The following is a 57671-nucleotide window of genomic DNA, read 5'->3' as shown; positions in this document are numbered from 1 at the left end:
TACTGTAATTCTTTTTGTTGGTTGCAAAAATGCTTCAAAAGATAACGGAAAAATTAAGGTCGTTACTACAACGACCATGATCACAGATTTAGTTTCAGAAATTGGTGGAGAGCACATTTCATTACAAGGATTGATGGGAGCCGGAGTAGATCCACACCTTTATAAGGCAAGTGAAGGCGATGTAACAAAACTCTATGAAGCAGATATTATTTTCTACGGAGGGCTTCATTTAGAAGGAAAATTGGTAGATATTTTTGAAAAAATGGAAGGTTCAAAGCAAACCGTTTCATTAGGCGATAGGCTTCCTAAAAACGAGCTAATTCCTTCAGAATATTTTGCTTCTAATTACGACCCGCACGTATGGTTCAACATTCAATTCTTTAAACAGTTTGGGCAGATAGTTACAGATGAACTTTCAAAAGCCGATGCTAAAAATGCTCAAAGCTATTTAGAGAATAATAAAATATATCAAGCAAAACTCGATTCACTTGAGAGTGAAGTAAAAGCAATTATAGCGACTTTGCCCGAAGAAAAACGTATTTTAGTTACCGCTCACGATGCTTTTAATTACTTCGGAAAGGCTTATGGATTTAATGTGGTTGGTTTGCAGGGAATTTCCACTGCAACTGAAGCTGGTGTAAAAGACGTTCAAAATCTTTCGGAATTTATAATTCAAAATAACATAAAAGCCATCTTTGTTGAGAGCTCCGTACCAAGACGAACCATTGAAGCACTGCGAGAATCTGTGCTATCAAAAAATCATATTGTTGAAATCGGCGGTACTCTTTATAGCGATGCATTAGGAAATTTGGGAACCGAAGAAGGCACATACATTGGAATGTTTAAATACAACGTGAACACTATTGTAAATGCACTTAAATAAGGTTTAAACAATAAAACATGGACAATCAAAAACTGGCAGTACAAGTAGACGATCTTACCGTAGCCTATAACTACAAACCCGTGTTATGGGATATTGACTTGTCAGTTCCCGAAGGAGTTTTAATGGCGATTGTTGGCCCGAATGGTGCAGGAAAATCTACTCTGATAAAAACAATTTTGGGCATCATAAAACCTATTGCCGGCAGTGTTTCTATTTACGGAAAACCTTATGAGAAGCAGCGAAAATTAGTAGCCTATGTACCCCAAAAAGGAAGTGTAGATTGGGACTTTCCCACAACAGCTTTGGATGTAGTTATGATGGGCACTTACGGTAGTTTGGGATGGATAAAACGTCCTGGCCAAAAGGAGAAAAAAATTGCTTTAGAGTCTATGGAAAAAGTGGGAATGCTCTCCTATAAAAACAGACAAATAAGTCAATTGAGCGGCGGCCAACAGCAACGTGTTTTTTTGGCGAGAGCTTTGGCACAGGATGCTTCCATTTATTTTATGGATGAACCTTTTCAAGGCGTTGATGCCACTACCGAGATTGCTATTATTAATATTTTAAAAGAATTGCGAAAAGCAGGCAAAACGGTCGTAGTTGTTCATCACGATTTGCAAACTGTACCAGAATATTTTGATTGGGTAACATTTTTAAACGTGAAGAAAATAGCAACCGGCCCAGTGAAAGATATTTTTAATGATGACAATTTAACCAAGACCTATGGTATTAATTATAAGGTTGCAGTGAATAAATAGTGGTGAGAGTTGAGAGGTGAGTAAATGAGTTGTAACTATAAATTAAATGAATACTATTTAATAAACACTACCGTCTACATTCTATCGACTAATAACTAAAAAAATGTCAATAACCGAATATTTCAACTTACTCTGGACAGACTATACGCTGCGTACCATTACTTTGGGCACGGCGGTATTGGGTGCAATTTGCGGTATGTTGGGTAGTTTTGCAGTGCTTCGGAAAGAAAGTTTATTGGGCGATGCTATTTCGCACGCTGCCCTTCCCGGAATTGCGCTGGCATTTCTAATTACCGGTGCTAAGGATTCTGGAGTGCTACTATTAGGAGCTTTGGTAAGCGGATTGGTGGGTACGTTTTGGATAAGAGGAATTACCTCAAAAACGCATCTTAAAAGTGATACGGCACTGGGGTTAATACTCTCTGTATTCTTCGGTTTTGGAATGTTGTTGCTAACATATATTCAAAAACTGCCGAATGCAAACCAAGCTGGATTAGACAAATATCTTTTTGGTCAAGCGGCAACCCTTGTAGAAAGCGATGTACAATTAATGATTATTGTTACAGGAATTTCACTTGTTGTAATGCTACTTTTTTGGAAGGAATTTAAAATACTTCTCTTTGATGCCGATTACACGAAAACCCTAGGTTTCAACACTAAATTTATAGATGTATTAGTAACCTTTTTAATAGTGTTGGCTATAGTTTTAGGTCTACAAACCGTGGGTGTTGTACTTATGAGTGCTATTTTATTGGCTCCCGCTGCCGCAGCCAGACAGTGGACAAACAACCTAGGAAAAATGGTTATATTGGCAGCTTTCTTTGGTGCCTTTTCGGGAGTATTTGGCACAGCCATTAGCGCGAGCCAAAAAAATCTATCTACTGGACCTGTAATTGTATTAGTGGCTGGTGTCTTTGTATTATTCTCTTTTATATTTTCTCCCAAGAGAGGACTTTTATTTCGAGAAATTAGGTTTCGAAAAAACCGCACCGACTTAAAACTGATGAAAACACTTCAGTTTATGTATGGCGTTGTGCAGGATCACGAAAATATTTCGCATCCGCACGCCATTCGTATCCTGAATAATTTTCAAGGATATACAAGAGGTTCACTAAAAAAATTAGAAGATGAAGGCTGGATAGCAATCCATGGACAGCAATGGGCAATGACCCCGAAAGGTTATAAACAAGCACAAGAAATGTATAATCAACAAATAGGCAATGAGTAATCCGCAACTGGAAATTCAAATTATTGCAGCCGTCGTGGCAGTGGCATGCGCCATTCCTGGGGTGTTTTTGGTGCTTCGGAAAATGGCTCTAATTAGCGATGCGATAAGCCACTCGATTTTACCGGGCATTGTTATCGGCTTTTTTGTAACGCAAGATTTAAATTCACCACTTCTTATTCTTTTGGCGGCTCTTTTCGGTGTTATCACGGTCGTCTTGGTAGAATTCATCCAAAAAACTGGACTGGTTAAAGAAGACACCGCCATAGGTCTGGTTTTTCCCGTGTTATTCAGTATTGGAGTTATACTTATTTCAAAAAACGCAAATGATGTACATTTAGACGTTGATGCCGTTTTGTTAGGAGAACTTGCCTTTTCTCCATTTAATCGCTTAATGATTTCTGGTGCAGATTGGGGACCAAAATCATTGTGGGTAATGGGAAGCATTTTACTAATCACTTTGAGTTTATTAGTGTTGTTTTTTAAAGAATTAAAAGTAAGCACTTTTGACGCCGGGCTTTCTTCGGCATTAGGTATTTCACCAGTAATTATGCATTACGGACTTATGTCTGTTTCGTCTATTACCGTTGTTGGCGCATTCGATGCCGTTGGCGCCATATTGGTTGTTGCTTTAATGATTGCGCCCGCCGCGACAGCCTATTTGCTTACCGAAGATCTGAAAAAAATGATTGGGCTTTCTATATTATTCGGGGTGTTTTCGGCTATTTCGGGATATTGGGTAGCCCATTTTCTCGATGCTTCCATCTCTGGCTCCATCGCCACAACCTTGGGAGTTATATTTTTAATGGTTTATTTATTCGCTCCAAAAAAGGGACTCATATCTGTGCTGTATCGTCAAAAACAACAGCGTATTGAAGTATCGCTTATTACTTTTCTTTTACACTTAAACCGCCATGAGGAAGAAAGCGAACGACATATAAATCACTTACAGGAACATATTAATTGGCGAGCGGTACGAGCCAGAACGGTATTGGATTTGGCCGAAAGAAACAACCTCGTTGAAATAAAAAACGATGTGGTATTTCTCACTAAAAAGGGATTGACATTCACCGAAAAATCATTGGAATACATTATCAACAATAGAGATGAAAAAATCGAACCGATGAAAGAAGATTTTTTCCTTTTTAGGGGCTAGCATCTTTTCCGTTTTTCACTTCCCCTGTTTTCTGGCACTGTTTTTTATACTATCTTTAAAATTGAAAAAACACAAAACAATGAAAAATTCACTTTTAGCAGTCATCATTCTTTTTTCATCCTTTGCTTTTGGGCAAAACGATTCAGCCGAAACCCCTAAAATTGTAGTTAAAGTGCCAAAAGGCGAAACTATAGTTATGAAGGGTGTTTCTATAAATTTTATGGAAGTTGTAGAAGATTCTCGCTGCCCTACAGGAGTAGATTGTATCTGGGCTGGACGCGCGAAAGTGAAGGTATCGGTAACTTCAAACGGAAAAACTGAAGAAAAAATCTTGATTTTTGGAGCAACTAGAGCGGGCGAAGATGCTAACACCAATCTTTACAGTTCTGAAAAATTTGCAATTAATGGCTTAAAATTAACGCCATATCCTACCTCCGAAGATAACGGAAGAAATAAAAGCTACGTGTTGTTAATTTGTGAAGAGAAGAATAAATAGAATAAATAGATTAGTGGCAACCACAGTCTTTCTTCCCACATTTGGTATTCCCGCCATCTAGCGTGCCAGTTGAGCTTTGACGCGCTTCAAAAATAGGATTCCACACAAACTTTTTAAGCAAAAAGCCTGCGGCAATAGAAAAGGTTACTAAAACTAATATTGTTTGCATACGGCAAAGATACTCAATAGCCAGCTATTTCCCAAAGGAGAATTACTTCGCAAAGGAATCTGCAATTTAATGCAAACTACAGCTCCCGCAATCTGAATGGTCGCCAGGTTTCCCCGATGAACTTTTGCTAGTTTTAAATGGATTCCAAACAAATTTTGTAATCATAAAAAATACGGCGAATGCGAAGGTTATTAATACTAATACTGTTTGCATAACTAAAAATATTTTTATTCTACTTCAAAAATTGATAAGCAGCTAAAGCCACAACGTAAGCAATACCGCTCATCACAAATAATTGCCACATAGGCCATTTCCAACTGTTTGTTTCGCGTTTTACAATGGCGAGGGTACTCATACATTGCATAGCAAAAGCGTAAAACAATAACAGTGAAACCCCACTGGCAAAATTAAACAGTGGCCCTCCCAGAACTGGGTTAACCTCCGCCGCCATTCTATTCTTGATGGTTTGTTCGTCGTCGCTACCAACGCTATAAATGGTGGCTAAGGTGCCTACAAATACTTCGCGCGCGGCAAAAGAACTTACTAGCGCAATCCCTATTTTCCAGTCGTAACCCAAAGGACGCACCGCTGGTTCAATAGCGTGACCAATATGACCAATGTATGAGTTTTCCAGTTTGTAGGAATCTACGTGCATCTCAAATTCTTCTTCTGAAAGATTTTGCGAAGCGTATTTCGCTTGTATAACTTCTTCGGCGTTATTGAAATCTCCAGGACCATAAGATGCCAGCACCCACAAAATGACTGAAATGGCGAGTATTATTTTTCCCGCTCCAAAAACAAATGCTTTGGTTTTTTCAATTACGGTAATAATTACGTTCTTAGGTAGCGGAAGTTTATAATTGGGCATTTCTACCACAAAGAAACTTTTGGAACGGATTTTTAAAATCTTATCGAGCAAGTATGCCGAAAAAATAGCAGCTCCAAAGCCCAGAATGTACATAAACATTAGGGTTAGTCCCTGCAAGCTGAAGATTCCCAAAACGCGGGTGTCGGGAATTACTAAAGCAATAATTATTAAATAAACTGGCAAACGCGCAGAACAAGTAGTAAAAGGTGTAACTAAAATAGTTATTAAACGCTCCTTCCAGTTTTCAATATTTCGGGTAGCCATAATTGCTGGAATGGCACAGGCAGTACCTGCAACGAGCGGCACTACACTTTTTCCGCTTAGTCCAAAACGGCGCATTACTCTGTCCATTAAAAAAACCACGCGGCTCATATAGCCTGTTTCTTCTAAAATAGATATGAAAAGAAAAAGGAATGCTATCTGAGGAATAAATATTACAATTCCGCCCAAGCCCGGAATAATTCCTTCAGCTATTAAATTTGTGAAATCACCTACGGGTAAAGTGTTTTTTGCCCATTCGCTTAACGAAGCGAAGGAACTATCTATAAAGTCCATCGGGTATGCACTCCAATCGAAAATAGCTTGAAAAATGAGGAGTAGAATTCCGAAGAATATCACATATCCCCAAACTTTATGAGTCAATACACGATCCAAACGACTTCTTAAATCCTTGGCGTTTGCAGTATCTACGTGAAGCGTGTCCTTTAATGTTTCATTTATAAATTTATAACGAGCAATGGTTTCTTTCTGCTGCAGCCGTTTTAGGTTACTAACAGATTCCGTTTGAAAAGATGCAACCCCTTTCAATTCATTTCGATTCAATTTTCCAAAATTTACGTCTTGCGTTATTACCAACCACAATTTGTAGAGATCTTGATTGGGAAACGCCTTTCGCAAACGGTCAAAATATTCAGTTGAAATATTTGAAGCGTTCAAGCAAGGTTTTGTAGAAAGCAGATTATAACCTTCAATCAATTCCTTTAAATTATCAAATCCAAGATTTCTTCGGGAACTGATAAGTGCAATTTTAGTCTGTAATTTTTCTTCCAGCAATGCTACATCCAGCGTAATTGCCTTCCGTTTCATCCTGTCAGACATGTTTATGGCGAGAATTGTTGGAATGCCCAAATCTTTAATTTGGGTGAAAAGCAACAGGTTTCTTTTAAGGTTTTCTACATCGGCTACTACAACCGCAACATCGGGAAAATCTTTGTCGTTTTTATTTAGTAGTAATTCAATCACCACATTTTCGTCTACCGAAGATGCATTCAAACTATAAGTTCCTGGCAAATCGAGAATGTGAACTTTGCAAGCACGACCAAATTTGCAAGTGCCTTGTTTTTTTTCGACGGTAATGCCGGGATAGTTACCCACTTTTTGATTCAGCCCAGTAAGCCGATTAAACACAGAGGTTTTTCCGGTATTGGGGTTTCCTATAAGTGCAACGTTTATGTGTTTTGCCATATTTCGACTAGCTCAATAACCTAATTTCGAATTCACTGAACGGCTGTTATTTTTCGCAGCTCAAATACCGTATTTAGGCTCCGCTTGGTAGACGGCGGAATGTTTTAAAAATTAAATCAGTTCAATTTCAATCATACAAGCCGTTTCTCTGCGAATGGCGAGATGGCTTCCGTTTATATTTAAATATAGCGGATCGTTGAATGGCGCAACCTGAACCAAACACACTTCATTACCAGGTAAGCAGCCCATTTCTAATAGTTTCAAAGGAACTACATCTACAGAAAATTCCTTGATAATGCCGCGTTGGCCTTTTTTCAATGAAGCGATTGTAATCACCGTCTTTTTATTTAGATTGATTTTAAACAACGCAAAAGTAAGTGATTTAATTTAGAATGAGGAACTCAGAATTGAGAATTATTTTCAATGTTTTTAAAAGTTTATTTTTGATTTCAAAAACCTTGTAAATACGGGTTAAACAAACATACTAGCTTGATAATATAGCTTTCGAATTAGCTCAAAATTTTGCGCTTTACGATTAATCTTCCAGTTTCAGGACTTTAATATCGTGCAGAAGTGATTCAATGGCTTCCGGATCTGTACCGTCATAAAAACCGCGAATGCGCTTCTTTTTATCTACCAATACAAAATTTTCAGTATGTACAAGATCGTTTTCCTGATAAGGCACATCTTTGGCAGCTAAGTACGATTTTCTGGCAAGGTCATATATTTCTTTTTTATCGCCAGTAACCAGATTCCATTTAGCGTCATTCACGCCTTTTTCTAAAGCGTATTTTTTTAACTGAGCAACGCTATCAATTTCAGGTGTTACGGTGTGTGAAAGTAAAAGTACGTCATTGTCATTTTTAAGATCTTCCTGAATTTTCACCATATGATCTGTCATTATCGGGCAAATAGTTTGGCAAGTAGTGAAGAAGAAATCTGCTACGTAAATTTTATCTTTATAATCGTTTTGCGTGATAGTTTTTCCGTTTTGATTGGTCAAGCTAAAATCTGCAATAGTGTGATACCTTTTTACATACTGAAGGGTAGTATCCACAAGCTCTACCGCAACATCTGCCGGTTGAAATACTCTCAGCACTTCTTTGGGTTTCATTATTTGGTAAATAAAACTAATAATGATAGCAGATAGCACCAATAAAACTACTGCGAAGAATTTATACTTTTTGAAAAAAGTAAGCATTGCGTTAAATTTTAGACTGAATAGATATATTCGCCCGCAAAAATAAGGTCTAAAACTATCAAATTGAATACATTTAACATTCGAATTGTTATATCGAAATATTCTACTTTGACTTCTCCTTTTTTCAGAAACCAGACAGTCATGTTCCTTTATCTAAATTGTAATTAAAATATTTTTCTACGATGAAAACATTATTACTTCCCGCTTTATTTCTTGTTTCTCTTTTTTCCTTTTCACAAAATTTTCAATCAGATAACATTAGTGAAGCAGAAGCTAAAGCAGCTACAGGCTGGTTTGGCAAACCTGTAAATTTAAATACAGGCAATTACGACCTTAAATACCACAGATTAGAATTTACGGTGAATCCATCGCAAGCATTTATAAATGGTAAGGTGACTTCATATTTTGAGGCAAAAGAAGATTTAAACACCGTAACCTTCGAACTTGTAGATAATATGACCGTTTCCCAAGTTACTCAACGTGGAACGACCCTAAGTTTTACACAGAATAATAATGACGAAGTTGTTATTACACTTCCACAAATGCAAGCACAGGGCGTTTTAGATTCGTTGTCGGTTACCTATTCGGGCAATCCCGTTAGTTCTGGTTTTGGTTCGTATGAAACAGACACCCATAACGGCCATCCCGTAATGTGGACACTTTCTGAACCTTTTGGCGCCAAAGCTTGGTGGCCTTGCAAACAGGATTTGAACGACAAAATTGATATGATTGATGTTTACATTACCACCCCACGTTTCGACCCTACAAATGAAGAATATGTTGCTGTATCAAACGGTTTAGAAATGGGACAGACTATAAATGGAAGCAATAAAACCACACATTTTAGACATCAATATCCTATTCCTGCTTACTTAATTGCAATTGCCGTTACCAATTATTCGGTCTATTCGCACACGGTTGCAAACAATGGAAATCCTTTCGAAATTATAAACTACGTTTATCCGGAAGACCTGTCGTATGCGCAAGCGAGTACGCCTGTTACCGTTGATATAATGAACCTGTTCTCAGATCGCTTTGAGCCGTATCCGTATGCGAATGAAAAATACGGTCATGCGCAGTTTGGTTGGGGTGGCGGAATGGAACATACTACAGTTTCATTTATGGGTGGTCTTAACCGCGGATTAATTGCTCACGAACTCGCACACCAATGGTTCGGAGATAAAGTTACTTGTGGCAGCTGGCAAGATATTTGGCTAAATGAAGGCTTTGCAACGTATTTGTCTGGATTGGTAATTGAAGATTTTGACGGCACTGCAGACTTTAAATTTTGGAGACAAGATAAAATTTCTTCCATTACCAGCAATTCTGATGGTTCGGTTTACATTCCAGCGCAAGACACCACTTCTGTTAACCGAATTTTCAGCAGTAGATTAACTTATAACAAAGGTGCAATGGTGTTACATATGCTTCGGAAAAAACTGGGCGATGCAGTTTTCTATCAAGGATTGAAAGATTATTTGGCAGACCCTGCTCTTTCCTATGGCTATGCAAAAACAGGCGATTTGGTTAGAAATATGGAAGCCGCCAGTGGCGAAAATCTTTCAGAGTTTTTTAGTGATTGGATTTACGGAGAAGGCTTTCCTAGATATACTATTCAATGGAATCAAGTTAATGCGGGAAGTATTTATCTGAAAATTTCACAGACCCAAAGTCATCCTTCGGTTTCATATTTTGATGTACCCGTGCCATTACGTATTACCGGTACGCAAGGTGAAACATTAGATATTATTTTGGATAATAACGTAAACAATCAAACCTACCAACCCGCGGTAAACTTTACCGTGCAGAGCGTTCGCTTTGACCCAGAATACGACATAATTTCCAGCAACAACAACGTTGTTTTGGGTACAGATGAATTTGCGCTCGAACAACAAATTGTGTTTTACCCCAACCCTACTTCAGACATAATTAATCTTCAAAAACCAGCAAATTTGGTGGTTGAAAAGGTTCAAATTTTTAATGCATTGGGACAGGTTTTATATTCCGAAGGTGTTTCAGAAACAGTTGACGTTTCAAAATTTGCAAAAGGAATTTTGTTCTTTCGCCTAGAAACTGAGCAGGGAGTTGTGAATAAGACAATCTTGAAACAATAAATTTTTCGCCAGAAATTCGCGAATCTTTTCGTTTAAAATTTCGTGAATTCGTTGTAGTAAGCTTTTCACCTAAAACATAAAAGCATCATAAATAAGCGGGAACACACCCGCTTATTTTTTTTGCACGTTCTAAAAGAGTACTTTTGTGCGATTTTTTACTGAAACCATTGATTATTTAGTGGAGCAGAAAAAGATTAGACAACATCAATTTAGCCTCCATTTAAATGATGAGTGCTTTAAAATTGAGACCATTTTATTAAAATTTCTATTTAAAAACATATGACTCCATTTGCTGTTAAAGCTATACAACTTCTTTTAAGTTTATCCTTATTAATCGTTCTGCATGAATTGGGACATTATATTCCCGCCAAACTTTTTAAAACTCGAGTTGAGAAATTCTACCTTTTCTTTGATGTGAAATTTTCACTTTTCAAAAAGAAAATTGGCGATACCGTTTATGGTATTGGCTGGCTTCCTTTGGGCGGTTATGTAAAAATTGCCGGAATGATAGATGAGAGCATGGACAAGGAACAAATGGCTCAGCCACCACAACCGTGGGAATTCCGAAGTAAACCAGCTTGGCAACGTTTAATAATTATGCTTGGTGGTGTTACAGTAAATATTATTGTAGGCTTCGTTATTTATATGGGTATTCTTTATTTCTACGGAAGAGATATTACCACAAATGCAGATCTACCGCAAGGCTTTGCAATAACACAACAATTTAAGGATTACGGTTTTCAAGATGGCGATCAGATTTTAACTATAAATGGAGAGCCTTTAGATGATATACTTGAAATAAACCGCTACATTTTTGTTCGTGATATTTCAAATGTAGAAGTAAAACACGCAGATGGCAGCATCGAGATTATACAAGTGCCAGACGATGCAGGCTCAAAAATGTTTGAAAGTGGTATTATGCCAGCTTTTACCCCACGACAGGAAATTACAGTCGATTCGGTATTTGGACCCGCTAAAGAAGCCGGAATGCTAGCGAATGATGAGATTGTTTCGATCAATGGAAAAACAGTACACTACCGCGATGAATTCCAAAATATTATTGATGAAAACAAACTTGACGCAAAACAGATTGTTTTTTTAAGAGGAAATACTATTGACACCCTAAATATAACTGCTAACGAAGAAGGGCTAATTGGAATTGGATATTCAAACGAAAAGTTAATTTCACAATTAGGTCAAACTAAGATAGATTATACCTTTGGCGAAAGTATAGTTGGTGGATTCGGTTTTGGTTATAATACCTTAAAAGATTATGTAGTCCAGTTCAAGTATGTATTTACAAAGAAAGGAGCCACCAAAGTGGGTGGTTTTGGAGCCATTGGAAACCTTTTCCCGGGTGTTTGGGACTGGCAGAGCTTTTGGGCAACCACCGCTTTAATATCGATTATTCTTGCGTTTATGAACATTCTACCCATACCAGCATTAGATGGTGGTCACGTAATGTTTCTTTTATATGAAATTGTATCAGGCCGTAAACCGAACGATAAGTTTATGGAATATGCGCAAATGGTAGGTTTCTTTATTTTAATTGCCTTGGTGCTCTTTGCCAACGGAAACGATATATATCGCTGGTTGTTTGAGTAAAACATCCTAGCTTATCACTTTAAAAAAATACTTCGGAAAACCACCGAGGTATTTTTTTTGAAAATTTTTGATGACGTTTCCCTCCCTTTTACGATATATGTAAAAAGGACACGTTGCTTCTTTTCAAGTTAATTCAAACATTTTGGAGATAAGTTTTTGTTCTTTAAAACGAAAAATGTGTCAGTTTATCCAGAAAATTTAAAAAAAATAGGACAATTGTATATATATCGTATCTTTCTGTATTGTTTTGGAACAAATGCATAAAGAAAACAAAAAGAATTTTTACATTTTACCCGCTAACGAAACAGTTTTGCTCATCAAACAAAATGACGCAGCCACGCTGAAAAAATTGTATTTAACTAATTTTTCAAAGGTGAAACGTTATGTACTTAAAAATAGCGGGAATGAGCAACAAGCAAAAGACGTGTATCAAGAAGCATTTGTAGCTATGTGGCGAAATATTAAAAACGATAGGTTTTCCGCTAATAACCAAAGTGTAATTAATGGATACCTTTTTAAGATTGCAAAATACAAATGGTTAGACCACCTGCGATCTGTTAAATACAAAAATACTACGTTCATAAACCGCGATATTGAATACGATGAGCCCGATTTTGAGGTTGACGAAGATAAAATTCAAAAAATTCAAATAATTATGGACTGCCTTAGTAATCTTGGCGAACGCTGCCAAACATTGCTAAAGCTATTCTATTTTGAAAGAAAATCTTATAAAGAAATAGCCCAAATATTGGCAATGGATGAAGCCTCCGCACGTAACGCAAAGTATCGATGCCAGGAACAATTAAAAAAAATGACCCAAACAATCCCCAATGGAAGTTAATAGCCAAATAGAGAACAATCAAGAAAATCACGAACTAATAGATGCATACTTATTAGGAAATCTTGACACCGACGAACTTGCCGAATTTAAAAAGCGGATGAAAATCTTTCCAGATTTTAGGAATGCAGTGAAAGAACAAGAAGCCGCCATGCAAGCTGTGGAAGAAATTAATCTTAAACCTACACTCGATGATTTTCACGAAGAAGTAAAAGATGAGCCCGTGAATATATGGATGTCGCGCGGACGATTGGCTCTAGCTGCATCTTTTTTAATATTAATTGCCGTAAGTAGTTGGGCTATTTTGAAATATGGAAATTCAGCCGAACGAGTTTATGACGCAAATTTTAGACCGGATCCTGGTCTTCCCACTACGATGGGAACCTCATCAGACTACAATTTTTATTACGGAATGGTGAATTACAAGCGTAAAGAATACGCTGAAGCCATTACTAGATGGGAGCTTTTATACGCTGCTGATCCAGAAAATGACACTTTAGTATATTTTCTGGGCGTTGCAAATTTGGCCAACGGTAATCCACGACAAGCCGAAAAATATCTTCAAATTGCCAGAAATGATAGTGAAAGCGTTTTCTTCGAAGAAATAAAACATTATTTAGCATTATCACTATTGAGAAAAAACAATATTTCAGAGGCAAAAACGCTGTTGCAAAAAAGCAAAAATCCAGCAAATATTGCGCTGCTCAAGGACTTACAGGGTCTCTAACAATTCTATACTTATAGTCTCGCTGATAGTACGGAAAACAAATATTGAGAAAGTTTCAAATTTTATTTTGATGGAAATAAAAAATAGGTATATTTGCAACCGCTAACGCAAAATTCCTCCTTAGCTCAGTTGGTTAGAGCATCTGACTGTTAATCAGAGGGTCCTTGGTTCGAGCCCAAGAGGAGGAGCACAGTTAGACAAAGCCTTTACAGAAATGTAGAGGCTTTTGTGTTTTATACAGGTTAAACATAGGTTAAACATTTTCGCTTACTTTGTAACCTACTAACCAATTTTATCCTTCCATTATGGATAGTCTGTTTTCATTTTATTTCGATATGCTATTTATAAATTCGGTTCAATCTGTGAAGGCTTCCTTTATTGGAAACAGTACTCTTCAGAAGAACGGCTATGAATATATTCCAGAATATGATTATTATATGAAGGATGAAATGGTTGAGGACCATGGCGCTATGCCAATTTTTGTAACTGATATTATTAAGCGAGATGATTTTTTAAGTAGGATTTTAGTTTTTGAAAATAGCTCGATACTAAATAATATAAATGATAAAATATCCTCTTTAGATATATCCACAACAAAAAAAGAGTTTATAAACATAATTTTTGATGACATAAACTCGCTTCTGAAAAGAATATATAAATTAGAAGATGATGAGATGCCTATGGTTGAGAATTCGTTGTTGAGCATTTTAAATAGCATTAAAGATAGATATGCCAAGATTATAGAGCATCATCCAGTTTTTAAATATCTTGTTAAGGAATCCGATGTAACCTTTTTCAAAAACAAAGATTTAAAATATAGTTTTTATGTCGATTTATATGAAGTAGCATATTCCTTGGATATAATTCACGATGATGAAATTGATGAGGTTGATTTTATAAATGCTTTCACAGCACCCCAACCTTCAATATTAGAAAAAAGAGTCCGGTTTACTCAAAACAATCTCATTGTCGCTTATTTCTTGGAAAATCTAAAACCATTTTTTCACGGATTTACTCATTCTGCAATTGAGGAAAGTAAAATTTTTCTAAACAAGCAGGGAAAGCCGCTAAGAAGCACTGATATTTATGCAGCTTTATCAAGGGGGAAAACAAAAAATGAAAATGAAAAAACCAAAATAGATATTAAAGTATCTGACCTCAAATCAAAGTATCTGAACTAAACTTACACTCTACCTTACACTATACCTTAATCCTCTCTTACCCTTTGAAAACAAAGGGTTTTTTGTTGCTTTTCTTTGTGTCATTATTAACCCGAATGTGCACATTCATAACACTTAAATGTTATGGAATTCATTAAAGAAGAACTAAATGAAATCAAAGAACTGCTATTAAAATTACACACACAGCAGAAAGAATTTTTTACAGTAGAAGAAGCATCAGAGTATTTAAATATATCCAAGTCAGCTCTCTACAAAAAGACTAAAGCTAAAGAAATAGCTTTTTATCAGCCTGGGGGTAAAAAAATATACTTCAAGAGGGAAGATATTGATAATTGGATATTGAAGGGTCAAGTGAAATCAATTGATTCCACAAGTCTAGAGGTTGAGGAGTATTTGACTAGAAATTCAAAAAGCTAGTCTTATGATTGACTTTATAAGGCTACGGTACAAGGATAAAAGTACTATTGAACCCTTTATTTGCAAGGAGGAGAATTTCGAAGAACTATTAACTGGATTGGAATATCACAGTGGTGAAATACTGTATCCCTTTAAAGTAAACATTGGGAGTATGGAATTAAGCATAAATGATAAATCCGCTTACTTGAAAAATTCAATTCATAGGCTGTATAATGAGGTATACTCTGGGAAGAGCCATAATTATAACGACTTCGGTTATTCAAATTTGGTGGATACAATAAACTATCTAGATAGTAAAACAATAGACCTCAAGAAAACGAAGCTAACACAAATTGAGTTTGGGTTAAATATTAAGTTACCTAAACCAGCAAAAGAAGTAATTTCTAATAATATCATATTTCACAGATTAACACTACACAACCATAATGAACTTTTTGGAGGTAGGGGTAAATACAAACAATTCAACCATTATAATTACTACTTCAAAATTTACGATAAGGCAAAGCAATTTAATTTGAAATATGACCTAATCCGATTTGAATTAAAATATAAAAACAGCAAGGGCTTTGAACCTTTTGGAGTGCATAACATTCACGATTTGAAGAAAAAGGATTGTCTAAGAAAACTTTTTAACGACTTACTGAAAAGATTCGATGAGTTGACAATAATCGACGATATACCTTCAGACTTAATTTATAGCTCACTAGATAAAGTAATGCTGGAAAGGTATTTAAGTTTCAATTATTGGGAAAAGCTTTCAATAAGGAAAAATAGAAATCGTAAGTCCATAGAAATAAAGAAATTTCAAAAACTTCTTGAAAAATATGACTTATTGACAACGAAAAACATACTAAGGAACAGTTTGATTTCAAAATTTGAAGAATTAATAAACATTTAAAAAGTAAAATGACAAATTCCATGGTTACTATAACTGGAATTTGTCATTCATCTAAAAAATAAATTATGGCAAGTATAAATATAATATTAAGGAACAAAGCAAATATAAAAGGTTTATATCCAGTGGTTTTAAAGGTGATTAAAGACAGGAAAATAAAAGTAATCACATTAGGACTTGAATGTTTAAAAACCAATTGGGATAAAGATTCAAGTCAATTCAAAAAAACTGAAAAAAATCATATCCAGCGAAATAGAGTGCTACTTAAACAATGGGACAAAGCTCTAGGAATCATTACAGAATTTCAGCTAGAAAATGTTGATTTCACTTTAAATCAGTTTGAAGAAAAATTCAGAGGTAAAAAGTCTTCAAATATTACCGTTTCAGAATTTTGGAAGGAAAAGATTTCGGATTTAAATGAGGCTGGGAGAACTGGAAATGCAAGAGCCTATAAGGATGTATATACTTCATTTTTCAAATTTCAAAAAAATAAAAATTTAGTATTTAGGGAAATCACTCCTGCCCTACTTGATAAATACGAAACCTATTTACGTAGTAAACGAAACACAGATGGAGGAATAGGTTTGAAAATGCGAGAGATTAGAGCTCTTTTTAATGACGCAATTAAAAAAGGTATAGTAGATGAAAAATATTACCCATTTAAGGTCTATAAAGTTTCCAAGCTTAAAGGGAAAGGAATTAAAAAGGCAATTTCTAGAGATGAAATGAAATTGATGGAGGCACTTAATACAGAGAAATATCCGCATCTCGTTGACACACGAAATTATATGGCATTTAGCTATTATATGGGGGGAATGAATTTTATCGATATGATGAAATTAAAATGGGACAATGTTCAAGGAGATAGGATTTTATATATACGTTCTAAAACCAAGGGTAGATTTACTGTAAAGATGGCTGAGCCAGTTAAAAAGATAATTTCTTACTACAAATCGCAAAACAGACCTACAGAGTATGTATTTCCAATTTTATTAAAAGAAAGACTAACTCCAATGCAAGTTGAAAATAGGAAGCACAAAACCTTGAGAAAATTTAATCAGCAACTCAAAGAGATTGCAAAAATTCAAGGGGTAAAACAAAATGTGACATCTTATGTAATTCGCCATAGTTATGCAACAAATTTGAAGTTTGCAGGTATATCTTCAGATTTAATTGGGCAATCAATGGGGCATAGTGATGTAAGCGTTACAAATTCTTATTTAAAAGAATTCGAAGACACTGTAATAGACGATGCAATGTCAAAACTGTTGGAAGAACCAATACTGAAATATGCATCATAAAGCTGATAAAAAGGGCTCTCATTAATGAGGTCCTTTTTCATTATATACTGAATCTACACAGATTCAAATTAAAAATTATTCAATCTAATATTAACCTTCAAAAACTTAAGAATATGCAATTAAGACAATCAGAAAGAAAACAAGCCAAGATTAAAATGGCTTTACAAGGTTCATCAGGCTGTGGAAAGAGTTTAAGCTCTCTTTTACTTGCCAAAGGACTAACTAATGATAATCTAGCCAAAGTCGCTGTAATAGATACAGAAAATGGCTCAGCAGACCTTTATGCTCATTTAGGTAATTACAATGTATTGCCATTGCAACCACCTTTTACACCAGAAAAATATATTGAAGCAATAGAGGTCTGTGAAAAGGCAGGAATGGAAGTAATAATTTTAGATTCCATTTCCCAAGTATGGGATGAGCTTTTAGATTTTCATTCAAAACTACCTGGCAATTCATTTGCAAATTGGAATAAGGTAACACCAAGACAAAAAGCATTTATCAACAAGATTCTACAAGCAAATGCTCACATTATAGCAACAATGAGAACTAAGCAAGATTATGTACTGCAACAAAAAGATGGAAAATTTGTGCCAGAAAAAGTAGGACTAAAAGCAGTACAAAGAGATGATGTTTCTTATGAGTTTACAATTGTTTTTGATATTGACATAAAACATTTTGCAAGTGCTAGTAAAGACAGAACCAATTTGTTTTCTGGTAGACCAGAATTCTTGATAAGTACAGCAACAGGTAAACGTATTTTAGAATGGTGTACATCCCCTATAAAAGAACAGGATGTAAAACAGAGAATAGAAGAATGTTTATCTGTAGGTCAGTTAATGGAGCTATATAAAGAACACCCTAGTTTTCAGTTACCATTAAAGACTGAATACCTAGCTAAAAAGGAACTATTGGAAAAATTAATTAACCCCAAAAACTTTTCACAAAATGGAAATCACAACAGTAGCACAGCTCAATAGGCAGAGTAATGGAGATATTTATTTTAATGAAGGTAAGCAACAAACTGTACCAGATTTAGAACTACCTTCAGAAAATAAAGTATATAAAAAGAATCCTTTTATAGAGGCTAATACGAAAAGTGTTAGCCTCGCTCATTTAAAGGAGGATTGTGTAATACCAGTATTCAGCAAGGACAATGAAATTACCATTAGCCACAGTCAGTTTATTGAAACTGCTATGGCCAGCGTTGCAAATGTTCTAGGAACAAACCTCAGCAAACCTGACATTAGGATTAGCCATCAAATTAAAGGTAGAACACCAGATGCACTTCAATTACCAATTTCAGAATTGCAAGACCATCAAAAGACCACCTATTATGAAAGAATGGCTTGGATTGCAAGAGTGCCATCCATAACATCTAATATTGGTGGGAATGAGTTGGAATTAACAATTGGTGGTGTCAGAGCCTACAATCAAGAAAACCTGTATAGTAAGAAAAATCCTGAAAAGTTCAAATTCTTCATTGGTTTTCAAAATATGGTTTGTTGTAACCTTTGCATTTCCACAGATGGTTTCAGTAGTGAAATGAAGGCAGATAGTGTTGAGGTATTGAACAACAACATTATTGAATTAGTTGAAGGTTATAATATTGACCAACAATTGACCTATATGACTAAATTTGAGAAACAAAGATTGTCAGAAAGCCAATTTGCAAAGCTAATAGGTAGAGCTAAACTCTTTCAATATCTACCTAAGGATGAAAGAGCAAAATTGCCAGAGCTATTGCTTACAGACAGCCATTTTAATACAATTGCAAAGGACTTTTATGAAGATGAAAGTTTTTGCAGAAATAAAGATGGAGATATTTCCTTATGGAATGTTTATAATCTTTTCACAGGAGCCAATAAGAGCTCCTATATTGATACATTCCTCGAAAGGAATGAGAATGCCTTCACATTTGCTGAAGGTCTCTCAAAGGCAATTGAGGGTGACAGCAGTTACTCTTGGTTTTTGAGTTGAATGAAGGGCTGTTAATAATTTAGCAGCCCTTTTTATTTTTATATGCTATGGAAATTCGACAGTATAAACCCAAACTCTTGATATTCCTTTACTTGTTTCTCTTGAATATTTTTTAGAAAATGGAAAAATTATGCTACATGCTTTATCTACACATTCAATTGAATAATACAATGCCATACCAAGAGTTTGTGCTTTTGTAGCTAAAGGGCAGATATATAAATTTGTAATTTGCTTTTTGCTCTCAACTTCCTTTACAAAATCGCTAATTAATTGGGCTGTAATAAATGGGTCATTTGCCGGAGCGAGTATAAAGTTTTTTGAGTCTAAATCAAATTCTCCTGTAGATGCATCTTCTTCCGCTTTATAAGATTTTAGAATATTTTGTTGGAACATGTCTGCTTGCAAAGAAGGAAAGCCCAAAACTTGAATTTTTTTTGCTTCTTTTTTTTCTTTTGATATATTAATAATCCCTTGATAATCATATCCAGCTCCTAATATTAAATAATCATTATTTGTTTCTGGATTCGGACTACCAAGACATCCCTTAATTTCTCTAATATTTGAGTAATCAAGAGAAAACTCTGTATCTTCTTTTTCCTTATAATTTTGGGGCTCTGAATATATAAAATCAATTTTATTGATTTTTTTTTCTTTTAATAATCTTACAAGAAAAACAATATATGGTCTAAGCATTCCTGTAATATCTATTGCCACATTGCCTTTGGATATTAATTGTTCATTTTCTTCAAAATAGTTTAAAATAATTTCATCTTCATCTTGTAATTTTAAGTCTGAAAAGTTGAAACAATTTCCTTTAAGACCTACTATTTCAATTTCTTCAAATTCATATTCAGGGAAAATCAGCCAATGTTTTTCAATAGCATCAATATTTTCAAATGTGTGCTTTACCCTATGGCTTTCATTATATGCTGATATAAGTAAATCATATTTTAAATGAGTGGATAAGCTATCTGGCGTTACATCCTCAAATTTTTTCTTGTATAAAAAAGAATAGTTCATAATTAATCAAATAAGGAAGGGTTACTAGATTTAGAGTTAAAAGGAGCATTATATTTTAATAAATTTTTACTCCTAATATTCTTGTAATCTCCATCATCTTTAGGCATAAAAATTGACATAATTTCCGCTAAATTTAGGTCTACTATACCTCTTCTGGCCAATGACAATTCCCATTGAGCAGATAATAATCCATTTATTTGATATGTATGATTTCTACTGTTTAAATTTTTATCTCTTCTCCCCGAACCAATTTTAATAATATAAGAATATTGCTCCAAAAATTTTATGATTTGAGCTATCTCAAATGGAATCACTTTTAAGTCAATAGTAAAAGTAGAAATAGAACATTCTGGTGGTAAATTAGAAAATCTCAATTCTCGCAAATAATCGCATAATCTTTCAATGCAATCCTTAATTTGATTACCATTATTACCAGGTACTTTTGCATCTTCGACAAACCAAGTAGAGGTATCATTTATTGCATTTAATTGTGTAGATGAACTTATTTTATTTTCTAGTGAATTGAAGCTTTTCTTTTCTAAATATTCATTCCATCTAAAAATATGTTTCATCGTGATTAGAAAGTGCCTTGGTATACCATTCGATACTCTTATTAAATTATTAAAACCTATATAGCTTTCAATTTTTAAATTGTTTTCTCGATATAAAGAATCAATTATATCAAGCTTATGTTTATCTAATATCCTTCCATGTTGACTATCCTTAGTTGGGTTTTTCGCATAATTATTACAATGCTTTTTAATTAAAGCTGAGACTTCAATCAGATTTTTTCCATTTTTCCATGCTCTGTATAAAAGCATAATGTTAACTCTTTCTAGTATTATATTTGAGCTATGCCTTAAATTATTAATAATTATTTTTTCCTCATTTTTAAACCCGTATGTTCTGAGTTCACTGCCAAGTTTTTCTAAATGCTTTCTACCCCTACCTTTTACATTTGCAATTAATTTATCCTCATCAAAATCTTCAAAATATCTCTCAAAATCCTCTTCTTCAACATTCATATTTTGATGTCGTAACCTCTTAATACAAATTGATTTGATAAATCTTTTATAATTTTTTTGATTCTCTCTGAAAATATTGTCGATATCAATTTGGTCATATTCTGAACCAAATTTTATTTCTTCATCTGCACTCAGTGTTTGTTTTGTTCTAATACCATATCGTCTAGAGCCTATTTTGAAACACACAGGATTTTTTCTTTCTCTAATCAAGGTATTAAAGTATTTTTGTTGGTTCGTAGTGAAATTTTCATATTCATCAAGTAGATATAGAAATTTCACATTTTTAAAAGTAGGAACTTTTAGGGCCAAAATTTCAGGAATTCCGAAAATTAAAGTTCCGGGACTCAACAAAATTTCAACACTTTCAGAAATACTTTTTTTCGTAAATGCCCTATTGTTTATTGAGTAATCAATTTTTTTTTGAAGTTCATTAAAATAGTTTCTTAAATCATCTAAAGTGATGATTTCACTTTTTAAAATATCTCCTTCAAAAAGATTTAGAATATCTTGAACGATTTGTTTACTTTCAATAACTAATTTTGAATCATTTATAAATTTGCACAAGTTATTTAGTACTAATTGACCTAGCCATAATTCTAAGTAATATGAGAATACAGTTTCCCAAGTTTCATCAGTTTCACCTCTTCCATTAAATTTATATCCATTTAGACCAGAGCACCTTAAATATGTACCAATGTAACCATCTTCAATAATTCCATTCACAATATCTTTTTTATGTCTAATTTTTTGCATAGTAAATGAAAAATGCTTCATTATATGGGTTTTACCACTTCCCTTACTACCTAAAATTATCATTGGCATGTCCAATGTAGGCTTAATAAAATCACTAAATCCTACTACAGGGAAATCTACCCAAAATTCATTTAGTTCATTATCAGTATAGTCTACTGCTTTTGTGATATTGAATGGGTTCGTCATTTTATTTTATATACCTTATTATGCCTTTTAAAAATAGGTGTCCAATCATAATTAGTTTCATTAAACCAGAATATAGGTAAAGTATTATCAGGTGTATTATGATTAAAACCGACTAAAAGTTGACTATTGTCGAAACCAAATTTGTTATTTTCTGCATTAATATCTAAATTATTCTCGTCAATATGTGGATCTTGCTTTAAGATTAATGCCTTCATCAATAATTTTCCATAAGTGCCACATAATCCCTTTATAAAAACATTATCAATTTTATTATCACAATTTATAAATATTCTTGAATCTTTTTCAAAACATTTATATGAATCATCTAATTCTAAAATTGAATCTACTACTGTAAAATTTGCATAATCTTTCACATTTCTTTTACCATTTTTACTGGCTATTAGAGGGAAATAATATGTTTTTGCATCTGGAAAGTGTTCTTCTATAAGGGGCATTAAATCACTTGAATAATCAATTGCCTGGCTACCACTCCCACACAAGTCATCAATGAATACAAAATTTTCAATTTCCTCTATATTTTTTCCAATATCCGCTTCAGATATAAACAATTCGATTGGAATTGAATTCTCTGTCCTAAATATATACATTAAGTGAGCGCTGCTTTCTGAGGGATTTCCTAATATTACAAATCTCGTTTTAGATAGCACAATTTCAAATTTTTTGTCAATAAATTTAACATCTAATGTATTATCATTTGCCTTTCGTATATTTTCAATCTGTTTATATTTAAATAAATCTCTATATGCTGAAATCAATAGGGATTTGACTAGAAAGCTGTCAAAATATATAAACTGTGTAAGTAAGTATAATGCAAAAGTTTTTTCTTTTCCTTCTTTAAAATTTTCTAACCAAGAATCGATTTTTACTTTGGATGTCTTTCTGTCCCAAATAGTTTCATTAAGGATTTTAAGCTTTTGGTAATATTTTGTGTTTAAATTTTCCAATTTACTTTTTCTTTAAAACCAACACCCATTCACAAGTTATTACACTTGCTGTTTTATTCCTTTTAGTCATTAAACCGTATGACTTTATATCATCAATTAGTCGGCAAATAGTTATCATTCCATTAGCTTCGGCAATCTGTTTCAAATAATCCTGTGTTTTAAATTCGTAACCACAAACTTTATTATTAGCTGCTACGAGGACTAAGTGTTTTTTTGGCTTCAGAACCCTTATCGACTCCTTTATGGCTTGAGTCATTTCCAATAAATAATTTGAAGCGATATGGGCTCTCAAAGGATTTATTTTAAAAATTTCATTGAGTAAAAAGTCAGCATCTTCAATACCACTCTTTTTTAAGGCTATATATTCTGATTTTGAATAATTTTCTCTACCAATATTTTCTTTATCTAAAATTTTTAATTCATTTGCTTTAGAAAGTCCAGTCCAGCCTAAGTTTAGACTTGAAGCTCTAATATATTTCTGGGCTCCTGCATATGGAGGTGATGAAATTATTAAATCTATAGAGTTATCTTTCAGATTTAATTTTCTAGCATCATTTGACAGTATTTTTGCTATTGCTTCATTAGCCGAAATAACTTTTTTTTTATTTTTAAACCTAACAATATTCGCATCTACAATCTCAATAAATTTTTCATTTACATCGACTTTTTTTAAAGAGTTGATTTTTTTCTCATTTTTTATTCTATATGGATGATTTTTAGAGTATTGTTCTATTTTCAATCTTACAGGAACAGATACTCTAGAGTCCGCAAGACTTACCTTTTTGACACAATTTGAAAAGCAAAGTAGAAAAAAGTTTCTATATTTTTTGCTTTTTATTGAATTGATTGCTAGAAGTATAGTGTTTAATTGTATTTTAATATGTGGTAAGAACCAATAATCTAAATTAACTACATCAGGAAATTTATTATGCTCTGTTAAAAGCATAATTTCTTTTTTAATTTCATTTCTCAGCCTAGCAAGTGTTTTAATATTATAGTCATTTATTTTGACATCTGAAATGAGCCTTGCCAATGGATTTGAATCACTCCCATAGGCATTCATTCCAGCAATTATAGACTCCAATAAAACGGTTCCCGAGCCACAAAATGGGTCTAAAACAGAATCTCCTTCTGTGACAAAGTAATCGTTGTTTAAAAAATAATAGGGAATATTGGAAAGTAATTTTGCAGGATATGTATGAATTATATGAGTTGCTCTATCAACTGTATTTAAATGGGGTACAAGTTCTCTAAAATTAACCTCAATTGGATTTTTGCTTTTAGAATATTCTTCTAAAAATTCTATAAAACTGTCCTTGTAATTTATTCTTTTTTCCACGTTGGTAAAAATAGGATAAAAAATCTAGAAAAAATTTTGAACACATATTAGTCTTATCGTAAACTACCCTGCTCAAAACCCCCACTCAGTTTTGGAAGGGAAACTCCCCCCTACCACTTTTCAAATAAAAGTTTTTTCTAGCAGTCTATTATTATTTCAAGTTGATAGCTGAGGTTAATTGTTGCGTGTATGGAACTAAGCAGGGAGAATTTATTTACAACTCAAAAATCAAAAACAATGGTAAGAATTATTAATTACAAAGAAAGAGAAAAGGAAGATGGAACATCATTCTTCGTTCTGGAATTGCAAGGTGGTATTGAGATGGTTTTAAGCAAAGTTACTGGCAGCTTCTATGCTACTGCAAAGAGAGCCTTTATACCTTCAACATTTGATGAGATGACCTGTAATGGGCTAATTGGCACAGAAATGCCAGGAAGCATTGTTAAAGAGGCTTGTGAGCCTTTTGAATATATTGTCAAGGAAACTGGCGAAGAAATTACTATGTCCCACAGATGGGTATATTCAACTGATGAGGTTATAAAGCCAAATCAAGAGCACAATGTAATAGCTAACTCTGATGTATTTTCCAAGAATGGAATCTTAGAGCCAGCAATGTAAAAAACAACAGCCTAGTCTATTTTAGATAGATTGGGCTGTGTTTTAAAATAACTTAAACCCAGATTTACTTTATTATTCAGGTATGAACTGACCTTCAAGAAAATAAGTATAGCTGCATATGGTCTAGCTTATAATCAATTATAGCTGAATATGCATAAAGGAATATATTAATAAACTTGAAGGTAAGAGTAAATTGGAGTAAATAGCTTTTGAAAAGCCTAAAGAAAGAAAAGGACCAAAAGAAAGAAACTTCATAGCTCTCTCCATCCTCCATATGTGTATAAATTTGAGAAGAATTTCGCTGTAGTGTTTCAGAAAGAAACTTCTTTTTCAAAGGTATATGAAAATAATTAGAATAGTACGGATTTTAAACAAAAAAACAATGAATATTTCAGAGATAAGTGTTTCATATTCAACAAGTACACAAAAGAAACTAAAAGTAAATAACAGCAAAGATTCTGCTGAAATTTTATTGAATTCTTGGTGTAAAAATACGCTTGAATTACAAGAAGAATTTAAAATTTTAATGCTTAATAGGTGTAATCAAATTTTAGGTATTTATCCACTTTCAAAAGGTGGAGTTTCATCAACTATTGTAGATGCGAAATTGATATTTAGTGTTGCTTTAAAATGTAATGCTTCAAGTATAATTTTGGTTCATAATCACCCAAGTGGTAATTTAAATCCAAGTGAAGCAGATAAAAGTATCACTCAGAAGTTAAAAAAAGCAAGTCAGTTTTTAGATATTGAGCTTCTAGACCACATTATATTGACGAAAGATGATTTTTATAGTTTCTCAGATAACGGATTGATAAAATAATCCTGTTTTTTCCATTTCTATATATAGTGAATTGGAAAAAACGGGACTTTTTGTCTTTTGTTTATTTGTAAAGGAGAGAGAATATAGCTTTTTAAGCCTAATAATGTATGCGTTTAATTCTTACAGATTAGTATTAATAGCGGTATTTTATATTTCCTGAAGATTTTTTACTAAATCACAAAGATTAACTCCAAGATTATCTGCAATTCTTTTCAAAGTAAATAAAGTAGGGTTAGTTCCTCCAGCTTCAAGACGACTTAAATTGGATTTTTCAACATTACATTTAGCTGCAAGATCTTGTTGAGGAATATTTCTTTCCTCTCTTAACTTTTTTACTCTCTTTCCAATTGCTAACTGAAGTTGCTCTTTATTATCCATTATAAAACACCTAATTTACTAGTTACCAAATATGATAATTAGGTGTACTGGCTTGGTTATCATAAATGATAAAATAAGTAAGTTTGTTTAACTAACTAAAATTTTAAATGATGAAATATATAATCATAGTTGTAGTATTAATTCTAATAATAGTCCTCTTTAAAAATTGGTGGGAAAATAACTGGAGAAGTTATTATGGTGAAGGAATCAGAAAATTTAGAAAGAAGGATTATTATGGAGCAAGTGAGCAACTATTTAAAGCCAAATTGAAAAATCCTAATAAATGGTTAATAGCATACTATTGTGGTTTAGCAGATAAACATCTTTCAGATAGTATGAATAGTAGGGAGGCTATTGAAACTAAAAAATTTGCTATAAGCTCCTTTATTGATTCACTTGTTTTAAATCCAAATCATTTGAAGTCTAATAATATGATAGAGATGATTTTGTGTGATGAAAAAAACCCTGCTGTTTTACGAGAATTGATAAAAGCTACAAGAGCTAAATTATTAAACACATCTAATGAAATTAAAAATCAATTTGAGTACATAAACGAAATTCAAAAAACTTTATCCTCAGATATTGAAAAAATGGGTATGAAAGGACAGATTAAATTTATTTATGAAGATAAATTTTCTTTATCTAAAGAAGATAATAATATAGTGGAGGGAGAATCTTATGATACAGGTATTGAGTTTGAATTTGATAAAGTTGGTAATTTGATAAACTCAAATAGAAATCATTCAAGTCCATTTATTACTAAAAAGCCAGTTATTGTGTATGATGAAGAAGGATTAAAAATTGAAGAGAAATTATACAACCAAAATGGAAAACTTGAGTGGAAAAGTATATTTAAATACGATGATGAGGATAGGTTGATTGAAAAAATAAACTTTAATGTTGAAGGAATTGGTTTGGGTAAAATAACTTTCGAATATGATGAACAAGGAAATAAAATTAAAAGTGACTTATATACATACAATGAAAGTTTTTTTGGTGAAATTTTGTACAAATATGATAAAGTGGGGAATCCTTTAAATGAGTATAGTGAAGATATTTTTTGTAATCCTATTATTGTAAAAAGGAAAATTAATTATTATAAAAATGATGTGATATACTACAATTAAGACATTTGATGAAGAATTTTAATGCTATATGTGAATTGAATTTATTATCTCAAAGCGGTATTTACAATAGAGATAAAATTGAATGGTGGCTACTTAAATATGAGCAGGAATATCATAATCTGTTTAATATTTTAGAAACAGAGAAAGTAAATTTTACTCATCTACGAAACCTAAGTAAATATAAAGAAGAGGCACAATTTTTAGATACCTATGAAGTGCTACTTAAAATTGCAGATTTTTACAGAAATGAAGCTTATTATAAAGAGGAAGTTGAAATGTATTATTCCATAAAAGATAGCAAAGTAGAGTCAGAATCTTGGTTAGAAAGAAATAAATTAGTTGAAGGTAAGAGGTACAAAGAGTTTGTTTCTTTGTTTCAAAATACTACAAAATTATCTGGGTATGAATTGGTAATTCGCTATCCACTTTCCTTGCCTCTCAGCATCAAACTGGATGAAGCAGACTATAGGAATACACTTAAGTTTTTAGAAATTTTGGAAAGGTCCAAAAAACTACAAATTACCGGAATAATCAATGAAATTAAACATTTAGAGGTTTTTGAAAAGAAGATTACAAAAACTACTGATGGAGAAACTCATAAGAGAGCATTTACTAGACGGAATATTATTATTTCTAAAGACGATGAATATGGAAGTGAACTGCTAATTAAGTTTATGGATGACAAAACGCAACATTTAAAAGACCTTAAAACAGGTCAGAGAATTAAGGTATATGCTGACTTAACAGGAGGGAAAAATGAAGCTGACAAACTAGGCTATTCTTTAAGTCTTTTAGGTTGGGATATAGAAATTTTAAAATAATAAAAGATGGAAATAATAGGAAAGATTAAAGTGTTGAATGACACTCAAAACATAGGTGATAATGGCTTTAAAAAGCGTGAAGTAGTTATTACTACTGAAGAACAATATCCGCAGCACATTTTAATAGAATTCACCCAAGACAAATGTGATTTACTAAATAGATACGCAGTAGGTCAAGATGTGAATATAAACATCAATTTCAGAGGCAGGGAATGGATAAATCCTGAAGGTGTGCCAAAATACTTTAATTCCATTCAAGGCTGGAGAATAGAGCTGTTAAATGGTCAAGAGCCTATGTTAAACAACCCTCCAGAAATAGAACCAGTAAGTTTTTTGGATGAACCAGATAATGACTTACCATTTTAATAAGGTATGTGTAAATCCTTATTAAAAGAATTACGCTTTGAAATTGGAGAGCAGTATGAGCTAAATGAATTCTATTTAAAGAGTATTGAATCAACTTTTAGTAATGGTTTGGAATATGACAATTACCTTTACATTAAACAGGATTTTAAATCAATTTTTGGATTAAAATTAATAAAGGATATAGAACTGGAATATAACGGAGATATACTAACAGGGATTAAATACGTCTTTAAAGTAGACGACTTGGAGGAACTGGTAAAAAGGCTAAATTTCTTATTTCCAAAAAATATAAAGTTTAATGAAAACTCAAATTCAGCTACTTTTAGGTTAAGTAATTCTACTTGTATCAAGTTTAAAATTACGTTAACTACTTTGTTAATTTTGAAGGTTTATAAAATCTCAGGTTAAACATAGGTTAAACATTTTAGCTAAAAAGAGTCAAAATATGAAATCAAGAGATAATGGAAAATCTTTTAAACCCCTGTATATGCTATGTTTTGCAAACAAATGAAAGAATATGAAAGCACACCTTTACTGACTGTTAATCAGAGGGTCCTTGGTTCGAGCCCAAGAGGAGGAGCACAGTTAGACAAAGCCTTTACAGAAATGTAGAGGCTTTTGTGTTTTTGGTGGGTACCTATCTATCAAATTTAGGGAGTTTATAGGTTCTTCTTTCCTCCTATTTCTTATCTCACCTTTTAAAAACACCTTAACCACTCTAATATCAATAATTTACGAGGCATTAAGCACTTAAATTATCACATTTTAATTACACTTTATTTGCATTTTAATTACATTGGAGGTAAATTGGGTATATGAAATTTGAGCCCAATTTAATTATCACTCCAAGCCAGACGAAAAATTTGCTAGAGATAGAAAGACATAAAGAGGCGCTAATTATTTTTCCCATTTCGGCACCATTTATCGTTTCGCTACGTGAAACTTCACAATTGCTTTCAACGCACTTTTCAACTCAAATAGGAGGAAATTCACTCACACAAAGTGATGTAAAACAGATAATTGAAGGTAATGATGAAGAATTTTTAAGTCAGGATCACGATATTCGAGAAGTGCGAAACTATTTTAAAGCATTGGAATATGTAGCCCAAGAATGTAGAAAAAAAACAGCTATCGATGAAAGACTGATTAGCACAATACACAGCTTGGTTTTTACAGGAGCCAAAATAAATAGCCCTTATAGGAATAGCGATAATGAAATTAAATATGGTTCCACAGGCAGTATTGTATATATGCCGCCTGAAGCAATTGAAGTAGCTTCTTTAATGAAAGAACTTGTTACGTGGATTAATGATTCAATACTCGCCGAAGAGCTACCCGCTCCCATTATAGCTGGATTGGCGCACTATCAATTTGCAACCATTCACCCCTATTACGATGGCAACGGTCGCACAGCCCGATTACTTACCACATTTATACTCAATATCACTGGTTACGGAATAAACAGTATCTATTTTTTGGAAGCATATTATGCGAAGAATCCGTTAGATTATTATAAAGCATTGACTACCGGAAAGAGCCAAAATTATTATGATGCCCCCGCAGATACAGATATGGCTCCTTTTTTAGAATATTTTCTGAGCGGAATGGCAGTTTCGCTTAAAAGCGCTCGAGATATAGTACAGCAAATGATCAAGGAAGAAAACCTTGGATCCCTTGAAAGTTACAATGAAAAACTACGGGAACTAAGCCCACAACAACGCCAACTTCTTTCGTTGTTTTTAAAACATAAAGAAATTTCGATTCAAGACGTTGCAGATTTCTTTAAACTTAATACACGCAGTGCATATGGCTTGGTCAAAAAATGGATTGATGGTGAATTTATAGAAATAGGAAATACATCTAAAAAAGCCAGAACCTATATGCTCACCCCACAATGGGAACAATTGATTGTTGAAGGAAATTTGGAATTATAAGAAATTTAATACAAACCCTTGCCGCACTTAACTTAGCAGATTTATAAATACACTTGGCAATTCCTCGAAATATTTAAAACTCGTAAGAAAAACATAAATATAAATCAAGAAAGAGATTTTGTTTTATTACCTATTCTTCTTTCGGAACAATAATTCGAAAATAACTAAATTTGGTCTCCAATAATTCTGGCCTCATAGTTCAATGGATAGAATAGAAGTTTCCTAAACTTTAGATCCAAGTTCGATTCTTGGTGAGGCTACAATACATATTTCAAGTTCCCCCGAAATTTCGGGGCCCTCTCAAAACGCACCACTATTTTATAATAATTTTAAGGAGTGCTCAGTTTTATTTCACTTAATTTATACCTTTATTTTATTTATTAGTTATGAACGAAAATAGAATTGCCTTTTTTATAATTACTGGTGTCCTCGCTTTTGTAGGAATCCTTTGGTATGCTTTTGAAAACCCAGCATTGAATCCTCGTTTGGAAGAAGAAACATATACGATAATACGCAAATGGGATATGCCCGTGGAACTAAATGAAATATCCGGGATTACTTGGATTACTAAAGATAAAATTGCCTGTGTTCAAGATGAAGAGGGAATAATTTTTATTTTCAACCTCAACACAAACCTTATTGATAAAAAAGTGAATTTCGCCAAATCTGGTGATTTCGAAGGGCTCGCCATCTTAGATAGCACCGCTTACGTAATGGAAAGCAGCGGCCGCCTTTTTGAAATAAATAATTATCTAAAAGCTAATTTTCAAGTAAAAGACTACCAAACTCCTTTTGTTGGAAAAAACAATATGGAATCTCTTGTAGCAGATTCACTCAAAAATAGATTGCTGTTTATAGCAAAAGATAAAGATCCGAATAGTGACGCATTTAAAGGTATTTATGCCTTCGATTTAACCACTAAAAAAACAAAATCGCTACCTGTTTCTAAGATTCCGCTAAACCATACAATTTTTAAATCTAAAGATGCAGATGATGATGTGGAAGCTACAACAAACTTTTATCCATCAGATATGGCTATAGACCCGATAAGTGGGAATTTCTATATTATAGAAGGGAAAAATCAGCGATTATTAATTATGGACAGCATTGGCAAACCAATACGAATACATAAATTACACAACGAATCCTTTCCACAACCAGAAGGAATAACCTTTGCTCCAGACGGAACACTTTATATTTCTAACGAGGGAAAAAATGGAACTGCAAATATTCTAGAGGTTGAATTTGATAAGTAAGAATTAATACTTATCCATCAAATTTGTTAACATAATCTCGGTCATTTCATCTAATGAAATTTGGCTTTTCCAGCCCCAATTCTTTTGCGCTTCACGATCATCTATGCTTTGTGGCCAGCTATCTGCAATAGCTTGTCTAAAATCTGGCTCGTAGCTAATTTCAAATTCAGGAATATGCTTACGAATGCTTGCTGCTACTTGCTCCGGATCAAAAGTCATACCTGCAAGATTATAGCTATTTCTAATCTGAATTTTCTCTTTTTCAGACTCCATAATTTTTACGGTGGCTCTAATCGCATCGTCCATAAACATCATGGGTAATGTAGTTTCAGCATTTAAAAAACAAACATATTTTTTGTGTTTTAATGCTTTGTGATAAATATCTACCGCATAATCTGTAGTACCACCACCAGGCATAGTCTTGTAACTTATAAGTCCAGGATAGCGTATACTGCGAACATCTACTCCATAGCGATTAAAGTAATACTCGCACCAGCGCTCGCCAGTTTGTTTACTTATTCCGTAAACCGTGCTAGGCTCCATTATGGTGTGTTGTGGCGTATCAGTTTTTGGTGTTGTGGGTCCGAAAACCGCGATGCTGGAAGGCCAAAATATTTTGTCAATCTTTTTTTCCTTCGCTAAATTTAAAACGTGAAAAAGTGAATTCATATTCAGATTCCAACCTTTCATAGGGAATTTCTCTGCAGTGGCGGAAAGCATCGCTGCCATCAAATAAACGTCGGTAATTTCGTGGCGAATTACCACCTCCTCTACCGCATCATAATCCATAGTGTCCAAAATCTCGAACGGTCCACTCTTCATAAGCTCCTCGTCTCCTTCACGAATATCGCTAGCTATTACTTTATGGCTACCGAATTTTTCGCGTAAGTAGATTGTTAACTCCGTACCTATTTGTCCGCAAGCCCCTATAATTAGAATCCTTTTTTTCATCTCTTTATTTTTTCAAAAATGTGATGTAAATATACGTATTATGAATTCGCTCAGAAGTTAAAAATTTTATGTGCCATTTCACTTATAACCAGTATCTTTGAGCATTTTCTAACAGATATGAAATTAACAATCTCACTTTTATTAGTCCTCGGCCTAGCTTTTTCTTGTAAAAATGCTTCCGATGAAAACAATAATCAAGCTCCAACCAACGATGCTTCTATAATTTTTGGCGACAAAAATTATAATTTCCCACCACTTTCAGAACCCGCAAAAATACAAGCTGTAAATTGGGGTGTTTTAGAAGATTTTCTTGCCGAAGCAAAAAATGCGAATGGAAGTAACTATCAAGACCTGCGCAACAGCACGGAAAATTTAAGGCAATATGCAGATTCGTTATTAAAAAAGATTCCAGATACGCTAGACACAAAACCTATTTACAGTAGATTGATGGTCGTAAAAACACGTACCGTTTTGCTTCATCAAATTTCGCATCAAGCAGCTATTGATTCGCTGAAAGTAAAGGAAAGTTTGGACGAAATGAACATAGCTGTAACCAATCTAATTATTCAACTTAACGAGAAATTTCAGAAGGATAATATAGATTTCCAAAGAAAAGATAATGAGGAAAGTGAGCTGAAAAAGCAACAACGTTACAAAGACTCTATCATGAATTTAGAACTTCAGGATAAAAAGAATAAAAAAGTGTAACATTCGCACTGAAAGTACAACTTATACTTTCAATATAATTTCGAGTACGAAAAATACTTCTAACAAAACTTATACAATGAAAACAAATTTTTTGAAACCTGTTGTGGCTTTTGCAGTTATTGCCATTGCCGCAACCGCATGTAAAGAAAAATCTGATGTGGCTGTAACAGAAAACGAACCACACGGAATTATTCTTGCAAACATGGACACCACTGTTAGTCCGAAAGCAGATTTTTACAATTATGTGAATGGAAACTGGATGAAAAACAACGAGATTCCAGACGACCAAACTAGTTGGGCTGGATTCACCATTCTAAGAAAAAAGACTGATGCCGATATGCTAGATATTTTGGCAAGAGCCAAAAAAAGCGGAAAATACGCAGCAGATACAGACCAAGCCAAAGCTTTGATGATTTATGAATCTAAGCTAGACACGGTTGCAAGAGATAAAGCTGGAATTAACCCACTTAAACCTGCACTCGAAAAAATTGCTTCTATAAAAAACATGGCAGATTTTCAAAAAGTAATGAGTGAAGATGCTGTTGCTGTTTCGCAACCATTTTTGGGTCTTGCAGCTTTTTCAAACCCAAGTAACAGTGCTATTAACTCGGCTTACGTTACGCCAGGTAGTTTAGGTCTTCCAGATCGCGATTTCTACACAAATACAGATCCTGCTTCGGTTAAAATACGTCAGCAGTATGTAGATCACATAACACGTATGCTTCAGTTTTTAGGCGATAATGAGGAATCTGCTCGCAAGCAAGCAGAAACTATTTTAGCTTTTGAAACAAAACTTGCTTCACCAAGATTGGATAAAGTTGCGAGTCGCGATTTCAGAAACTTCAACAATCCAAAGAGTATGGCTGAACTTCAAAATATGCTTCCGCAGATTAAGTGGGAAGAAGCTTTTAAAGGTATGGGCGTAACGAAAAAAATGGATACGCTTATCGTAATGCAACCAAAGTATATGGAAACGTTGAAGCAAATGTTCGCGAAGCCAGATTTTGATACTTGGAAAACAGTAATGCGTTGGTCAACATTAAACAATTCTGCAGGAATGTTGACTACAGAAATAGAAAAAGCAAATTTCGATTTCTATGAAACTACTTTAAAAGGAACTAAAACACAGAAACCTGCCGACGAACGCGCGCTTGCTACCGTAAACGGAAGCGTAGGCGAAGCTTTGGGTAAATTATATGTAGATGAAATGTTCCCGCCAGAAGCAAAGCAAAAGGCAGAAGCAATGATTACTAATGTAATTGCAGCCTACAAAGACCGCATAAAGGCGTTAACTTGGATGAGCGACAGTACGAAAGTGAAAGCTATCGAAAAGCTAGACAAGTTCACCGTAAAAGTGGGTTATCCAGATAAGTGGAAAGATTATTCTTCAATGGCTGTTAAAACAGGTAACACATATTATGACAATATGGTAGCCGTACAAACTTGGGGCCTAAAAGACAATCTTGATAAAATAGATGAGCCTGTAGACCGTACAGAATGGGGAATGAGCCCACAAACAGTGAATGCTTATTTTAACCCTTTTAACAACGAAATCGTTTTCCCGGCAGCAATACTTCAGCCACCTTTCTACGATTACAAAGCAGATGAAGCCGTTAACTACGGTGGAATTGGGGCAGTAATAGGTCACGAAATTTCGCACGCTTTTGATGATAGCGGCTCTCGTTTTGACGCCAACGGAAATTTGGTTAACTGGTGGACAGAAACAGATCTAAAAAACTTTACCGAGCGTGGCGATAAGCTTGCCGAACAATACAGTAATGTAGAAGTTTTAGATAGTGTTTACATCAACGGAAAATTCACTTTAGGTGAAAACATTGGCGATCTTGGTGGCGTTCTTGGCGCTTACGATGGTTTACAACGTTTTTACAAAGAAAACGGACGTCCAGATAATATTGATGGTTTCACGCCAGAGCAACGTTTCTTTATGAGCTGGGCTACCGTTTGGCGCACCAAATCTCGTGAAGAAGCTTTACGCAACCAAATAAAAACAGATCCACACTCTCCAGGAATGGTTCGAGCTACACAACCATTATTAAACGTTGATGCTTTTTACGAAGCTTTTGATATTAAAGAAGGAGATCCAATGTATGTTACCCCAGAAAACAGGGTGCGTATTTGGTAGTTTTAAAGTATTTTATTGAAGTGAAAAGGAGCCGTAACAGGCTCCTTTTTTTATATTGAAGTTTTAAAAGAATAGTCTAAAATAGTTTTCAAATTTTCAGAATCTACCTGCTTTAAAACTTCATTTGGATTAGTCTCTGCGAATGTTGGTGGCTCCAAACCAAGCTCTTTTGCCTTTTCTATGTAATAGTCCGCCTTTTTAGGATGGTTTGGGTTTACTGCATTAAAGACTTTTCCAAAGGCATCCTGCTTTAAAATTTTGACTAGAATATTGATGCAATCGTCACGATGAATTAGGTTTACCGGCGCATTACCATCTGCCAAATCTTTTCGCCCTGCTAAATATTTCGCGGGATTTCTACTCCCCCCTATCAAACCGCCAAAACGCACAACAGTTGTTTGCAATCCTTCCGAATTTATAAACAATTCCTCCACTTGCCGCAATTGTTTGCCAGCAATGGTTTGGGGTTTCGGTTCGTCCTTTTCAGTAACGTTTCCCTGCGAATCATCGTAAACAGCAGTGCTGCTAACTAAAATAATTTTGTTGACAGCAGATTGCTTTATTGCCTCCAAAAAATGAGTCATTTTTAAAACGTAATCAGATCCTGTGTTTCTTCGCAGTCCGGGCGGAATCATTATCATTAAACAATCTACGTTGGTTAGCAATGCTTTCACTTCACCCGTAACTCCGCTTTCCGAAATTTCCAAAGGATAGGCTTCAAAACCACCATTTTGTAGCGCTGTAGCTTTTTCAATAGTTGTTACCGAACCTTTTACAGAATAGCCCAGAATATCTAAACGATAGGCCAATGGTTGCCCGAGCCACCCAAGACCAGTGATTGCTATATTTTTATTCATTTTCAATATTGTTTTGAGGATTTATTATAAGCGTATCTGAAACTTTCATTTTTAAAGAATCAATAGAAAAAGTTCTCTTTACAGCAATAGCATCCGTAATTACAAATGGTTTTGGCATCGTGTAATCGGGGCGTTTTGCAATTTCAAATTCAGGATTCGTCATTAAATCGAAAGAATATTCCATTACTTTAAATGAAACAGGAGCATCTTTCTCGACGGAAAATTTCACTTTTAAAGAATCATTTTTGGAAACATAATAATTAATGAGCGCATTATTCTCCGTGCCGCGATAGTCGTTCGATACTTTTGAAATTGGCATGATTTGTCCATTAAATTCCAAAGATTTAAAAACCGTATTGCCCACAGGGTACAAATCTATTTTATTCACATTTCGCTTTGGAACAATTATAAACTTTATGTTCCGAAGGTTTTCAATTAAAGTGTCATTCTCTAAAATCACTTCAAAATTTGCAATATTTTTTTTAGGTGCTGAAGCTGCATAACTAAAATTTGCACCGTATTTATTATACGCTGCTTTATTTATAACCTCGGAAGCATTTTTGGGATTTTCACCTAAATATTGTTGGGTCCATTCGTCAATTTCTTTGTCGTAAGTAAGCCAATAAGTTTTGTCTGCGTCCGCATCTTTGTAATAAACAAGGCTGTTTGGTTTTCTTCTTTCTTCGGAATAATCACTTTTTGAATGCGCTATTCCGAAGAAAAGTACTGCAAGCAATAAACACAAAACTGAAAGTAAACCTTTCATTTTATAATAACCGAAAACTGGCCAAAGCAACGCAAAAAGTAAAACTGTGAAAACGCAGCTTATAACTAGCATTTTCAAACCCAACCCAACTGGAAAAAACTGAATGAGCGGAGCGAAAAGAAAAACCGCCGGAGCTGCTAAAAGCGCCATTGCCAAAAGATTTGGGCGTTCCTGCCGAAGCATTATAAAAAACGATAATATTCCAAAAAACACAGGAATGATAAAGAAAGCGGCACCTTTCAGAATAATAAAAACCGCTACATTTATTAAAAGCCAGAAAAGCAACGGAGCAACGTAAAACGAAGACTCGTTAAATTTTTGAGTGCTTTTTTTATAAATAGCAAACGTAATAGCCAGCGAAAGGAAAACGAAAAACGCAATATACCAATGGCCGTTATAGGTAAAACCTTGCTGAATTTCGGTGTATTGCGGGTAAAGTGCCAAAATCAATTTCCAGCCAAATAAACCAAGAACGCCACAAACAATCAGCGAAACTAAAAACGGAACAAAGCCTCGCGCAATAGATTTTCCGTTCAGTTTTCTTTTGTGAAGTCCGTAAAAAATTAGTGACATAAATAGCAAAGTGGCAATAATGAGCATTGGTAAAATCCACGAAAAAGGATAGCTAATCATTTTTACCAACGGCAAGTTTACGTAAACATCGTCTGTATCCGACTTCATTTTGGAAAGGTCAGCATTGCCAAAATAATGCATTAGCGGCAACAAATAACTGCCTTGGTGCGCCAAGCTGTTCCACGATAAATGATACATATTGTCGTTGGCAGTGTGATAATTAAAATGACTGTCAATAAAGGCAAAGAAAAAACTATCGATATCGCCGTCTTCCCTAAAAACAGTGGAGTCGGTATCGTTCGGAAGCATTTTGTAAACGCTGTACATTAAGGAGGAAGCCACCGGAAAATCTGGATTTGCTTTGATGAATTCTTTTACTAAATTTGAATTTCCGCCGTTGGTTTCTAAAATCATATTGCTTGGGCCACTCGTGCCACGCGCTTCAAAATTTAGCACCAAGCCCACATTTTTTGCCCACGGATGTTCGTTCACAAAAAGTTTAGCGCCGTCTAACCCAATTTCTTCCGCATCAGAAAAAAGAATTATAATATCGTTTTTAGGTTGCTCTCTGGAAGCCAGATAAGCACGGACACTTTCTAAAATAGTAACCAAGCCACTTCCGGCATCGCTAGCGCCAAAGGAAGGCACAAGTGCGCTGTCGTAATGTGAAAGTAGCAAAAGTGCTTTTCCATCTTCGGAACCTTTTATTCGACCAATAATATTTATGGGTTTGTTAAGCGTTTTAGATTCAGGATTTAGGCTAAACCCTTCTTGAATGTGCGGCTCGAGACCTAACTTCTCTAATTCAGAAATTAATAATTTACAAACTTCTTCATGACCTTCGGAACCTAAATAGTGTGGTTTTTTTGAAATTATGGCTAAAGGCTCTAGTGCCTTATCTACGGAAAACTCAGTGGCAGAGGGCGTTTCATTTTCATCGTAATGCGGCATCAATCCATAAAAACTGTAATAGACAAATGCAATTATAAGCAGCAATGAAAGGATGGCGCCAAGTTTTTTCATGGTTGGTTAGTTTAAGTTGATAAAAGTACAATTTTAATCGTGTTAAGTTAAACGGTAACGGACTATTGAAGCCGCAACATTCAAGAGCGAATAACATAACTATTCAATAGCCTAAAGCCATAATAATTTTGTTTAATAAAAATGATTATATTAGAAGTTCGCAAAAATTTGATATTATGGGTATAAAAAGTTTTATTGGCAGACGGGCAAAGCCCCAAAAAGGTTCTTCGGAAAAAGTAAAAGTTTCCGATTATATGACTCGCAACCTAATTACATTTAGACCCGAACAATCCATTCTGGAGGTTATGGAAATACTTTTGAAAAAAAGGATTTCTGGTGGTCCCGTTGTAAACGAAAAAAATGAATTAGTAGGAATTATTTCTGAAGGAGATTGCTTGAAAGAACTGAGTGATGCACGATATCACAACCACCCAGTGGAAGACGTAAAAGTGGAAAAACACATGATTAAAAACGTAGATACCATTGATGGCGAAATGAATGTTTTGGATGCTGCTAATAAGTTTTTAGAATCAAAACATCGTCGTTTTCCTATTTTAGAGAATGGTAAACTTGCCGGACAGATTAGTCAGAGTGATGTGCTGCGCGCTGCCATGGCTTTGAAGGGTCAAAGTTGGTAATCTACTCATTTAATGCTGGCTTATTCTCTGGCTTTAAAAATAATTTCTATCCGTTTATCAGGTATTAACCACAATAACGCAATCAAAATATAGAGCGCTCCCGCAATCCATGTACTATAGAATGAACTAATAATAGCTACGCCATAAATTATTGGCGAGGCTTTTCCCTTTATATCTTTTCCTAAGGCTTTATTCAAAATTGAATCCTTTCCTTGTACGGCCAATATACTTCGCTGTAAAATGAAATAGGCAATCGCAGCCATTAAAAGTACTCCGCCATAAAGTGCCATTGGCAATTCGGCAAAATGATTTTCACCCACCCATCCCGTTACAAAAGGAATCAATGAGAGCCAAAACAATAAGTGAAGGTTGGCCCATAGTATCGCTCCATTTACTTTTTGCACAGTATGCATCATATGGTGATGGTTGTTCCAATAAATTCCCACGTAAATAAAACTCAGAATATAACTCAAGAAAACGGGCAACACAGGTATTAATGACTCTATATCTGCACCGTGTGGCACTTTCAATTCCAGAACCATAATGGTAATTATAATTGCGAGTACACCATCGCTAAATGCTTCTAATCTGTTGCTGTTCATAACCAATTTTTAAGAATGGGTTTAAATTATCTCTTTTCAACAGTTCAAATTACGGAAAAATGATTTATTTTTTTGAAATTATAACTAATTGTTTATCAACAAGTTAAAAGTTATTTATTCAATTACAAACGCTTACAAACAACTATAAACGAAAGTAAATAAGTAACAACCAACTAGAATTTGGAAGCCAATGTAAGTTTGTCCTGTCGAATAAAATATAGTTCGATAGTATCAATTGTTTAACGCGTTTGCCATCGGGCAGACATTAAATTTTAGAAATTATGAGCACACTTAGAAACAAAGTACAGTTGATTGGAAACTTGGGAAACGACCCAGAAATTGTAAATCTTGACGGCGGAAAAAAATTGGCAAAGTTTAGTATTGCTACAAACGAAACCTACAAAAATCAAAAAGGTGAAAAGATTACAGATACCCAATGGCACAATGTGGTTGCGTGGGGAAAAACAGCCGAGATCATTGAAAGTTATGTTACCAAGGGAAAAGAGGTAGCAATTGAAGGAAAGTTAACCTCCCGATCTTATGACGATAAGGAGGGTAACAAAAAATATATTACAGAAGTAGTATGCAATGAGCTAGTCATGCTGGGGAGTAAATAAATAGACTAGCTAATCAAGCCCTCACTCTTTGTGGGGGCTTACTTTTCTTAAATTTTGAATCGCAATTTTCACAAAAAATGAAAACTACCACTCACCGAAATATTCTCGATTTGCTCAAAACGCAATTCGGCTACGACAAATTTCTTCCAACTCAGGAAGGAACGGCGATAGTGCCTAAGCAAACTTAGGAATATTTTATTCTATATAATGTCCAATTGTCCTTCCACCAATAGGTTGAACTGGTCTAAAATTATCATGTAGAATACTTGAAAACGCATTTATTTGTGTTTGAGACGCTTCTAAGGGAGTTTCCATAACAATCCATTCTACAATTTCAGAACATGGAGGAGTTGTTAAAGACCCGTTATAGTTAAAATAATTATGCTCTGTTGGCAATAAGCTTAAAGCATTATAACTTAGGCTTACATCTGAGTAAGTATCGTCTTCATGTGTTGGTAAATTTGCCATGAATTGAGTTAAAAATGTGTTTTCCTCCCCTTCGTCAAAGAAAACACCAATTACAGCTAAGTTACCTGAAATACTTGCGTGTACCAGATGCGCTTCTAATGGATGGTGTGTACCTGCAACAGTGTGTTCACTTTCTGAATGAAAATGAAATTGTATTAGAGAATAAACCTCTCCTTCAAAATTTAAGGTTGCTGCTCCATTGTAATTAAATTGTACTGTATGCCCATTATTAATAATATCTGTAGTTGAATTATTATAGGTTGTAGATAAAGCTAACAAAGTAGTGTCATCAATAGAATTCACAATGTTAATAGGTGATTGCCTAACTGTACTACCACATTCGTTTACCACTCCAGCTGTTACGCAATAATTTGCCCAATTTGCTGGACCTTCATGTGTAGTATCGTCATAATTAAAATGTTCAAAACATATTTCTTCATTAATATTATCATCATCACTATTACATGAAGTTATTGAAATTGTCAAGAATAAAGCAATAGCCGTTACTGTTATAAATTTGATTGTTTTATTTCCTTTTGTTTTTATTCTTGATTTCATTTGGTTTTGGGTTTTCATTTGTTTAAAATTATAAATTCACTATACTATTATTAGTTTGGCACATAGTTTCACTTCAATCATGCCATATAAAAATACGTTAACAAATTGATTAATACGAGAATTTGATAGTAATCATCGTTCGCACAGGTTTTATAAAGATGAAGAGTAAGTAAAATAACTGTTAAACAAGCCCTCTCTTTTTGCGGGAGCTTTCTTTTCTTAAAATTTGAATCATTATTTTTGCAAAAATGGAAACAACCACCAAGACAAATATGCTCGAACTGCTTAAAACACATTTCGGCTACGACAAGTTTCTTCCAAATCAGGAAGAAATCATAAATAACGTATTAAATAAAAAAGACACTATTGCCATAATGCCAACAGGCGGTGGTAAATCGCTTTGTTTTCAATTGCCAGCATTGGCTTTGGAAGGAACGGCGATTGTAATTTCGCCATTAATTGCTTTGATGAAAGATCAAGTGGACGCTTTAAAAGCAAACGGAATTTCTGCTACTTTTTTCAATAGTTCACAACCTTATGATGAGCAACAACAGGTTTTAAAAGATCTGCAAAACGGAAATTTAAAATTGCTATATGTAGCTCCCGAAAGTCTTCCGCAATTGAATTTTATTCTGAATTCGATTGAAATAAGTCTTTTCGCCGTAGATGAAGCGCATTGTATTTCCAGTTGGGGTCACGATTTTCGCCCTGCCTACACACAACTTAAAAGTGTAAAAGAGCAATTTCCAAATGTTCCTTTAATCGCGCTTACGGCTACTGCAGATAGACCTACTCGTGTAGACATTGCCAACCAACTTTCCATTCCCAAAGCAAAAACATGTATTGCTTCCTTTGACAGACCCAATCTTTATTTAGATGTTCGGCCGGGTCAAAATCGCAATCAGCAGATTCTAAACTTTATTGCCAAGCGCGGAAAACAAAGTGGTATTATATATTGTTTGAGCAGAAAAAGCACCGAGAAATTAGCGGCAACACTTAAATCTAAGGGTCATGTGGCAGAGGCTTATCACGCAGGACTTTCTTCGGAAGAACGAAGTACAATTCAAGAAAATTTTGTGAACGACCGAACACCAATTATTGTAGCAACAATTGCCTTTGGTATGGGAATCGACAAAAGTAATGTGCGTTGGGTTATCCATTATAATATGCCAAAAAATCTTGAAGGATATTATCAGGAAATTGGCCGTAGCGGAAGAGATGGATTGGCTGCTCATACATTACTTTTTTACAGTTTTGCTGATGTAATTATGCTTCGGAAATTTGCCGAAGGCACCGAAACCGAAGCCTACCAACTAGCCAAACTTGAAAGAATGCAACAATATGCTGAAGCATTAAGTTGCAGAAGAAAAGCGCTACTCGGATATTTTGGTGAACACATTACAGAAGATTGCGGCAATTGCGATATCTGCAAAACTCCGCCTAAATATTTTGACGGAACACTCATCGCACAAAAAGTATGCTCTGCAGTAGCCAGATTACAGGAACAAGAAGCGCTGGGGATGGTTTTAGACGTACTTCGTGGATCGCAAAACGCACAGGTATACGATAAAGGCTACCAAAATATTAAAACTTTTGGCGCCGCAAAAGAAATTTCCTGGATTGATTTACAACAGTATATTATTCAACTTTTAAATCAAGGAATTTTACAAATTCATTTTCACGAAAACGGCAGATTACTGCTCACTCCATTCTCAAAACAAGTTTTGTATGAAGATAAAACAGTGCGTTTGGCAAAAGTAATTAAGGAAACGGAAAAAGTAAAAACAGAAAAAACTACTCGAAAACGAGCAGACCTATTTGAAAAATTAAAAACGCTTCGATTAAAACTAGCGCAAGAGGCAGGTATGCCAGCATATATCGTTTTCAGCGATGCAGCTTTAGAAAATATGGAGCATAAAAAGCCAAGAAACCGCGAAGAATTTGCGGAGATTTCGGGGGTTGGAGAAGCGAAACTTGATAAATATGCAGACGATTTTCTAAAAGTTATAAATCGCCATTTAGATAATGCGGAAAGTATTTTGCCTACGCACGAACGCAGCTACAAAATGTTTACGCAAGAAAAATTTTCACCTGCTGAAATTGCAGCTCAACGTGGTCTTTCGGAAGATTCAGTATACGGACATTTTATAAAAATGCATCAATTGGGAAGTGATTTCGACTTTTCGCAATTCATTACAACTGCTGAAATTAAGAAGATAAAAGAAGCAGAAAACAAACTTGAAAATCCGGAAGCACTAAAACCCTATTTCGAATATTTCGAAGAGAAACTACCGTATTGGAAGATAAAATTGGGGTTGTATTTGTAAAATCCAATGGCTAAACATTTGGAAATTAGATAAAAAATACCTCATATTTGCAACATAATGCTAAACACTAATTTATATACTGCACCAACAGGTCTGATTTTTCAGCCAGAATATCGCAAAATGGATGATTCATTTTTACGATATGGAGCGTTATGTTATTATTTTTTGAAGTGATTTAGCACATATAAAAAGATATTTTCAGGCGCTCGAAACATCGAGCGCCTTTTTTTATAGATTTTTTTAAAAAATTAAATGTATTTGAAAAGCAGATAAGCAAAATAGCGGTTGAATAATAAGCAAATGATAGACAGTAAGTTGCAGATTATTCCAAAGTTCGTGAAAAATCGAACAGGTATTCCCATTCTTAAATTTTAAGCTATATAACTGACAGTCAATTTATTAAATTGACATTTTATTTGCGTATTTCAAAAAAGCATTTAATATTTGCACCGCAGTTTTAGAGAAAGAAACTTTCAACTGCAAAGCAAAAATTAATAATTACTAAACTAGAAGCTATGTTTTACCTAGTACACGCCAAGGAACAAAACTGGATGGATGATTCTCCAGAGAACCAGCTTCGGAAATTTTATAGTTAATACAAAAGTACTCCTATGAAAATCCGAAGCAGAACCAACTGTTTCGGATTTTTTTATGTCTTTTTTTGACATATCTCTCTTCGTTACGGTTGCAAAAAAGAATTCAGAACCTATTCTGAAAAACACTTAACAATTAACCGTAATGGACACAAATACACAAAACATTTATTTGTTTAAAGCCTTAGACGCATATCCTTTTGAACTGGAAACAGCCATTGAAGCCTTAAATTATGCCTTGTCTTATGACGACAAAAATGTACAGGCATTGTGCTTAATGGCAAATTTACAAGCAGATCAATTAGGAGCTTATGAAACCGCCAAGCAATATTTTGAAGCCGCAGTTGCTAGTAAAATGGAGCTTCCAAAGATTTATCCAGATTACGTTTACACATTGATTCGTAATGAGGATTTTGACGAAGCGCAAAAAGTATTGGACTACGCATTACTATTAAAAGGTGCGGACAAAGCATTGCTAAACCTGTTGCAAGGCCAGCTTTTTGAAGCGCAACAACGCAATAAAAAAGCACTGAAAGCTTACAAGCGTGGACTAAAATTGGGCTTAAACAATCACCTTATAACTTTCGCCGAAAGCGAAATAGAACGGGTAAAGAAGAAACTTCCGAAAAAAAGGAAGGCAAAGAAAAAAAGTAAAACTAAAAGAAAGGAGAAAAAGACAAACCGCTCCAATAAATAATGGAGCGGTTTTATAGGAGCACGCCGGAGCTGGAGATCCGGGGCAGACTGTAAATCTGCTGCAAATGCTGAATAGGTTCGAATCCTATTGCTCCCACAATAGTACCGTAGTTCAAAGGCTAGAGCGCCCCACTGTCTATGGGGAAGGTATGGGTTCGAGTCCCATCGGTACTGCGAATTGATTTCAAATTGCAGGTTGCAGATTTTTGGAATTTAAAAAACGAACAGTAGCAAAGTTGGTCTATGCGCCGGACTGAAAATCCGGAGATACAGGTTCAAATCCTGTCTATTCCACATCAAGCAAGTCTTGTTGCGTGTTTCATTATAGCACCATTGTATAAACCGTTGCAGAAATGCATCGCGGTTTTATATCCAACTTGATTTGAAGGATTGGTTGTTATCCAAAAAACAATCGCACTCTGTAAGTCGTGGGTTCGAATCCCACACTCAATTCGGTTTGAGGTAGTTCAGCGGTTAGAACAACAGAAGTAGCTGTCACCGGTTCGATTCCGGTTCCCGATGCACAATCGGGATAGCTCAGTTGGTAGAGCACTGCGCTTTTAACGCAGGATGTGGACTCATAATCCATTCCATGAAAGTAGGTCAACTTTTAAAAAAGACCACCAGCCTGTCACGCTGTAAAATTGTGATGAAAATAGTAAAGGACAAATCGGTTGTTATTTCTTCGGAAGTAATAACAGTCCAAAACGTACTTTGAAATACTGACAAATTTAAAAACAGAAAACAGTTGCTTTTCGCAATCGGGTTCTTTTGAAATTAGTATTCATTTTTTTGAATATTAATTCAGCGTATCCCTTCGCATAAAACCATTTGATTTCTTTTTAAATTCTCAGTATTTCCGTGCCGGAAGGACGATTTCCCTTTACTGTTTTCTTTTTAAGTAATAAAAGTGTTTTAAAAAGCACCCAAAATAAACTTACCCAAAAGCAGCACCGGTAGCTTGAAAAGTAAGTGGACATGCCTTGACGGGCGCTGTCAAATTAATTAATGTAGAACTAAAAATGTAGAAATAATGAAAAGAGTAAGAATCAACGCTGGAAACGTCGGATTGGTTTTTAAAAATGGTGATTACAAAGGGGTAATCACTCAAGGAGTCCACTGGTTGGGTTTTGGCAATTCGGTGCTGCAATACCGCATGGCAAGTGTCTTTAACGCACCGAAGGAATTGGAACTTTTGCTGAAAGACGAAAAACTAAAAGCTATGCTTCACATAATTGAGGTGAAGGATAACGAATTGGTTTTGGTTTACAAAAGCGGAAGGTTCAACCAAGTATTAAAGTCTGGACGTTATGCTTTTTGGAAAGGTTTGAAGGAATACGAATTCACAACTGTAGATTTAAGTAAAATCTACATAACAGAGAAAATTGATAAAGCACTTTTCAGCAACCCTGAATTGAGCAAGTATATCAGGATTTTTGAAGCAGCAGCTTTTGAAAAAGCCGTTTTTATTGTGGACGATGTGTATGTAAAAACTTTGGAAAGCGGTACATACCGTTTCTGGAAGAACGACATAACCATCAAAATTGCAAAAGTAGATTTGCGTCAATTGCAACTTGAAGTCTCCGGACAGGAATTGTTGACCAAAGACAAAGCAGCAATCCGTATCAACTTCGACACTCAATACAAAGTAATTGATGTTGAGAAAGCGTTGTTGGACAACAAAGATTTTGAAAAACAATTGTACGTTGCATTGCAGTTAGCCTTGCGTGCCTACGTGGGGACATATACACTTGATGAGCTTTTGGAAAACAAAGCGCAAATTGCGAATGCTGTGTTTGAAGACACAAAAACAGCCGCGGCCAAGTTGGGTGTAGCAATATTAAACTGCGGTATCCGTGATGTAATTTTGACCGGTGAAATGAAGGATATTATGAACCAAGTATTGGTAGCGCAAAAGAAAGCACAAGCCAACGTAATTAGCAGGCGTGAAGAAACAGCTTCTACCCGAAGCTTACTAAACACTGCCAAGTTGATGGAAGAAAACGAAATGCTTTACAAATTGAAAGAGATGGAATTTGTTGAAAACATCGCCGATAAAATTGGTGAAATCACAGTTTCTGGAAACGGAGGTATGGTAAAGCAGCTAAAGGAAATATTTGCTTCAGGCAAATAACCTACTATAAAAAGGTCGTCTTAAAGGACGGCCTTTCTTTTTTATAATTCAAAAGAAAATCTCCTGCGCCATTCGAAACGTGTTTGCATGCGCATCAATAATAGTTTTAATTTCTGGAGAATAACCACCGCCCATACTAACCTCAACCGGAATTTGTAAATCTTTGCATAATTGCAGCACAAAGCGATCGCGTTCTTTGCACCCTTCAACAGTACAGTTTAACCTTCCCAATTTGTCGGTTTCCAAAATATCTACTCCACTTAAATAAAAGATGAAATCTGGCTGCTGTTCTTCAAGTAACTTTGGCAAAGTTTCTTTTAATTTCTGAAGATATAATTCATCACCACTGCCATCGGGAACGGCAATGTCTAAATCACTTTTTTCCTTCTTAAACGGATAATTGCCCGCGCCGTGCATAGAAAAGGTAAAAACTGAATTATCATTCTCAAAAATCTTAGCTGTTCCGTTTCCTTGGTGCACGTCCAAATCTACAATAAGAATTTTTTTAATGAAAGTGGAATTTTTAAGAAGAAATCGTGCTGCAATAGCCTGATCGTTCAGCAAACAAAAGCCTTCGCCGTGATCTGCATAGGCATGGTGAGTGCCACCAGCAATATTCATTGCAATACCATATTTTAAAGCATATTTACAACAATCAATCGTTCCTTGCGAAATAACTCTTCCTCTTTTAACCAAAGTTTCGGAAAGTGGAAACCCAATTTTTCGAGCAGCACTTTTTTCAACAGTAAGATTCAGTAAACTATCAAAATACATTTTAGTGTGCACCGCAAGAATATTTTCTTCGGAAAGAATTTCAGGCTCAAAAAAGTTTTCAGCAGTGCAAGTACCTTCGTGCAAAAGCTGTTGTGCCAGCAGTTCATATTTTTCCATCGGGAAACGGTGTCCTTCTGGCAATGAGTATTTATAAATTGGGTGGAATGCGACCTTGAGCACTAAATAGTTTTAGGAGACTTTTTTACAAAAGTACTAAAACCCAACTTCTTTGAATAAAAAGTAATGCGAATTCCAAACAGTAAAATAATACCTCCAACAATCATTTGTAGGGTCACTTCTTCATTTATAAACATCCAAGCAAAGATGGTCGTTAAAACCGCCTGCCCCAACAAACTTACTGAAACCCGTGTTGCACGCATATGTTTTGTTGCATATCCTAAGAGCAACCAAGCGGCTAATTGACATATTAATCCCTGAATTATTAGAGAAACCCAACCCATTTCAGTAAAACCTGTAAAAGGTTCATTTATTGTGAAGCTGAGTATTCCCAAGAAAACCGCAGAAGACAAGGTGCTAAGGGTTATAAAAGGTAGTACTTCAACATCATAAAGCACAAATTTACTCACCAACATATATATGGCATAAAAAACGCCAGAAAGGATTGCAAAAATAAAGGCAAGATCAAAATCCAGGTTTACAAAAAAATGGAAGCCAACAAGGGTTATCATCCCGAAAATGGCAATTGCGGTGCCTATCCAGAAATTAGTTGTTGGTTTATTTTTTAGGAAGAAAAACGCACCAATCCCAACCCAAACGGGGGAAAGGTTTGTAAGTAGGGTTGCTTGGGTAGCCGTGGATTCTTGGATGGCAATATTCCATACCGAAACGTCCAAAGCAAATATAAAACCACATAAAATGGTTAGTAATAGCATTTTTATTGAAGGAAATTTAAATTTCCCCGAAATAAAGGTAAAGGGTACCAAAACGGCAGCGGCTATAGCCATTCTATAAAACGCAGAAACAATGGCAGGTGATAACTTTAATTTCACCAAAATTGGAAAAATAGAAATACAAATAATTCCAATGACAAGGGCAATCCTGGGCTTTGTCATAAAAATAAAATATAGAAGAGATTAATTATAAAAGCGGCAAAATTAATCTATATAAACCGATAAAAGCCAGTTTATAAACAGAAGAATAACAGATTTACCCTAAATTTAATTACTTGTGAAGCTTTAGTTGAATTCGCTTTCGCACAACATCCACTTCAAGCACTTTTACAATTATTTGCTGGTGTAAATGCACGTGCTCGCTAACATCCGAAACGTACGCATCTGCTAAATTTGAAACGTGAATTAAGCCGCTTTCCTTTATCCCAACATCCACAAAACAGCCGAAATTAGTAATGTTATTTACAATTCCCGGTAACAATTGTCCTTCCTGTAAATCGGTTATTGTTTTTATATTTTGGTTGAAAGTGAAAACTTTCGCTTCTTCCCTAATGTCAAGTCCCGGTTTTTCTAGTTCTTTAATAATATCTTTTAAAGTTGGAAGACCCGTTTTTTCGGTTACGTATTTTTCAAGACTTATTTTTTGAAGCAATGCCTTATTCCCTAATAATTCTGAAACTTTTACATCTTCATCCTTCGCCATTTTTGAAATAACCGAATAACTTTCCGGATGCACAGAAGAATCATCCAGCGGATTTTTACCATTTTTTATTCGAAGAAATCCAGCTGCTTGTTCAAAAGCTTTTCCTCCCAAACGCGGAACATTCAATATATCTTTTCGTGAAGCAAATGCGCCATTTTCCTTACGATAGTGCACTACATTTTCAGCTAATTTTGGGCCGATTCCAGAAACGTAACTCAGCAACGGGACACTAGCGGTATTTATATTTACACCCACTGCATTAACACATAATTCCACCGAAATATCCAACGAACTTTTCAATTTTGCCTGATCCACATCGTGCTGATATTGACCAACCCCGATGGATTTAGCATCAATTTTTACCAATTCTGCAAGCGGATCCTGCAATCGGCGGCCGATGGAAACTGAACCGCGAACGGTAACATCATAATTTGGGAATTCATCTCGCGCAATTTTTGATGCTGAATAAATTGAAGCCCCCGCCTCGCTCACCACATATACCTGTATTGGATTTTTAAAGTGAATTCGTTTTATAAATTGTTCCGTTTCTCGCGAAGCCGTTCCGTTACCAATTGCAATTGCCTCAATTTTATGAGCATCGGCTAGCGAGCTTATCTTTTTCATCGCGCCTGTGGCGTCATTTTTTGGCGCGTGCGGGTAAATGGTTTCATTGTGTTGCAAACAGCCCTGAGCATCGAGGCAAACCACTTTGCAACCACTCCTAAAACCTGGGTCAATCGCCAAAACACGCTTTTCACCAATAGGCGAACCCAGCAAAAGTTGTTTTAGGTTTTTGGCGAAAACGTTGATTGCGGTTTCATCTGCTTTTTCCTTTGCAGTAGATAGCGCTTCGTTTGAAAGTGCCGGAAATAACAGCCGTTTGTAGCTGTCCTCAATCGCAAGTTTTATTTGTTTGGAAGCTGCATCTTTCGATTTTACAATGCGATCTTCAATTTTTGAAAGTGCCTTTTCATCATCCACTTCTATTTTTTGGCGAATAAATCCTTCGGAAGTTGCGCGAAGAATAGCTAACAATCTGTGTGAAGGAATTCTATTTAGAGATTCGTTCCACTCAAAATAATCTCGGAATTTCTGCGCTTTTTCGTCGTCTGCATACTTCTTTACTACTTTAGTTGAAATCGCTCCGAAACGTTCCAACTCGTTTCTCAACATATTCCGAATGTCGGTACGTTCGTTTATCCATTCAGCAATAATGTGGCGCGCGCCTTCCAACGCGTCATCTTCAGAATTCACCTCTCCCTTCACATATTTTAATGCAAGCGAAGAAATTTCAGAACTTGAAATACTTCTAGTTTGCGCCATTATAATTTTTGCCAACGGCTCTAAACCATTTTCTCGCGCCGTGTCGGCCTTTGTTTTTCGCTTCTTTTTGTACGGCAAATACAAATCTTCCAAAGCGATTAAATCTGTTGCTTCTTCAATTTTTTTCTGAAGTTCGGCCGTTAAAACCTCCTGTTCTTCTAAAGATTTTAGAATTGCAAGTTTTCGCTTTTCAACTGCCTCAAATTGCTCCTTAAACTTTACGATATCGCCAATTTGAACCTCATCCAAATTTCCTGTAAGTTCCTTTCGGTAGCGTGAAATAAAGGGAATGGTGCAATCTTCGTTTAAAAGCTTTACAGTGTTTTGTACGCTTTTTAGAGGAAGTTGGGTTTGGGAAGTAATAAAAGATATTAAAAAATCTGGCATAATTACATTTCAATAATCTTTAATAATTTTTCTTTCAAATTATAATATGAAAAGTATACTTTACCATCGTGAATGAAAACATCTTCAGCAGATTCGTATTGAATCACCTTTTTGAATTCCTTAATTCTATCAAAGATGTTCTCGCTTTCTTCTTGAGCCACGTAATTAAAATCAGCATCTAAATGTGTGTTGAAAAATGTTGATTTTGTTGAAGTATAGGTAGAATAGGAATAATAAGTAGGACTCTGATATTGAACTATTGGTATACCACCAGTTGTAGAGCCTGTAAAACCATAACCGCCGCCCATCATCATACCGCCCCCACCGCCAGACGATTCAGTATAACCTCCAATAGTAAGATTATAAATATTGCCGTCCTTATAACCTGTAATACCAATTTTTCCAGATGAAACCTTTCGCAAATACTGAGAAGTTTCTTCTAATTCACGGTGGTTCACGAAAGGAACAAATGTTTGACCATCCTGAATGATTGGGGAATTCTTAAATTTGATTGGTTGGTTTTTCTCTATATAAAATTCTTTTAAAATTTCGCCTTCAAAATTCTTTACAGAGATTTTCATTTCATCCTTATTAATTCCCAATTGAAATATTTTATCATCCAGAATAAAGGAATTGTATTTTTTGAAATCCCAGATTCTACCTTTAGGATATTCATAAATAGCCTGTTCCATACTCAGGTCATCTAAATCTATTTTATAAAATATTGTCTGAAGGTTATCACCATCTTCAATAGTTAAGTAAATTAAATTATCCTTTTGATAGAGCTTGTTATTTTGAGCTGTTTGCTCAATTGCATTAGGAACACGATTATCAATTTTGGTAACATTTGATTTTAAACTTCCAAATAATTGCTCTCGCTTTAAAAGTTTTTGTTTGCGATTTACATCGTAAAATTGGTCGGAAGTAGTTGGGTTTAAACTAACTAATACATGATCAAAAAAAGATTCTATACGATTTTCAATCTGAAAAGACTTTAATGTTTTAAATCCATCCTCGCCTAATTCTCTTATAATAAACACATTCTCTTTAGTTGAAGTAAACAAAAATAACTGGTTATTGTAATGAACGGTCTCAAGATATTTTTCATCATCAAAATCAAATTTGAATTTATTTTCTGAAACATTTTTAGAATCAAAATCGATACTTAGTATCTCAAATTTATTCTTTGAATTATTCGAAAACAAAATTTCATAAGTGTTTCCAATAATTTTATAGCCTAATATATTCTCGTGTTTTGGAGGATCGAATGTTATGGCGCTTTTTTCATTAAAATCTTTATCGAATAGATTGGCGAAACCCATTTTATTATCAATCATTATAATCACCAAATCTCCGTTTGTGGTATTCAAAAAGTTAAACCCTTCCTTTGTTCTCGGCAACATAGAGGTGTTATCATCAATATTCAACGATAGCACTTCTTTTTGGGCAAAACAGGTAAAAAAGCTTAAAAATAGCAGAATTAAAATCGGAGTTTTGAAATTCATTTTTCTGTATTTTAATTTGAGAACTTATAGAGGCTATAAACTTTATCTTTTTTATTGTAAAAACCACAGATATGACCATCATTCAATTTAAATATGGTTTCCGCTTGGCTATTCTTATCTTCTAAAAATGTTTTTATGGCATCAAACGGATTTTGAGGAACATCGCCGTCTACGTGGTTTAAATCTGCATTAAACAAACCAGTAATTTTAACCGATTTAGTATTTTTATAAAGTGAATAACTCGTTGTAAGCCGGTTTATAGATGAAACCACAAGCGCTCCAACTAATCCGCCCATTGCAGCGCCCAATATAACGTAGCCATTTTCTTTTTCTGCGGTACTGCCCATGGTAATTTGGTAGATTCCATTGTCCTCAAAAACTGAAAGACCAATATCGCCTGTCGAGATTTTACGTAAAAATTGATTGGTGGTTTCCAGCTCTCTGTATGCCTTAAACTCGCCACCTTCAAAAACAATTGGTGTATTTTTTATGAAAAGTTCATCATCATCTGTCAACGAATATTCTTTAATTATTTCTTCTGAAGACAAATTGTAAACACGCAACTTAAGAATATCTGAATTTGCAACTAGTTGAAAAATCTTGCCGTTATCAATAAAACTATTTGTGCGCAAACCCATTTTAAAACCATCAATAGTGGGTTTTTCAAGGCGATTTACAGAATTTTCAAAGGTTTCAAGATCTATGTTTATTATGTAGGTAAATTCATTTGCATCGTCTGAAGTTAGTGTAAGATTTTTACCATTTTGATACATTTTGAACTTCTTGGAAGCTACTTCAAGCGAATTTGGAGCACCAATTTCCACAGTGCTAAAAGCAGACTCTTTAACAATGTCATGGAGTTTTCTCGATCTGTCTCTCCTACCCAAAAATGCTTCTTCTGGAAATTTCACTTCGGTTAAAACAGGCTCTGTAATGTTTGCAAAACTGTAAACATTTATTTGGGAAGAAGATGATGGTAAAGTTAGTAAATATGCAGTGTTTTTATAATTGACCGCATCCAAAACGCGCTCACCTTTAACTTTAAAATCTAGTTCTTTCGAAGATCCCATTCCGGTTTGAAAGTCGAATTGGGCCAAGCCATAACTTCTTCCGTTAGTGGTATTCATCAATAATGAAACTTTCATTCCTTCAATTTGATAGCCAACTATCAAGCTAAATTTTGAAGAAAGTTCTGGCGCTACTAAACGTCCTAATTCAGTAAATTCTTTGTTATACAAAACACCAAACAATCGACCAGCACCTTCCAGAAACACGGCAAAATTGCCAGTTTCGGCATCCTCAATATTAAACGAATTATTTACTTTCCCGAAACTTCCCTTTATTTGCGTAACCAACTCTTGGGCTTCCGCAAAAAATGTACTTCCAAAAAGAAAGAGTATTAAAATCAATCTCATAAAATCGTATGGAATTTCTTAGTTAATAGTAGCCCCATTCTCAACGCCCTCTTCACCGGGATTCACAAAAACAAGTTTTCCTTCGGCATTTTCGGTCATTAAAATCATTCCTTGGCTTTCAACACCACGAAGCGCTCGCGGAGCAAGATTTACCAAAACAGTGACTTTTTTACCAACAATATCTTCCGGTTTGAAACTTTCCGCAATTCCTGAAACAATAGTACGCACATCAATTCCGGTATCAACTTTTAGAACTAAAAGTTTATTTGCCTTTGGCATTTTTTCGGCCTCAATGATGGTTCCTACTCGCATATCGAGTTTTGTAAAATCGTCAAATTGAATAGTTTCTTTTTGTGGAGTTACTTTTTTGTTGGCAATTTCATTCATCTTTTTACTGGCTTGTAGTTTGTCTAATTGTGTTTGAATTTGTTCGTCTTCTATTTTGCTGAAAAGTAATTCGGCTTTATTTACTTTGTGCCCAGGTTTTAAAAGTTCTGATTTCGAAGAAACATCGTTCCAACTCAAAGAGTTCTCGACTCCGCTCGAACGGACATTGAGCATATTTTTAAGTGTTTCAGACGTGAAGGGCAAAAACGGTTCGCTTAAAACAGCCAAAGCTGATGCAATCTGCAGTGCGACATACATAACAGTTTTGGTGCGCTCTTCGTCAGTTTTGATGGTTTTCCACGGTTCTTCGTCTGCAAGATATTTGTTTCCGAGACGGGCAACATTCATCAATTCTCCCTGTGCTTCGCGGAAACGGTAGCGCTCAATTGAACTTGCAATTACTGCGGGGTATGCTTTTAATTCAGATAAAGTCTGTTCGTCAATTTCTGAAAATGTTGAAGGTTCTGGCACAATTCCCTCGTAATATTTGTCTGTCAAGACCATTACGCGATTTATGAAATTTCCGAAAATGGCAACCAATTCGTTATTATTTCGCGCTTGAAAATCTGCCCACGTAAAATCGTTATCCTTTGTTTCTGGTGCGTTTGCAGTTAAAGTGTAACGCAAAACATCTTGCTGATTTGGAAAACCTTCCAAATATTCGTGTAACCAAACCGCCCAGTTTTTACTGGTCGAAATTTTGTTGCCTTCAAGATTCAGAAATTCGTTTGCCGGAACGTTTTCAGGAAGAATGTAACTTCCCTCCGCTTTCAACATTGCTGGGAAAATAATACAGTGAAAAACGATGTTGTCTTTCCCTATAAAATGAAGCATTTTGGTTTTATCGTCTTTCCAATAATCTTCCCAATTTTTGCCTTCGCGCTCTGCCCATTCTTTAGTTGAAGAAATATAACCAATAGGTGCATCAAACCATACGTAAAGCACTTTCCCGTCGGCTCCTTCTACTGGCACTGGAATTCCCCAATCCAAATCGCGAGTTACTGCACGCGGGCGTAAACCGTCATCAATCCAGCTTTTGCACTGGCCGTAAACGTTGGTTTTCCAATCTTTTTTATGGTCTACTAAAATCCACTGTTTTAGAAAATCTTCGTATTCATCCAAGGGTAAAAACCAGTGTCTTGTTTCTTTCAAAATAGGTTTATTCCCAGAAATGGCACTTCGCGGATTTATCAAATCCATAGCATTATGGCTGGTTCCACAGTTTTCACATTGATCGCCATAGCTTTCTTCAAAACCGCATTTTGGGCAAGTACCAACTATAAAGCGGTCTGCCAAAAATTGGTTGGCTTCTTCGTCATATAATTGTTCGGTAACTTCCTCAATAAATTTTCCGTCTTCGTAGAGTTTTTTGAAAAATTCTGAAGCGGTTTTATGATGAATTTCCGCAGAAGTACGCGAATAATTATCAAAAGAAATTCCGAAATCTTCAAAACTTTTTTTAATAATTGCATGATATTTATCTACCACTTGCTGCGGTGTAATACCTTCTTTTTTTGCTTTTATAGTAATGGGAACGCCGTGTTCATCGCTACCACAAATAAAGGCAACATCTTTATTTTGAAGTCTTTGATAACGTGCGTAAATATCTGCTGGCACATAAACGCCCGCCAAATGGCCAATGTGAACGGGGCCGTTAGTATATGGCAAAGCGGCGGTAATTGTATACCTGTTTGGGTTTTGATCCATAATTTTTTTTGAGACAACAAAAGTACATATAAATGTAGTAATTTGTGGGTTTAAATAGATTCATGATTACACCAAACAGACTTCAAAAAGGTGATGCCGTTGCCATAGTTTCCACGGCACGGAAGATTTCAAAAGATGAATTAATTCCCGCACTTCAATTACTAGAAAGTTGGGGGTTAAAAGCCGTTCTGGGAAAAACTATTGGAGCCGAAGAAAATCAATTTGCGGGAAGCGACGATTTGCGCGCAGCAGATTTTCAAACAATGTTGGACGATCCAAATATAAAAGCAATTTGGTGCGCTCGCGGCGGTTATGGAACAGTTCGAATTATCGATGAATTAGACTTTTCAGATTTCAGAAAAAATCCGAAATGGATTGTTGGTTACAGTGATATTACTGTTTTACACTCACATATTCACAATTTAGGAGTTGAAACCTTACACGCGCAGATGCCGTTGGAAATTGAAAAGAAAACTGAAGAAACCAGAGAATCTATTCGGCAGGTTTTGTTTGGGGAAGATTACAGCATAAAGATTGAAAACACAGATTCTCGCGCTAAACTCGGAACTTTTTCTGGTGAATTAATTGGCGGAAATCTTTCCGTTCTCTATTCGCTCTGCGGAAGTAAGTCTGCGATAAACACCGATGGAAAAATTCTGTTTATTGAAGATTTAGACGAATACTTGTATCATATTGACCGAATGATGATGAATTTAAAACGCAACGGAATGCTCGAAAATCTTAGGGGATTAATTGTTGGCGGAATGACGCAGATGAATGACAACACAATTCCCTTCGGAAAAACTGCAGCGGATATAATTTTGGATGCAGTAAAAGATTATAATTATCCCGTATGTTTTAACTTTCCAGCTGGGCATATTCCAGATAATCGCGCTTTGATTTTGGGAAGAAAAATATCTTTAGAAATTCAGAATTCTAAAGTAACTTTAAGTTTTAATTAAAAAGATCCCCGCCTTCGCGGGGAATGATATGGCCAGTCACAACGAACTTGGAAAATT

52 protein-coding genes and 7 tRNA genes (2 of these 59 cut by a window edge) are annotated in these 57671 nt (G+C 34.9%); 39 read left to right on the top strand and 20 right to left on the bottom strand.

Features of this window, described 5'->3' with window-relative positions:
- The 5 genes from AC3RVG_RS05715 to AC3RVG_RS05695 form a co-directional block, all read left to right on the top strand.
- A protein-coding gene (locus AC3RVG_RS05715) for a metal ABC transporter solute-binding protein, Zn/Mn family (RefSeq protein ID WP_489690476.1) crosses the window boundary here: on the top strand, window positions 1–883 show its 3' portion. Its footprint begins 23 nt before the window's first position; 883 of the gene's 906 nt are visible here — the last part of the coding sequence; its start codon lies beyond the left edge, outside the window; the stop codon is at window positions 881–883.
- A gap of 17 nt (window positions 884–900) precedes the next feature.
- On the top strand, window positions 901–1641 hold the full coding sequence (locus tag AC3RVG_RS05710) for a metal ABC transporter ATP-binding protein (protein ID WP_489690475.1): 741 nt from the start codon (window positions 901–903) through the stop codon (window positions 1639–1641).
- A 103-nt stretch (window positions 1642–1744) separates the two neighbouring features.
- The gene (locus AC3RVG_RS05705) at window positions 1745–2869 is read left to right on the top strand and encodes a metal ABC transporter permease (RefSeq protein WP_489690474.1); all 1125 of its coding nucleotides are present in this window, start codon (window positions 1745–1747) and stop codon (window positions 2867–2869) included.
- Window positions 2862–4022, top strand: coding sequence for a metal ABC transporter permease (locus AC3RVG_RS05700; protein ID WP_489690473.1), 1161 nt, complete (start codon window positions 2862–2864; stop codon window positions 4020–4022). The genes AC3RVG_RS05705 and AC3RVG_RS05700 overlap by 8 nt, the downstream gene beginning before the upstream one ends.
- A gap of 79 nt (window positions 4023–4101) precedes the next feature.
- Window positions 4102–4518: a hypothetical protein gene (locus tag AC3RVG_RS05695; RefSeq protein WP_489690472.1), complete on the top strand. Its 417-nt coding sequence runs from the start codon at window positions 4102–4104 to the stop codon at window positions 4516–4518.
- Between the two features lie 10 nt (window positions 4519–4528).
- Here the strand turns inward: AC3RVG_RS05695 and AC3RVG_RS05690 are convergent, their stop codons facing one another.
- From AC3RVG_RS05690 to AC3RVG_RS05675, 4 genes are all read right to left on the bottom strand, one after another.
- Window positions 4529–4687 carry a hypothetical protein gene (locus AC3RVG_RS05690; RefSeq protein WP_489690471.1) on the bottom strand — a complete coding sequence of 53 codons (159 nt, stop codon included), beginning with the start codon at window positions 4685–4687 and terminating at the stop codon, window positions 4529–4531.
- Between the two features lie 232 nt (window positions 4688–4919).
- The gene (gene feoB, locus AC3RVG_RS05685) at window positions 4920–7019 is read right to left on the bottom strand and encodes a ferrous iron transport protein B (RefSeq protein WP_489690470.1); all 2100 of its coding nucleotides are present in this window, start codon (window positions 7017–7019) and stop codon (window positions 4920–4922) included.
- Between the two features lie 111 nt (window positions 7020–7130).
- Window positions 7131–7355: a FeoA family protein gene (locus AC3RVG_RS05680; protein ID WP_489690469.1), complete on the bottom strand. Its 225-nt coding sequence runs from the start codon at window positions 7353–7355 to the stop codon at window positions 7131–7133.
- Window positions 7356–7554: 199 nt separating this feature from the next.
- Window positions 7555–8220 (bottom strand): SCO family protein, encoded by a 666-nt coding sequence (locus AC3RVG_RS05675; protein WP_489690468.1) that lies wholly within the window; start codon window positions 8218–8220, stop codon window positions 7555–7557.
- A gap of 182 nt (window positions 8221–8402) precedes the next feature.
- Between AC3RVG_RS05675 and AC3RVG_RS05670 the strand changes: the two genes are divergently transcribed.
- From AC3RVG_RS05670 to AC3RVG_RS05620, 11 genes are all read left to right on the top strand, one after another.
- Window positions 8403–10334: a M1 family metallopeptidase gene (locus tag AC3RVG_RS05670; RefSeq protein ID WP_489690467.1), complete on the top strand. Its 1932-nt coding sequence runs from the start codon at window positions 8403–8405 to the stop codon at window positions 10332–10334.
- Window positions 10335–10613: 279 nt separating this feature from the next.
- Window positions 10614–11939: an RIP metalloprotease RseP gene (gene rseP, locus AC3RVG_RS05665; protein WP_489690466.1), complete on the top strand. Its 1326-nt coding sequence runs from the start codon at window positions 10614–10616 to the stop codon at window positions 11937–11939.
- A gap of 256 nt (window positions 11940–12195) precedes the next feature.
- The gene (locus AC3RVG_RS05660) at window positions 12196–12780 is read left to right on the top strand and encodes an RNA polymerase sigma factor (protein ID WP_489690465.1); all 585 of its coding nucleotides are present in this window, start codon (window positions 12196–12198) and stop codon (window positions 12778–12780) included.
- Window positions 12770–13504 (top strand): hypothetical protein, encoded by a 735-nt coding sequence (locus tag AC3RVG_RS05655; protein WP_489690464.1) that lies wholly within the window; start codon window positions 12770–12772, stop codon window positions 13502–13504. Before AC3RVG_RS05660 ends, AC3RVG_RS05655 begins: the two co-directional genes overlap by 11 nt.
- Before the next feature lie 114 nt (window positions 13505–13618).
- Window positions 13619–13692 (top strand) — tRNA-Asn (locus tag AC3RVG_RS05650).
- Between the two features lie 174 nt (window positions 13693–13866).
- The gene (locus AC3RVG_RS05645; RefSeq protein WP_489690463.1) at window positions 13867–14685 is read left to right on the top strand and encodes a hypothetical protein; all 819 of its coding nucleotides are present in this window, start codon (window positions 13867–13869) and stop codon (window positions 14683–14685) included.
- Window positions 14686–14808: 123 nt separating this feature from the next.
- The gene (locus tag AC3RVG_RS05640) at window positions 14809–15102 is read left to right on the top strand and encodes a helix-turn-helix domain-containing protein (RefSeq protein WP_489690462.1); all 294 of its coding nucleotides are present in this window, start codon (window positions 14809–14811) and stop codon (window positions 15100–15102) included.
- Window positions 15103–15106: 4 nt separating this feature from the next.
- On the top strand, window positions 15107–16000 hold the full coding sequence (locus AC3RVG_RS05635; RefSeq protein WP_489690461.1) for a hypothetical protein: 894 nt from the start codon (window positions 15107–15109) through the stop codon (window positions 15998–16000).
- A 65-nt stretch (window positions 16001–16065) separates the two neighbouring features.
- Complete coding sequence (locus AC3RVG_RS05630) at window positions 16066–17298, top strand: phage integrase SAM-like domain-containing protein (RefSeq protein ID WP_489690460.1); 1233 nt, start codon at window positions 16066–16068, stop codon at window positions 17296–17298.
- A gap of 113 nt (window positions 17299–17411) precedes the next feature.
- Window positions 17412–18278, top strand: a complete 867-nt coding sequence (locus tag AC3RVG_RS05625) for an AAA family ATPase (RefSeq protein ID WP_489690459.1) — start codon at window positions 17412–17414, stop codon at window positions 18276–18278.
- Complete coding sequence (locus tag AC3RVG_RS05620; RefSeq protein ID WP_489690458.1) at window positions 18247–19278, top strand: DUF3871 family protein; 1032 nt, start codon at window positions 18247–18249, stop codon at window positions 19276–19278. Before AC3RVG_RS05625 ends, AC3RVG_RS05620 begins: the two co-directional genes overlap by 32 nt.
- 45 nt (window positions 19279–19323) lie before the next feature.
- On the opposite strand, the gene AC3RVG_RS05615 is transcribed toward AC3RVG_RS05620, so the two are convergent.
- The 4 genes from AC3RVG_RS05615 to AC3RVG_RS05600 are packed head-to-tail and all read right to left on the bottom strand — an operon-like array spanning window position 19324 to window position 24566.
- Window positions 19324–20298: a hypothetical protein gene (locus AC3RVG_RS05615; RefSeq protein WP_489690457.1), complete on the bottom strand. Its 975-nt coding sequence runs from the start codon at window positions 20296–20298 to the stop codon at window positions 19324–19326.
- A gap of 2 nt (window positions 20299–20300) precedes the next feature.
- On the bottom strand, window positions 20301–22262 hold the full coding sequence (locus AC3RVG_RS05610; RefSeq protein ID WP_489690456.1) for an ORC-CDC6 family AAA ATPase: 1962 nt from the start codon (window positions 22260–22262) through the stop codon (window positions 20301–20303).
- Window positions 22259–23227 carry a phosphoribosyltransferase-like protein gene (locus AC3RVG_RS05605; protein ID WP_489690455.1) on the bottom strand — a complete coding sequence of 323 codons (969 nt, stop codon included), beginning with the start codon at window positions 23225–23227 and terminating at the stop codon, window positions 22259–22261. Before AC3RVG_RS05605 ends, AC3RVG_RS05610 begins: the two co-directional genes overlap by 4 nt.
- A 1-nt stretch (window position 23228) precedes the next feature.
- Window positions 23229–24566, bottom strand: a complete 1338-nt coding sequence (locus AC3RVG_RS05600) for a hypothetical protein (protein ID WP_489690454.1) — start codon at window positions 24564–24566, stop codon at window positions 23229–23231.
- 189 nt (window positions 24567–24755) lie between these two features.
- Here AC3RVG_RS05600 and AC3RVG_RS05595 point away from each other — a divergent pair, with 189 nt between their 5' ends.
- Both AC3RVG_RS05595 and AC3RVG_RS05590 read left to right on the top strand, forming a co-directional pair.
- Entirely contained in the window at window positions 24756–25184 is a 429-nt protein-coding gene (locus AC3RVG_RS05595) for a hypothetical protein (RefSeq protein WP_489690453.1), read from the top strand.
- Window positions 25185–25566: 382 nt separating this feature from the next.
- Window positions 25567–26004 (top strand): JAB domain-containing protein, encoded by a 438-nt coding sequence (locus AC3RVG_RS05590; RefSeq protein ID WP_489690452.1) that lies wholly within the window; start codon window positions 25567–25569, stop codon window positions 26002–26004.
- 147 nt (window positions 26005–26151) lie between these two features.
- Here the strand turns inward: AC3RVG_RS05590 and AC3RVG_RS05585 are convergent, their stop codons facing one another.
- Window positions 26152–26382: a helix-turn-helix domain-containing protein gene (locus AC3RVG_RS05585; protein WP_489690451.1), complete on the bottom strand. Its 231-nt coding sequence runs from the start codon at window positions 26380–26382 to the stop codon at window positions 26152–26154.
- A gap of 107 nt (window positions 26383–26489) precedes the next feature.
- On the opposite strand from AC3RVG_RS05585, the gene AC3RVG_RS05580 reads away from it, so the two are divergent.
- From AC3RVG_RS05580 to AC3RVG_RS05550, 7 genes are all read left to right on the top strand, one after another.
- Window positions 26490–27509 carry a hypothetical protein gene (locus AC3RVG_RS05580; protein ID WP_489690450.1) on the top strand — a complete coding sequence of 340 codons (1020 nt, stop codon included), beginning with the start codon at window positions 26490–26492 and terminating at the stop codon, window positions 27507–27509.
- A gap of 8 nt (window positions 27510–27517) precedes the next feature.
- Window positions 27518–28330: a DUF3127 domain-containing protein gene (locus AC3RVG_RS05575; RefSeq protein ID WP_489690449.1), complete on the top strand. Its 813-nt coding sequence runs from the start codon at window positions 27518–27520 to the stop codon at window positions 28328–28330.
- 6 nt (window positions 28331–28336) lie between these two features.
- Window positions 28337–28696 carry a DUF3127 domain-containing protein gene (locus AC3RVG_RS05570; protein WP_489690448.1) on the top strand — a complete coding sequence of 120 codons (360 nt, stop codon included), beginning with the start codon at window positions 28337–28339 and terminating at the stop codon, window positions 28694–28696.
- Window positions 28697–28702: 6 nt separating this feature from the next.
- Window positions 28703–29104, top strand: coding sequence for a hypothetical protein (locus AC3RVG_RS05565; protein WP_489690447.1), 402 nt, complete (start codon window positions 28703–28705; stop codon window positions 29102–29104).
- Window positions 29105–29511: 407 nt separating this feature from the next.
- Window positions 29512–30630, top strand: a complete 1119-nt coding sequence (locus AC3RVG_RS05560; RefSeq protein ID WP_489690446.1) for a Fic family protein — start codon at window positions 29512–29514, stop codon at window positions 30628–30630.
- Between the two features lie 188 nt (window positions 30631–30818).
- Window positions 30819–30890: transfer RNA gene (locus AC3RVG_RS05555), tRNA-Arg, on the top strand.
- Window positions 30891–31016: 126 nt separating this feature from the next.
- Window positions 31017–31886 carry an SdiA-regulated domain-containing protein gene (locus AC3RVG_RS05550; RefSeq protein WP_489690445.1) on the top strand — a complete coding sequence of 290 codons (870 nt, stop codon included), beginning with the start codon at window positions 31017–31019 and terminating at the stop codon, window positions 31884–31886.
- Window positions 31887–31889: 3 nt separating this feature from the next.
- Here the strand turns inward: AC3RVG_RS05550 and AC3RVG_RS05545 are convergent, their stop codons facing one another.
- Window positions 31890–32837, bottom strand: coding sequence for an NAD-dependent epimerase/dehydratase family protein (locus AC3RVG_RS05545; protein ID WP_489690444.1), 948 nt, complete (start codon window positions 32835–32837; stop codon window positions 31890–31892).
- 117 nt (window positions 32838–32954) lie between these two features.
- Between AC3RVG_RS05545 and AC3RVG_RS05540 the strand changes: the two genes are divergently transcribed.
- Entirely contained in the window at window positions 32955–33545 is a 591-nt protein-coding gene (locus tag AC3RVG_RS05540; protein WP_489690443.1) for a hypothetical protein, read from the top strand.
- Between the two features lie 76 nt (window positions 33546–33621).
- Entirely contained in the window at window positions 33622–35688 is a 2067-nt protein-coding gene (locus AC3RVG_RS05535; protein ID WP_489690442.1) for a M13 family metallopeptidase, read from the top strand.
- A 50-nt stretch (window positions 35689–35738) separates the two neighbouring features.
- Here AC3RVG_RS05535 and AC3RVG_RS05530 read toward each other — a convergent pair whose 3' ends face one another.
- Both AC3RVG_RS05530 and AC3RVG_RS05525 read right to left on the bottom strand, forming a co-directional pair.
- On the bottom strand, window positions 35739–36545 hold the full coding sequence (locus AC3RVG_RS05530; protein WP_489690441.1) for an NAD(P)H-binding protein: 807 nt from the start codon (window positions 36543–36545) through the stop codon (window positions 35739–35741).
- Complete coding sequence (locus tag AC3RVG_RS05525) at window positions 36538–38907, bottom strand: M28 family peptidase (RefSeq protein ID WP_489690440.1); 2370 nt, start codon at window positions 38905–38907, stop codon at window positions 36538–36540. Before AC3RVG_RS05525 ends, AC3RVG_RS05530 begins: the two co-directional genes overlap by 8 nt.
- A gap of 176 nt (window positions 38908–39083) precedes the next feature.
- On the opposite strand from AC3RVG_RS05525, the gene AC3RVG_RS05520 reads away from it, so the two are divergent.
- Window positions 39084–39545: a CBS domain-containing protein gene (locus tag AC3RVG_RS05520; protein WP_489690439.1), complete on the top strand. Its 462-nt coding sequence runs from the start codon at window positions 39084–39086 to the stop codon at window positions 39543–39545.
- 20 nt (window positions 39546–39565) lie between these two features.
- On the opposite strand, the gene AC3RVG_RS05515 is transcribed toward AC3RVG_RS05520, so the two are convergent.
- Window positions 39566–40147 (bottom strand): TMEM175 family protein, encoded by a 582-nt coding sequence (locus AC3RVG_RS05515; RefSeq protein ID WP_489690438.1) that lies wholly within the window; start codon window positions 40145–40147, stop codon window positions 39566–39568.
- Window positions 40148–40428: 281 nt separating this feature from the next.
- On the opposite strand from AC3RVG_RS05515, the gene AC3RVG_RS05510 reads away from it, so the two are divergent.
- Window positions 40429–40764 (top strand): single-stranded DNA-binding protein, encoded by a 336-nt coding sequence (locus AC3RVG_RS05510; RefSeq protein ID WP_489690437.1) that lies wholly within the window; start codon window positions 40429–40431, stop codon window positions 40762–40764.
- A gap of 195 nt (window positions 40765–40959) precedes the next feature.
- On the opposite strand, the gene AC3RVG_RS05505 is transcribed toward AC3RVG_RS05510, so the two are convergent.
- A complete protein-coding gene (locus AC3RVG_RS05505; RefSeq protein ID WP_489690436.1) occupies window positions 40960–41790 on the bottom strand; it encodes a carbonic anhydrase in 831 nt (276 codons plus the stop codon).
- 248 nt (window positions 41791–42038) lie between these two features.
- Here AC3RVG_RS05505 and recQ point away from each other — a divergent pair, with 248 nt between their 5' ends.
- The 8 genes from recQ to AC3RVG_RS05465 all read left to right on the top strand — a co-directional run bounded on the left by recQ (window position 42039) and on the right by AC3RVG_RS05465 (window position 47540).
- Entirely contained in the window at window positions 42039–44117 is a 2079-nt protein-coding gene (recQ, locus tag AC3RVG_RS05500; RefSeq protein WP_489690435.1) for a DNA helicase RecQ, read from the top strand.
- A 738-nt stretch (window positions 44118–44855) separates the two neighbouring features.
- A complete protein-coding gene (locus tag AC3RVG_RS05495; RefSeq protein ID WP_489690434.1) occupies window positions 44856–45407 on the top strand; it encodes a tetratricopeptide repeat protein in 552 nt (183 codons plus the stop codon).
- A gap of 15 nt (window positions 45408–45422) precedes the next feature.
- A tRNA-Tyr gene (locus tag AC3RVG_RS05490) sits at window positions 45423–45503 on the top strand.
- Between the two features lie 4 nt (window positions 45504–45507).
- Window positions 45508–45580, top strand: a tRNA-Asp gene (locus AC3RVG_RS05485).
- 48 nt (window positions 45581–45628) lie between these two features.
- Window positions 45629–45700 (top strand) — tRNA-Phe (locus tag AC3RVG_RS05480).
- 167 nt (window positions 45701–45867) lie between these two features.
- A tRNA-OTHER gene (locus AC3RVG_RS05475) sits at window positions 45868–45927 on the top strand.
- Between the two features lie 6 nt (window positions 45928–45933).
- A tRNA-Lys gene (locus AC3RVG_RS05470) sits at window positions 45934–46003 on the top strand.
- 436 nt (window positions 46004–46439) lie between these two features.
- A complete protein-coding gene (locus AC3RVG_RS05465; RefSeq protein ID WP_489690433.1) occupies window positions 46440–47540 on the top strand; it encodes a slipin family protein in 1101 nt (366 codons plus the stop codon).
- A 48-nt stretch (window positions 47541–47588) separates the two neighbouring features.
- Here AC3RVG_RS05465 and AC3RVG_RS05460 read toward each other — a convergent pair whose 3' ends face one another.
- The 6 genes from AC3RVG_RS05460 to metG form a co-directional block, all read right to left on the bottom strand.
- Entirely contained in the window at window positions 47589–48494 is a 906-nt protein-coding gene (locus AC3RVG_RS05460) for a histone deacetylase family protein (protein WP_489690432.1), read from the bottom strand.
- Complete coding sequence (locus tag AC3RVG_RS05455; RefSeq protein WP_489690431.1) at window positions 48494–49387, bottom strand: DMT family transporter; 894 nt, start codon at window positions 49385–49387, stop codon at window positions 48494–48496. Before AC3RVG_RS05455 ends, AC3RVG_RS05460 begins: the two co-directional genes overlap by 1 nt.
- Window positions 49388–49496: 109 nt before the next feature.
- Window positions 49497–51638, bottom strand: coding sequence for a Tex family protein (locus tag AC3RVG_RS05450; protein ID WP_489690430.1), 2142 nt, complete (start codon window positions 51636–51638; stop codon window positions 49497–49499).
- Between the two features lie 2 nt (window positions 51639–51640).
- A complete protein-coding gene (locus AC3RVG_RS05445; RefSeq protein WP_489690429.1) occupies window positions 51641–53143 on the bottom strand; it encodes a hypothetical protein in 1503 nt (500 codons plus the stop codon).
- An 11-nt stretch (window positions 53144–53154) separates the two neighbouring features.
- Window positions 53155–54558 (bottom strand): hypothetical protein, encoded by a 1404-nt coding sequence (locus tag AC3RVG_RS05440; protein WP_489690428.1) that lies wholly within the window; start codon window positions 54556–54558, stop codon window positions 53155–53157.
- An 18-nt stretch (window positions 54559–54576) separates the two neighbouring features.
- Window positions 54577–56652 (bottom strand): methionine--tRNA ligase, encoded by a 2076-nt coding sequence (gene metG, locus AC3RVG_RS05435; protein WP_489690427.1) that lies wholly within the window; start codon window positions 56650–56652, stop codon window positions 54577–54579.
- 62 nt (window positions 56653–56714) lie between these two features.
- Here metG and AC3RVG_RS05430 point away from each other — a divergent pair, with 62 nt between their 5' ends.
- Together AC3RVG_RS05430 and AC3RVG_RS05425 are read left to right on the top strand one after the other, a co-directional pair.
- A complete protein-coding gene (locus AC3RVG_RS05430) occupies window positions 56715–57614 on the top strand; it encodes a S66 peptidase family protein (RefSeq protein WP_489690426.1) in 900 nt (299 codons plus the stop codon).
- A 28-nt stretch (window positions 57615–57642) separates the two neighbouring features.
- Window positions 57643–57671, top strand: partial view of a YraN family protein gene (locus tag AC3RVG_RS05425; protein ID WP_489690425.1) — the start only. 334 nt of this gene lie beyond the right edge of the window; only the first 29 of its 363 coding nucleotides appear in the window; it begins with the start codon at window positions 57643–57645; its stop codon lies beyond the right edge, outside the window.

This window comes from Aequorivita sp. IT1282, from assembly GCF_058068205.1.
Note: the sequence above shows the minus strand (reverse complement) of the source record. Positions and strands in the feature narration are given on the sequence as shown.

Coding starts and splice junctions, on each gene's coding strand:
- AC3RVG_RS05455 (WP_489690431.1), bottom strand. CDS start 49,387: ATGACAAAGCCCAGGATTGCCCTTGTCATTGGAATTATTTGTATTTCT.
- AC3RVG_RS05635 (WP_489690461.1), top strand. CDS start 15,107: ATGATTGACTTTATAAGGCTACGGTACAAGGATAAAAGTACTATTGAA.
- AC3RVG_RS05515 (WP_489690438.1), bottom strand. CDS start 40,147: ATGAACAGCAACAGATTAGAAGCATTTAGCGATGGTGTACTCGCAATT.
- AC3RVG_RS05575 (WP_489690449.1), top strand. CDS start 27,518: ATGAAGAATTTTAATGCTATATGTGAATTGAATTTATTATCTCAAAGC.
- AC3RVG_RS05450 (WP_489690430.1), bottom strand. CDS start 51,638: ATGCCAGATTTTTTAATATCTTTTATTACTTCCCAAACCCAACTTCCT.
- AC3RVG_RS05570 (WP_489690448.1), top strand. CDS start 28,337: ATGGAAATAATAGGAAAGATTAAAGTGTTGAATGACACTCAAAACATA.
- AC3RVG_RS05640 (WP_489690462.1), top strand. CDS start 14,809: ATGGAATTCATTAAAGAAGAACTAAATGAAATCAAAGAACTGCTATTA.
- AC3RVG_RS05585 (WP_489690451.1), bottom strand. CDS start 26,382: ATGGATAATAAAGAGCAACTTCAGTTAGCAATTGGAAAGAGAGTAAAA.
- recQ (WP_489690435.1), top strand. CDS start 42,039: ATGGAAACAACCACCAAGACAAATATGCTCGAACTGCTTAAAACACAT.
- AC3RVG_RS05620 (WP_489690458.1), top strand. CDS start 18,247: ATGGAAATCACAACAGTAGCACAGCTCAATAGGCAGAGTAATGGAGAT.
- AC3RVG_RS05535 (WP_489690442.1), top strand. CDS start 33,622: ATGAAAACAAATTTTTTGAAACCTGTTGTGGCTTTTGCAGTTATTGCC.
- AC3RVG_RS05505 (WP_489690436.1), bottom strand. CDS start 41,790: ATGAAATCAAGAATAAAAACAAAAGGAAATAAAACAATCAAATTTATA.
- AC3RVG_RS05540 (WP_489690443.1), top strand. CDS start 32,955: ATGAAATTAACAATCTCACTTTTATTAGTCCTCGGCCTAGCTTTTTCT.
- AC3RVG_RS05615 (WP_489690457.1), bottom strand. CDS start 20,298: ATGAACTATTCTTTTTTATACAAGAAAAAATTTGAGGATGTAACGCCA.
- AC3RVG_RS05610 (WP_489690456.1), bottom strand. CDS start 22,262: ATGACGAACCCATTCAATATCACAAAAGCAGTAGACTATACTGATAAT.
- AC3RVG_RS05440 (WP_489690428.1), bottom strand. CDS start 54,558: ATGAGATTGATTTTAATACTCTTTCTTTTTGGAAGTACATTTTTTGCG.
- AC3RVG_RS05550 (WP_489690445.1), top strand. CDS start 31,017: ATGAACGAAAATAGAATTGCCTTTTTTATAATTACTGGTGTCCTCGCT.
- AC3RVG_RS05625 (WP_489690459.1), top strand. CDS start 17,412: ATGCAATTAAGACAATCAGAAAGAAAACAAGCCAAGATTAAAATGGCT.
- AC3RVG_RS05660 (WP_489690465.1), top strand. CDS start 12,196: ATGCATAAAGAAAACAAAAAGAATTTTTACATTTTACCCGCTAACGAA.
- AC3RVG_RS05705 (WP_489690474.1), top strand. CDS start 1,745: ATGTCAATAACCGAATATTTCAACTTACTCTGGACAGACTATACGCTG.
- AC3RVG_RS05675 (WP_489690468.1), bottom strand. CDS start 8,220: ATGCTTACTTTTTTCAAAAAGTATAAATTCTTCGCAGTAGTTTTATTG.
- AC3RVG_RS05520 (WP_489690439.1), top strand. CDS start 39,084: ATGGGTATAAAAAGTTTTATTGGCAGACGGGCAAAGCCCCAAAAAGGT.
- AC3RVG_RS05465 (WP_489690433.1), top strand. CDS start 46,440: ATGAAAAGAGTAAGAATCAACGCTGGAAACGTCGGATTGGTTTTTAAA.
- AC3RVG_RS05670 (WP_489690467.1), top strand. CDS start 8,403: ATGAAAACATTATTACTTCCCGCTTTATTTCTTGTTTCTCTTTTTTCC.
- AC3RVG_RS05545 (WP_489690444.1), bottom strand. CDS start 32,837: ATGAAAAAAAGGATTCTAATTATAGGGGCTTGCGGACAAATAGGTACG.
- AC3RVG_RS05590 (WP_489690452.1), top strand. CDS start 25,567: ATGAATATTTCAGAGATAAGTGTTTCATATTCAACAAGTACACAAAAG.
- AC3RVG_RS05580 (WP_489690450.1), top strand. CDS start 26,490: ATGATGAAATATATAATCATAGTTGTAGTATTAATTCTAATAATAGTC.
- AC3RVG_RS05690 (WP_489690471.1), bottom strand. CDS start 4,687: ATGCAAACAATATTAGTTTTAGTAACCTTTTCTATTGCCGCAGGCTTT.
- AC3RVG_RS05510 (WP_489690437.1), top strand. CDS start 40,429: ATGAGCACACTTAGAAACAAAGTACAGTTGATTGGAAACTTGGGAAAC.
- AC3RVG_RS05445 (WP_489690429.1), bottom strand. CDS start 53,143: ATGAATTTCAAAACTCCGATTTTAATTCTGCTATTTTTAAGCTTTTTT.
- AC3RVG_RS05630 (WP_489690460.1), top strand. CDS start 16,066: ATGGCAAGTATAAATATAATATTAAGGAACAAAGCAAATATAAAAGGT.
- rseP (WP_489690466.1), top strand. CDS start 10,614: ATGACTCCATTTGCTGTTAAAGCTATACAACTTCTTTTAAGTTTATCC.
- AC3RVG_RS05495 (WP_489690434.1), top strand. CDS start 44,856: ATGGACACAAATACACAAAACATTTATTTGTTTAAAGCCTTAGACGCA.
- AC3RVG_RS05700 (WP_489690473.1), top strand. CDS start 2,862: ATGAGTAATCCGCAACTGGAAATTCAAATTATTGCAGCCGTCGTGGCA.
- AC3RVG_RS05565 (WP_489690447.1), top strand. CDS start 28,703: ATGTGTAAATCCTTATTAAAAGAATTACGCTTTGAAATTGGAGAGCAG.
- AC3RVG_RS05560 (WP_489690446.1), top strand. CDS start 29,512: ATGAAATTTGAGCCCAATTTAATTATCACTCCAAGCCAGACGAAAAAT.
- AC3RVG_RS05595 (WP_489690453.1), top strand. CDS start 24,756: ATGGAACTAAGCAGGGAGAATTTATTTACAACTCAAAAATCAAAAACA.
- metG (WP_489690427.1), bottom strand. CDS start 56,652: ATGGATCAAAACCCAAACAGGTATACAATTACCGCCGCTTTGCCATAT.
- feoB (WP_489690470.1), bottom strand. CDS start 7,019: ATGGCAAAACACATAAACGTTGCACTTATAGGAAACCCCAATACCGGA.
- AC3RVG_RS05530 (WP_489690441.1), bottom strand. CDS start 36,545: ATGAATAAAAATATAGCAATCACTGGTCTTGGGTGGCTCGGGCAACCA.
- AC3RVG_RS05655 (WP_489690464.1), top strand. CDS start 12,770: ATGGAAGTTAATAGCCAAATAGAGAACAATCAAGAAAATCACGAACTA.
- AC3RVG_RS05710 (WP_489690475.1), top strand. CDS start 901: ATGGACAATCAAAAACTGGCAGTACAAGTAGACGATCTTACCGTAGCC.
- AC3RVG_RS05430 (WP_489690426.1), top strand. CDS start 56,715: ATGATTACACCAAACAGACTTCAAAAAGGTGATGCCGTTGCCATAGTT.
- AC3RVG_RS05525 (WP_489690440.1), bottom strand. CDS start 38,907: ATGAAAAAACTTGGCGCCATCCTTTCATTGCTGCTTATAATTGCATTT.
- AC3RVG_RS05695 (WP_489690472.1), top strand. CDS start 4,102: ATGAAAAATTCACTTTTAGCAGTCATCATTCTTTTTTCATCCTTTGCT.